Origin of the sequence: Streptomyces sp. NPDC014656 (genome assembly GCF_043084305.1) — a bacterium.
Classification (GTDB): domain Bacteria; phylum Actinomycetota; class Actinomycetes; order Streptomycetales; family Streptomycetaceae; genus Streptomyces.
The window spans coordinates 1-55,299 of sequence record NZ_JBIBZN010000001.1 but is presented as its reverse complement, the minus strand read 5'-3'; the positions used below and the strand labels follow the sequence as shown (position 1 = coordinate 55,299).

The window sequence follows — 55,299 nt, the reverse complement described above, 5'->3', positions numbered from 1 at the left end:
CGGGGGGCGGTGGGGGGTTCGCGGTCCTCGGCGGTGGCGCGGAGGGTGGTCGCGGGGACGGCGGGGGTGGCGGGCGAGGTGTTGCCGGCGGCGTCGCGGGCGCGGACGGCGAAGGTGTGGCGGGTGCCGGGGGCGAGGCCGGTGACGTCGGTCATGACGGTGGTGGCGGGGACCTCCTTGACCTGGCGGCCGTCCTGGAGGACCTGGTAGCCGGTGACGGCGCGGTCGTCGGCGGCGGCCTCCCACATGACGTGGACGGTGGTGGCGCTGCCGGAGGCGGCGGTGAGGCCGGTGGGGGCGGCGGGCGGGGTGGTGTCCGGGGGTTCGGCACGCTCGCAGGCACTGAGCGCCAGTACGGCCAACAGGCTTGCGGCGAGCGGGCGTTGGGGGCGTCGCACGGGCCGGCCTCCATCTCCGTCGGAAAGGTCCAGACCTATATGGCACGCGGAGGGAGCGGTTCGCAAGAGGGCGTTGTCGGTGGGGCGTGCTCCACTGGGATCGTTACTCTCCGTAGTCGATTCTTGGGGGGATCATGACGGACCGTTCGCTGTACGTGTCGTCGGCCGGGGTGCGGCGGCGCGGCTGGACCGACGCGATGATGCGGGAGCTGCTGGGGCTTCCGGACGTGCAGGGGCGCGACCCGCGCCGGTACACGCTCGCGCCGCTGCGGCTGTACCTGCTGGCGCGGGTGGAGGCGGTGGAGCGGACGCCGGAGTTCACGGCGGCCTCCTCCGCCCTGGTGGAGCGGCGCGGGAGCGCCGCCGTCGGGGTGCTCGCCGAGGGGCGGCGGGCCGCCGTGCTCGCGGCGATCCGGGCCGAGCCGATCCTGGTGCCGCGGCTGCCCGCGGCCGAGCTGGAGCGGCGGGCGGCCCGCCACCGGCACCTGCTGACCGCCCGCGGCCCGGGCGGGCGGGGCGCGCCGGCGCCGGCCGGCTCGCTCGTGCGCTGGCAGGTGGGCTATCTGCGGCAGGCGCTGGTCCGGTACGAGACGCTGCTCGACGGGCTGTACGGCGACGCCGGCCGCCGCGAGGCCGAGCGGCTGCTGCGGCGCAGGCTGTACGAGGCGATCGCCGCCGCCTATCCGGCGCTGGCCCGCGAGTGCGCCCGGCGGATCGCGCTGGAGTGGCGGTGAGGGCGCCGGAGACGACGACGCCCCGGGCCCCGCGCGGTGCGCGGGGCCCGGGGCGGGCGGGACGGGTGCGGCGGGTCCTAGTGGACGGGGGCCGCCTTGGCGCCGCGGGTCTCCGAGATCTCGTCGCCCGGCTCCATCGGCGCGGTCACCTCGTCGTCGTCCGCGCGGCGGCCGAAGTGGTTGAAGACCACGTTGAGCAGGACGGCGGCGACACAGCCGGTGGAGATGCCGGAGTCCAGGATGATCTGGGCGGTCTCCGGGAAGGCGTGGTAGAAGTCCGGCTTGGTGATCGGGATGATGCCGACCGCGATCGAGACGGCCACGATGAGGACGTTGTTGTCCTTCTCCAGGCCGGCCTTGACCAGGGTCTGGATGCCGCTGGCCGCGACCGAGCCGAAGAGGACGACACCGGCGCCGCCGAGGACCGGGCGGGGCACGACCGAGATCAGCGAGGCCATCACCGGCGACAGGCCCATCAGGACCAGCAGGCCGCCGCCGCAGGCGACGACGAAGCGGCTGCGGATCCGGGTCATGGCGACCAGGCCGACGTTCTGCGCGAAGGCGCTGCACATGAAGCCGTTGAAGAGCGGGCTGATCGCCGAGCCGAGGGTGTCGGCGCGCAGGCCGGCCGCGATGGTCTTCTCGTCCGCGGGCCGCTCGACGATCTCGCCCAGCGCCAGCATGTCGGCGGTGGACTCGGTCATCGAGACCAGCATGACCACGCACATCGAGATGATCGCGGCGAGGGCGAACTGCGGGGCGCCGAAGTGGAAGGGGTTCGGGAAGCCGACGATGTCCGCCTCGGTCACCGGGGAGAAGTCGGTGACCCCGAAGGGTATGGCTATCAGGGTGCCGAGGACCAGGCCGACGAGGACCGCGATCTGCTTGAGGAAGCCGCGGGTGAAGCGGCGCAGCAGCAGGACGACGGCGAGGGTGACGGCGGCCAGCGCGAGGAACTTGCCCGAACCGTAGTCCTCCGCCGCCGGATTGGGCCCCTGGGCCCAGCCGAAGGCGACCGGCAGCAGCGAGATGCCGATGAGGGTGATCACGGTGCCGGTGACCACCGGCGGGAAGAACCGCACCAGCCGGGAGAACCACGGCGCGGCCAGGAAGCCGAGGAGACCGGCGACGATGATCGCGCCGAAGATGATCGGCAGGGCGTCGGCCTTGTCCTCCGTCGTGTCGACGATGGCGAGCATCGGGGCCACGCCCGCGAAGGTGACGCCGTTGACGAAGGGGAGCTTGGCGCCGATCTTCCAGACGCCGAGCGTCTGGAGGAAGGTCGCGAGACCGGCGGTGAAGAGGCTCGCGCCGGTCAGGAAGGTGAGTTCGGTGCCGGAGAGGCCGACGGCCGCTCCGACGATCAGGGGCGGGGCCACCACGCCCGCGTACATCGCGGCCACGTGCTGGAGGCCGCTGGTGAACATCTTCAGTGGGGGCAGGGTCTCGTCGACCGGATGCTTGGTCCGGCCTTCCGGGGCGGTGCCTGCGTCTTGTGCATTGCGAACCTGGGGCTCGTCGGCCACGGCGGTTCCTCCGGTCGGGTACACGTCGGCGGTGACGCGGGTGTCAGGGAGGTGGTGCGATGCGGTGCGAAGTGCAGGAGGTGCGGCTCGGAACGGGGTGGTGCGGTGCGCCGGAGGAAGGGGTGCGGCGCGGGGGCGGGGCGCCCGGTGGGGGTGCGGGCGCGCCTCGCCGTCCCGGGGGCGCCGTACGACTGGGCGTACGGCGCCTCCGGTCGGGCTGCCGCGGACCCCGCTCGGGTCCGCGGCGACCGGTCGAGGGCCGTCCCCCTCGACCGGACTCCGGGGGGAGGGTCAGGCCTGGGCCGCGATGCGGGCCAGGCGCTGCGCCTCCGCGCGCGCGTCACGCGCGATCTGCTCCTCGTCGGCGAAGAGCAGTCGGTCGTTCTCGACGATCTGCTTGCCGTTGACGAAGGAGGCGGTGACCGGGGCCGCCGCGCCGAAGACGATGGCGGTGACCGGGTCGGCGATGGAGGAGTGGCCGAGGCCGTCGATCTTCCAGAGGACGAAGTCGGCGAGCTTGCCGGCCTCCAGGGAGCCGATGTTGTCGGCGCGGCCGAGGACCTGCGCGCCGCCGTAGGTGCCGAGGCGCAGGGCCTGGCGGGCGTTGAGCGCGGCCTCGCGGTGGGCGCCGAGGCGGTTGACGAGCAGGGCGTTGCGCAGCTCGGTGTGGAGCTCGCCGGACTCGTTGGAGGCGGTGCCGTCGACGCCGAGGCCGACCGGGACGCCCGCCTTCAGCATGTCGGGGACGCGGGCGATGCCGGCGGCGAGACGGGCGTTGGACGACGGACAGTGGGCGACGCCGGTCTTCGTGCGGGCGAAGGCGGCGATGTCGGAGTCGTTCATGTGGACGCAGTGCGCCATCCACACGTCCTCGCCGAGGAAGCCGGTCGACTCGAAGTAGTCGGTCGGGCCCATGCCGAAGAGCTCGTGGCAGAACTTCTCCTCCTCCACGGTCTCCGAGCCGTGGGTGTGCATGCGCACGCCGAGGCGGCGGCCGAGGGCGGCGCCCTCGCGGAGCAGCTCGGTGGAGATGGAGAAGGGCGAGCAGGGGGCGACGGCGACCTGCGTCATCGAGTCGAAGGAGGCGTCGTGGTGCTTCTTCACCGTCTCCTCGGTCGCGGCGAGCGCGCCCTCGGTGGTCTCGACGGCGAAGTCCGGCGGCAGGCCGCCGTCCTTCTCGCTGCGGTCCATGGAGCCGCGGGCCAGCGTGAAGCGCACGCCCATGTCGGAGGCGGCGCCGATGATGGCGCCGGACAGGTCGCCGGAGCCCTTGGGGAAGACGTAGTGGTGGTCCATGGCGGTGGTGACGCCGCCGCGGGCCATCATGGCGAGCGAGCCCTGGGCGGCGACGCGGACCATCGACTCGTCGATCCGCGCCCAGGTGGGGTAGAGCGCGACCAGCCAGTCGAAGAGGTTGTGGTCGGTCGCGAGGCCGCGGGTGATCCACTGGTAGAAGTGGTGGTGGGTGTTGACCAGGCCGGGCGTGATCAGGTGGCCGGAGGCGTCGATCCGCCGGACCACGTTCTCCAGGTTCTCGGGGGCCTTGCCGGCGCCGAGGGACTCGATCCTGTTGTCGGCGACGACGAGGTGGCCGGAGGCGTACTCGGTGTCGTTCGCGTCGACGGTGGCGATCGCCGCGTTCTCGATGACGATGCGCCGGGGGGCTGCCGAAGGTGCTGCCATGGCGGTTCCTTCATTCCTCATGGGTGGGGTGGGCACGGCAGGACCCTAGGAGGATTTGAGTGCCGGGACCGTCTGACGGCTCCGGGTGCCGAGGTGATGGAAGAACAGGTTCAGCAGGACGGCGACGAGCGCGCCCGCGCTGATGCCGGAGCCGAGCACGGTCTGCGCCCAGGCGGGGAAGCCGGCGTAGAAGGTGGGCGCGGCGAGCGGGATGATGCCCGCTCCGAGCGCGACGGCCACCAGGATGATGTTGGAGCTGTCGTCGAGCCCGGCCTCGGAGAGGGTCCGGATGCCGCTGACCGCGATGGAGCCGAAGAGGACGATGCCGGCGCCGCCGAGGACGGGCATCGGGACCATGGAGACGACCGCCCCGAGCACCGGGAAGGCGCCGAGCACCAGGAGGGCGCCGCCGGCGACGGCGACCACGTAGCGGGAGCGGACCCGGGTGAGCGAGACGACGCCGACGTTCTGCGCGAAGGCGGAGGTCGGGAAGCCGCCGAAGACGGGGCCGAGCAGGGTGGCGATGCCGTCGGTGCGCAGGCCCCGGGTGATGGTCCTCCCGTCGCTGGGGCGCTCGCAGATCTCGCCGAGGGCGAGCATCCCGGCGCTGGACTCGGTCATGAGGACCAGCATCACGATGCACAGGGAGAGGATCGCGGCGGGCTGGAACTCGGGGGCGCCGAAGGCGAAGGGGGAGGGCAGGGCGGCGACGGGCGCCTCGCGCAGGGCGGAGAAGTCCGCCATGCCGAAGGGGATCGCGGCGAGGGTGCCGATGAGCAGGCCGAGGAGGAGCGCGACCTGCTTGACGAAGCCGCGGCCGAAGCGCTGGAAGAGCAGGACGACGACCAGGGTGAAGCCGGCGAGGGCGAGGTACTTCATGGCGCCGAAGTCGGCGGCGGTCTTGTCTCCGCCCTGGGCCCAGCTGACGGGCACGGGCATCAGGGTGACGCCGATCAGGGTGATGACGACGCCGGTGACGAGTGGCGGGAAGAAGCGCAGGAGCCGGCCGAAGAAGGGGCCGACGGCGAGGCAGAAGACGCCGGCGACCATGACCGCGCCGTAGATGGCGGGGAGCTGGTGGCCGGGGGCGCTCGTCTCGGCGATGGCCAGCATGGGGGCGATGCCCGCGGAGGAGGCGGCGTTGACGAACGGGAGCCGGTTGCCGGCGAAGTTCCGCACGCCGAGGGTCTGCAGGATCGTGGCGAGACCGGCGATCAGGAGGCTGGCGGCGATGAGCCGGGTCATCCCGGCGGCGTCCAGGCCGACGGCCTGACCGATGATGAGCGGAGGGGTGACGACGCCTGCGTACATGGCGGCGATGTGCTGGAGCGCCGCGGGGACGAGCCGCGAGGCGGGGAGTTTCTCGTCCACCGGATGGCAGGCGGCCTGGGACGGGGCCGCGGTGGACGACGGGGCGGAACACGGGCCTTCGGCGGGTGCCGGCCCCTTTGCGGGCAGTGCCATGCTGGGTTCCCTCCGGTCTGGTGCCGGGTCCCCGCCCGACTGCGGGCGGGCGGGGACCGGGTCACTCAGTGCCGCTCAGAGATGTGGTGCCACTCAGAGATTGGTCATGTCGACCGGGATGAGCGCCTCGGCGCCGTCACGCAGGACCGTGGCCTCGATGAGGCCGTACATGCGGTCCGCGGCGTAGTAGACCTCGTTGTCGTTCTTCAGCCCGAAGGGCTCGAGGTCGACCAGGAAGTGGTGCTTGTTCGGGAGCGAGAAGCGGACCTCGTCGATCTCCGCGCGGTGGTTGATGATCCGCGTGGCCATCTGGTAAAGGGTCTGCTGGAGGGAGTACGAGTACGTCTCCGCGAAGGCCTCCAGCATGTGGCGCCGGGTCTGCTCGTAGGACCGCTCCCAGTTGGGCATGCGCTGCTCGTCGTCGGTCCAGTTGAACCGCCAGCGGCCGGACACCTGGGTGGCCAGGATGCGGTCGTACGCCTCCTGGAGGGTGGTGTACTGGTCCTTGATGTAGCCCCAGAACTCCGAGTTGGTGGAGTTCATGACGACGAGGTCCTTGAGGCCGGAGATGACCTCCCACTTCGCGCCGTCGTAGGTGATCTGGGTGACCCGGGTCTCCTGGCCCTTGCGGGCGAAGGAGTGGTTGACCTCGTCGGAGCCTATGAACTTGGAGTTGGCGTCCGAGGAGGCGATGCGCTCCCAGGAGTACTCCTCGATCCGGATGCGGGCCCGCTTGATCGGCTCCTGGCTCGTCACGAAGTGGCGGGCGAGGTGGATGCCGAACTGCTCGGCGGACTCGATGCCGTACTCCTTGGCGAACGCGAAGACGGTGTTCTTCGTCGTGTCGGTGGGGAGGCAGTGGGCGTTGGAGCCGGTGAGGTGGACGTCGCTGAGGTCGCCGGAGAGGGCGACGGAGACGTTCAGGTCCTTGATGTGGTGGGTGGCGCCGTCCCGCGTGATCTTGACGACGCGGTTCTCTGCTTTGCCGTACTGGTTCTGGCCGAGAATCGTGGGCATGTCTGCTAGCTCCCTCGGTAAACGGAGTAGCCGAACGGGTTGAGCAGCAGCGGTACGTGGTAGTGCTGGCCCGGGACGACGGCGAACGTGATCGCCACCTCCGGGAAGAAAGCACCGGCCGTACCGCTGTCCCGATTCGCGGGGGCGTCCTGCTGCGCCTCGGCTTGCTGGTTCTGCTTGCTCAGGAAGTACGCCTCGGTCTCGAAGTCGAGGCGCACGTGGGTGGTGCCGACCGGCAGGGCCGGCAGGTCCTTGCACCGTCCGTCGGCGTCGGTGGCCGAGCCGCCGAGCGTGACCCAGGCGGCGTCGGAGCCGGCGCGGGCGGCGAGCGTGATCGCCACGCCCTCCGCGGGACGTCCGATGCTGGTGTCCAGGATGTGGGTGGACACCGAGGCCGTGGTGTCGGTGCTCATGCGGCGCTCTCTTCCTCTGCGAGACGGGTGAGCCGGATGCGGTTGATCTTGCCCAGTTCGGTGCGGACGATCTCGCGCTCCCGCTCGGGCGTGTTGCCGATCCGGTCCCGGACCGCGTCGCGCATCTGCTCGCCGGTCCTGCCGGTGGCGCAGATGAGGAACACGTGGCCGAACTTCTCCTGGTAGGCCAGGTTCAGTTCGAGCATCTCGGCCTTGAGTTCGGCGGAGGAGCCGGCCATCCCGCTCTGCTCGCGGGTGGAGGTGGCGTCCCCTTCCTTCGGGCGACCGATCGGCGGGTGGCCCGCCATCGCCTCGGCCAGGTCCTCGGCGGTCAGCTCGGCCATGGCGGCGTCGCTGGCGAGGAAGAGGGCTTCGGCGGTGGTGTACGGGCGCTGGGCGAGGATCTTGCTCCCCCACGCCGAACTGGTGCACACCTCGTGGAGCGCGGCGAGAGCCTCGCTGTCCGCCGAGGTGTTGAACCGGGCGAGGCCCGGTGTCGTACCTGAAGTCACGGGAAGCCTCCGTGGCTGTTTTTCGCTGTGCGTCGGACGGGCTGCGGATAGCTAACGCCCTCGGCAACACGACGTCAACACTTTGTTGAAAACTCGGTGACACAAAAGCCGTCGTCCCGACATCCGGACGACGGCCTGTGGCAACTCTTGATCAACTACGCGTTCTTGGCGGCGTTTTCCCTGTTCAGGTAGTTGTAGACGGTGAAGCGGCTGACACCCAGTGCCCCCGCCACCGTCTCCACTCCATGACGCACGGAGAAGGCGCCGCGCGCCTCCAGGAGCCGCACGACCTCCTGCTTGGCCTTGCGGTCGAGCGCGGACAGCGGCATCCCGTGCCGCCGCTCCATCGCCGCGAGGATGTGGTCCAGGGAGTCCGACAGCTGCGGCAGCCGGACGGCGAGGACGTCCTCGCCCTCCCAGGACAGGACGACGTCGTCGGCCGCGGCCTGCGCCGGCTCCAGCACTTCCGCGCCCATCGCGTCGACCAGCGGCTTCACCGCCGCCGCCAAGGGGTGTTCGGTCACTTCGCGTCCTCCCCGCCCTCACCGATCACGTTGACCTGGAGCGAGACCCGGGTGGCACCGGCGTCGAGCGCCTTGCGCAGCAGCTCGTCGACGGCGGTGAGGACGGCGTCGGCGCCGCCTTCCGCGGTGTTGCCGAAGGGGCCGACGTCGACGGCGTCCAGTTCGGCCGACTGGATGACCTCACGGGCCACGACCGCGTGCGCCGGCGCCTCGTCGAGGTCGAACGGCTCGGTCGTGAACTCCACTCTCAAACGCACCATGCCCCCACGCTACGGCCCCGGACCAGGGCCTGGGGAGTCCCGGAGTCGCGGGGAGCTCTTGACAAGCGACGCCACGGACTTGCAACATTCCGTCAGACAGAAAATTACTTCCGCAATACGGAAGGAGCGCCTGCCCCTCATGGGATACACCGACCAGCGCTTCGATGTGAACCTGTCGATCCTCTTCACGGAACTCCCGCTCTTGGAGCGCCCCGCGGCCGCCGCCGCGGCCGGCTTCACCGCGGTCGAGCTGTGGTGGCCCTGGATCGACACCGCCACCCCCGAGCAGAGCGAGCTCGACGCCCTCAAGAAGGCTCTTGAGGACGCCGGCACCCAGCTGGTGGGCCTGAACTTCTACGCCGGACAGCTCCCCGGCCCGGACCGCGGCGCGGTCTCGGTCCCGGGCGAGGAGTCCGACCGCTTCAAGGCCAACATCGACATCGCCGCGGACTTCGCCGCCTCGGTCGGCTGCAAGGCGCTCAACGCGCTCTACGGCAACCGCGTCGAGGGCGTGGACCCGGAGGTCCAGGACGCCCTCGCCCTGGAGAACCTGGTCCTGGCCGCCCGCGCCGCCGACCGCGTCGGCGCGATCCTGCTGATCGAGACCCTGAACGAGCCGGAGTCGCCGCTCTACCCGCTGGTGAGCGCCCCCTCCGCGATCGAGGTCGTCGACAAGGTGAACGAGGCCACCGGGCTCGGCAACGCCAAGTTCCTCCTCGACATCTACCACCTGGCCATGAACGGCGAGGACGTCAGCGCCGTCATCGCCGAGTACGCGGCGAAGACCGGCCACGTCCAGATCGCGGACATGCCGGGCCGCGGCGCCCCGGGCACCGGCGAACTGCCGCTGGAGCAGCTGCTCGACGAGCTGAGGAAGGCCGGTTACGACGGCTGGGTCGGCCTGGAGTACAAGGCCGCCGACGCCGCCGCGTCCTTCGAATGGCTCGCCGCAGAGGCCCGCCCGGCCCGCTGACGCAGGCCCCCTCCCCCGTACGACCTTGCTTTGAGAGGCACCCTCACCATGAGCACTCTTCCGAAGATCGCGTGGATCGGCCTCGGCATCATGGGCTCCCCCATGTCCGAGAACCTGATCAAGGCCGGCTACTCCGTCACCGGCTTCACCCTGGAGCAGGACAAGCTGGAGCGCCTGGCCGCCGCCGGCGGCACCGCGGCCGGCTCGATCGCCGAGGCCGTCAAGGACGCCGACGTGATCATCACGATGGTGCCCGCCTCCCCGCAGGTCGAGGCCATCTCCTACGGCCCCGAGGGCATCCTGGAGAACGCCAGGCGGGGCGCGCTGATCATCGACATGTCGTCGATCACCCCGCAGACCTCGGTCGACCTGGCCAAGAACGCCGAGGAGAAGGGCATCCGCGTCATCGACGCGCCCGTCTCCGGCGGCGAGGCCGGCGCCATCGAGGCCGTGCTCTCCATCATGGTCGGCGGCGAGCAGGCCGACTTCGACGAGGCCCTCCCGATCCTGGAGGCCCTCGGCAAGGTCATCGTGCTCTGCGGCCCGCACGGCTCCGGCCAGACGGTCAAGGCGGCCAACCAGCTCATCGTCGCCGTGAACATCCAGGCGTGCGCCGAGGCCGTGGTCTTCCTGGAGAAGTCCGGCGTGAACCTCCAGGCCGCTCTCGACGTCCTCAACGGCGGTCTGGCCGGCTCGACCGTGCTGACCCGCAAGAAGGACAACTTCCTGAACCGGGACTTCAAGCCCGGCTTCCGGATCGACCTGCACCACAAGGACATGGGCATCGTGACCGACGCCGCCCGCAACGTCGGCGCGGCCCTCCCGGTCGGCGCCGTGGTCGCCCAGCTCGTCGCCTCGCTGCGCGCGCAGGGTGACGGCGGCCTGGACCACTCGGCCCTGCTCCGCGCCGTCGAGCGTCTCTCCGGCGCGCAGGTCTGACCTGCCGCCCCGCCTCGGCGGGGCCCCAGATTTCCGGTCGGCGGCGGTGCTGACACCTGTCCTGTCGCGCCCAGGCGCCGCCGCCGACCGGAACACCACACTTCAATTTCAACAAACTGTTGACGCCGCGTTCTGAGCGAACCTACGCTCCACGGCATCGTCAGCAGCATCATGTAGGGAAAGGCCACCATGTCGAAGCGCGTGCTTACGACCGAGTCCGGCGCCCCCGTCGCCGACAACCAGAACTCCGCCACCGCCGGCGTCGGTGGCCCCCTCCTCCTCCAGGACCAGCACCTGCTGGAGAAGCTCGCGCGCTTCAACCGTGAGCGGATCCCGGAGCGCGTGGTGCACGCCCGCGGCTCCGGCGCGTACGGCTACTTCGAGGTGACCGACGACGTCACCGGCTTCACCAAGGCCGACTTCCTCTCCGAGGTGGGCAAGAAGACGGAGCTCTTCATCCGCTTCTCCACCGTGGCCGACTCGCTGGGCGGCGCGGACGCGGTCCGCGACCCGCGCGGCTTCGCGGTGAAGTTCTACACCGCCGAGGGCAACTACGACCTCGTCGGCAACAACACCCCGGTGTTCTTCATCAAGGACCCGATCAAGTTCCCCGACTTCATCCACTCCCAGAAGCGCGACCCCTTCACGGGCAAGCAGGAGCCGGACAACGTCTGGGACTTCTGGGCGCACGCCCCCGAGGCCACCCACCAGATCACCTGGCTCATGGGCGACCGCGGCATCCCGGCCTCGTACCGTCACATGAACGGCTACGGCTCGCACACCTACCAGTGGACCAACGAGGCGGGCGAGGCCTTCTTCGTCAAGTACCACTTCAAGACGAACCAGGGCATCCGCTCCCTCTCCGCCGACCAGGCCGCCGAGCTCGTCGGCAAGGACGCCAACTCGCACCAGACCGACCTGCTCCAGGCCATCGAGCGCGGCGTCACCCCCTCCTGGACCCTGTACGTGCAGGTCATGCCGGCCGCCGAGGCCGCCGAGTACCGCTTCAACCCGTTCGACCTCACCAAGGTGTGGCCGCACGCCGACTACCCGCTCCAGCGCGTGGGCCGCATGGTCCTCGACCGGAACCCGGACAACGTCTTCGCCGAGGTCGAGCAGGCCGCGTTCTCCCCGAACAACTTCGTGCCGGGCATCGGTCCCTCGCCGGACAAGATGCTCCAGGGCCGCCTCTTCGCCTACGCGGACGCCCACCGCTACCGCCTCGGCGTCAACCACACCCAGCTCCCGGTGAACGCCCCCAAGGCGACCGTCGCCGAGAACTACGGCCGGGACGGCGCCATGGCCACCCGCAACGGCTCGCGGTACGACAAGAACTACGAGCCCAACTCCTACCAGGGCCCGGCCCAGACCGACACGCCGCTCTCCGCGCCGCTCGCGATCCACGGCTGGACCGGCACCCACGCGGCCCCGCAGCACACCAAGGACGACGACTTCTTCCAGGCCGGCGAGCTGTACCGCCTGATGTCGGAGGAGGAGAAGAGCCGTCTGATCGCCAACATCGCCGGCGGTCTCTCCCAGGTGTCCCGCGAGGACGTCATCGAGAAGAACCTCGCCCACTTCGCCGCGGCCGACGCCGAGTACGGCAAGCGGGTCGAGGAGGCGGTCCGCGCCCTGCGCGAGGACTAGTCGTCTCGGATTCCCAGACCGCGTACGGCATCTGACGGGAGGTCAATGCCGTACGCCGTCCGGAACACCGGCCCGGATGAGGGGTGGCCGGTGTTCATGGACAGCGTGAGACCGCGGTGGCCGCGAGCCAGTGCGGTGGCCAGGACGCCAGGCCCCCTTCCAGACCTGAAGGAAGGGACCGGCCGAAGCGTCCGCCGTGGCCGCCGCGGTCCCCACGCCCTCCCCTCCAGGGGGAGCACACGGACTCCGCCCGGCGGTGCGAACGTCCTGTCGCGCCAGCCTCGCACCGTCGGGCGGTCACCGGACGAGAGCGCGGAACCAGGTTTACGGTCCCTGGTTCCGCGCTCTTTCGCCGTGCGGGCGCACCCCCCGACACCGCATCGTTTCTGCGGTGAAGATCCGCACCCGCTCGGCGGAGCGCACCGCGATTCGGCCCCCGTGCGCCCCCGGGGCCGCGCTATCCAGCCGTACGTGATCAAGAACCTGATGCGCGGGCTCGTCCCGCTCGCCCTCGTCCTGTCCCCGCTCGCCGCCCCCGTCCCGGCCGCCTCCGCCGGCGTCCAGCTCTTTCCCGACGCGCTCGCCGAACTGACCGAGGCCACCGAGGGCCCGCAGGGGTACCAGGAGTCGGCCTTCCCCCACTGGGACGGGGGCCTCGACGCCACCGACGGCTGCGACACCCGCGCCGAGGTGCTGCTCGCCGAGGCCGTCGAGGCGCCCGTCGTCGGCGACGGCTGCGCCCTGACCGGCGGCCGGTGGACCTCGTACTACGACGGCCAGAGCGTCACCGACCCGGCCCTGCTCCGCGTCGACCACCTCGTCCCCCTGGCGGAGGCGTGGGCCTCGGGCGCGTCCGGCTGGACGGCGGCCCGGCGGGCGGCGTTCGCCAACGACCAGGGCGCCGCGGCCGGTCTGGTCGCCGTCACCGCCCGCAGCCAGAAGGCCAAGGCCGGACAGGACCCGGCGGAGTGGGTGCCCGACGGCAGCGCCGCCTACTGCCGCTACGTCGGCGAGTGGGTGGGCACCAAGCTGCGCTGGGGGCTCACGGTGGACAAGGACGAGATGGAGGCGCTCAAGCTGTTCGCCGACGGGCCGTGCGAGGAGACCGTGGTGCTGCGCTCGACAGCCCCGCGGTGAGGGCGGCGGTGACGGCGAGCGAGGCCGCCGCGAGGAGGGCCATCGCCGTCGCCGGCGAGGTGAGCTGGGCGAGTCCGCCCGCCAGGGCCGCCGCGAGGCCCTGGCAGGCGAGCATCCCCGAGCCGTGCAGGCCGAGCGCGTGCCCGCTCGACTCCTCCGGGACGAGCGCGAGCAGCCGCTCCTGGTACAGCAGGCTCGCGCCGTAGCCGACCGCGGAGACGGCCACGGCCGCCGCCGCCACCGCCCGCGGCAGCCCCGTACCGAGCGCGAAGAGCAGGTACGGGGCCGCCAGCAGGGCCTGGAGGGGTGCGGCGAGCCGCGTCCGCAGCCGCGCCGGCACGAACCGGCCGACGACGGTGTCCCCCGCCAGCATGCCGACGGCGGCGCAGGCGAAGAGCAGGCCCGCGCGGTCGGGGGCGTACGCGACGAAGAGCGCCTCGCAGCCGACGATCAGCCCGTTCGGCACCCACAGCGCGAGGTACAGCAGCCGGCGGGGCCGGTCGGCGAGCAGCCGGGCGTTGGCGCGCCAGGTCTCGGCGGGCGAGGGACGCCCGGCGGCGCGGGGCGGGCGGGCGGTGAGCCCGAAGCGGTAGAGGAGCGCGGCGAGCAGGTAGAGGGCGGCGCCCGCGAGGAGGGTGCCGCGCGGGGAGAGCACGGCCAGGAGCACGCCGCCGGCGGCGAAGCCGGCGATCTGGCAGAGGCCGACCGCCATGTTCATCACCGCGCGCCCGAGCAGGTACCGCTCGCGGGGCACGATCTCGCCGAGCAGCCCGAGCCGCACTCCCCCGCCGAGCGAGCCGACGACCCCGAGCACGGCCAGGAGCCCGAAGGCGGCGCCGAGCGGCATCCCGGGCAGGGCCTGGACGGCCGTCCCCGCCGCGAAGACGACCGCGACGACGGCGAGCGCGGTACGGGGCGGCAGCCGGTCGGCCGCGGACAGCAGCGTGGTGGCGCCGAGCAGCTGCGCCAGCGAGGGCCCGAACATCGCGAGGGCGCTGAGCAGCGGCGACCCGGTGGCCCGGAACACGAGCGTGGCCAGCCCGAGCCCGGCGACGGTCTGCGCGGCGACCTGCGCGGACCCGGCGAGGAAGAGGGGCGTGAACTCGGGCGTGCGGAGCAGGTCGCGGTAGCGGGGCATGGCGGAGGCCCCGGACAGGGGCGGGGAAAGGGGCATGCCGGGATTCTGGGGAGCCCCCGCGCGCGCCGGTAATGTTTCGCGGGAGGGCGAAAGCTCGCGGGCGCGGAAGGCCCTGGAGGCGGAGGACCGGGAGGGCCGGAGAGGGCCCGGAGGACCGGAGAGGGCGGGGCGCGCGTGGGGTGGTGGCGGATCGGGGCGGACACGCTCGCGGGCGGCAGGTTCGTCGTCTCGCCGCTCGCCGAGACCGTCGCGGCGCTGAAGGCGCTGCGCGCGGAGCGGGCCGGGCATCCGGGCGAGCGGGCGTGGCTGGCGGAGCACCTGCCGGCGTACCGGGCGCGGATCGCGGCGGAACCGCTGGACGGGCTGCTGCTCCGGGCGGCGATCAGCTCCACCTGGAACGCGGACTTCCTGACGCCCACCCCGCCGGGCGACGGCGAGCGGAGCTTCGAGGAGGAGGTGGCGGTGGTCCGCGCCACCGAACCGGCCGTCGCGCTCGCCGATCTGGAGGTCACGCTCGCCGGCCCCGTGCCGGAGCCGCTGGCCTCGGCGCGCGATCTGCCGGGGCGGCTCGCGGAGCTCCTGGAGTGGGTGTGGCGGGAGACGGTGCTGCCGGAGTGGCCGCGCCGGCGGCGGGTGATGGAGGCCGATGTGACGGCCAGGACCGCGCGGCTGGCGCGGAACGGCTGGGCGGCGGCGCTGGACGAGCTGTGCCCGGGGAGGACCCGCTGGCTGGGCGACGGCAGGATCCAGGTCAACGCCCGCGACTATCCGCCGCGTTCGGTCGACGGCGGGCGGCTGCTGCTGGTTCCGGTGACGCCGGCGACGGGCTGGGTGTCCTGGGACGTGTCGCGGGAGGGGGACGAGCGGTACGCGATCGTCTATCCCTGCGCGGGAGTTCTGGCGGGCGGGGCGGGCCCGGCGGTCCCGCAGGCGCTGGGCGCGCTCCTGGGCCCGGCCCGGGCCGGCGTGCTGCTGCGTCTCGAATCGCCGCTCTCCACCAGCCAGTTGGTCGCGCTGACCGGGCAGGGGCTGGGTTCGGTGGGGCGCCACCTGAAGGTGCTGCACGACGCCGGGCTGGTGCGGCGCGGACGGGCGGGGCGCTCGGTGCTGTACCAGTGGACGGAGGCGGGGGCCGTGCTCGTGCGGGCGCGGCCGGGCGGATCCTAGAAGCCGGCCCAGGCGCGCAGGCGTTCGCCGAGGACGACGTCGTGCGGGAGGGACGCGAGGGCGGCGGCGTCGGCGGGTACGCCCTGGCGGGTGAGGCGGTCGGCGAGGGCTCCCCAGTGGGCGGCCTCCGCCCGCTCCCGGGTCTCGTCGCCGTAGGGCTCGTCGGGGCCGACGACCGTGCGGGCGGTCTCCGCCACGGATTCCGCCGTGAGGAAGTCCCTGATCGCGACGTCGCCCACGACGCTCTCGGCCCAGCCCCGGTCGTCGAGGAGGACCAGGGCGCGTCCGTCGGAGAGTTCGGCCTCCAGCCGGGCCGACGCGTCCAGCTGCCGGCCGGTGGTGCGGGCCTCGTTCAGCTCGACGTGGGTGACCAGGCGGGTCACGGTGGGCACGGCGCTCATGGTGCTCTCCTCGTCCGGGGCGGGGATCCGCCCCGCGGGGCTCCACGCTAACGCGGCGCGCCCGCCCGCACCCGTCACGTGGACGACGGGTGCGGGCGGGCGCGGGCGCGGGCGGGCCGGGAAGGGCCCGGGCGGTCAGACCGCGAGCGGCTTGATCGCGGTGGGCGCGTGGCCCGGCTCGGTGGCCAGGTCCTCGAACTCGGTGACGTCGCTCATGTCGACGGTCTTGCTCATCGCGATGTTGGTGATGCGCTCCAGGATCGCCTCGACGACGACCGGGACCTGGAACTCGACGGCCATCTTCTTGGCCCGCTCCAGGGCCTCGCCCAGCTCGGCCGGGTCCTCGACGCGGATCGCCTTGACGCCGAGGCCCTCGGCGACCTTGACGTGGTCGACGCCGTAGACGCCGATCTCGGGGGTGTTGATGTTCTCGAACTCGAGGTTGACCTCGAAGTTGATGCCGAGGCCGCCCTGCGCCTGCCGGATGAGGCCGAGGTAGGCGTTGTTCACGAGGACGTGGACGTAGGGGACCTTGTGCTGGGCGGCGACCGCCAGCTCCTCGATCATGAACTGGAAGTCGTAGTCGCCGGAGAGCGCGACGACCGGGGTCTCCGGGTCGGCGGTGGCGGCGCCGATGGCGGCGGGGATGGTCCAGCCGAGCGGGCCGGCCTGGCCGCAGTTGATCCAGTGGCGCGGCTTGTAGACGTGGAGGAACTGCGCGGCGGCGATCTGGGAGAGGCCGATGGTGGTGACGTACCGGGTCTCCGGGCCGAAGGCCTTGTTCATCTCCTCGTAGACGCGCTGCGGCTTGATCGGCACGTCGTCGAAGTGCGTGCGGCGCTGGAGGGTGGCCTTGCGCTCCTGCGCGGAGGCGGCCCAGGCGGTGAAGTCGGGGAGCTTGCCCTCGGCCTTCCACTCCTTGGCGATGGCGACGAAGAGCTCCAGGGCGGCCTTGGCGTCGGAGGCGATGCCGTAGTCCGGCGCGAAGATCTTGCCGAGCTGGGTGGGCTCGATGTCGACGTGGACGAACTTCCGGCCGGCCGTGTAGGCGTCGAGGTTGTAGCCGGTGTGGCGGTTGGCCCAGCGGTTGCCGATGCCGATGACGACGTCGGACTCCAGGAAGGTCGCGTTGCCGTAGCGGTGCGCGGTCTGGACGCCGACCATGCCGGCGGCGAGCTCGTGGTCGTCCGGGATGGTGCCCCAGCCCATGAGGGTGGAGATGACCGGGATGTTCGTCAGCTCGGCGAACTCGACGAGGAGGTCGGTGGCGTCGGCGTTGATGATGCCGCCGCCGGCGACGATCAGCGGGCGCTCGGACTCCAGGAGGAAGCTCAGCGCCTTCTCGGCCTGGGCGCGGGTCGCGGACGGCTTGTAGACCGGCAGCGGCTCGTAGGTCTCGGGGTCGAACTCGATCTCGGTGAGCTGGACGTCGATCGGCAGGTCGATGAGGACCGGGCCGGGACGGCCGGAGCGCATCAGGTGGAAGGCCTGCTGGAAGACGCCGGGGACCTGCGCGGCCTCCAGGACGGTGGTGGCCGCCTTGGTGACGGGCTTGGCGATCGCGGCGATGTCGACGGCCTGGAAGTCCTCCTTGTGGAGCTTCGAGACCGGGGCCTGGCCGGTGATGCACAGGATCGGGATGGAGTCGGCGATCGCCGAGTACAGGCCGGTGATCATGTCGGTGCCGGCGGGGCCGGAGGTACCGATGCAGACGCCGATGTTGCCGGCCTTGGCGCGGGTGTAGCCCTCGGCCATGTGGGAGGCGCCCTCGACGTGGCGGGCCAGCGTGTGGCTGACGCCGCCGACGTTCTTGAGCTCGCGGTAGAAGGGGTTGATCGCCGCGCCGGGCACGCCGAACGCGTTGGTGACGCCTTCGCGCTTGAGGATCTCAACGGCCGCTGCGGCGGCGGTCATACGAGGCATGGGAGTGCTCCTGCTTCGGCCGGTCGGTCGCAGGACCCGGGCGGGCCGCCCGATCCTGTTTCCGTAATGCGGAAGAACTGTTCTGCTATACGGAAGCAATGTAGGTCGGGGTCGGGAAGCCGTCAAGGGACCGACCGTCAGGCGGGCACCCGCGGACCCCTACGGCCCCCTCCCGATGGCCGAAGTCGCACCCCCGCGCGGCCGGATTGGTGGACGATGGGAGGACGGGAAGAGGGGGTTCGGTGTGGGTGAGTCGGTGTCGGTGCGCTGCCCGGAGTGCCGCCGGAGTCATACGTACGCGGCCCCCGTCCTCCCCTGTGCCTGCGGCAGCCCCGTCGCCGCGCCGCTGCTCCCGGGCGCGCCCGCCGAACCGATCCGGCACCGGACCTGGCTGGACGCGTGGGTCACCGTGCGCTGCGCCGACTGCGGCCGCGAGGACGAGTGGCCGCAGCCGGAGCTGGGCTGCGCCTGCGGGGCGGTGCTGCGGATCCCGGTCGCCCCGGTCGAAGACCCGTCGGGGGCGCCCGCCGCGGCCACCGGGCCGGCCGGCCCGCCCGAGGAGGGGTACGGCTCCGAGCGGCACGGTCCCGGGGCGTACGCGCCGGACGGCTCCGCGGGCCCCGGGCCCCTCGGCGCCCCCGCCGGCCCCTTCGCCGTCCCGGCCGGCGAGGTCCCGGAGGAGGAACGCGGCGAGACCCGCGGCGGTGACGGCGGCGGTGGCCGGAGCGGTGACCTGCCGGGCGAGGAGAGCGCCGGCGAGCGGCCCGCGGCGCCCGCCGCACCCGCCCCGCCCGTCTCCGACTGGTTCGGGGCGCCGCCCCGGTCCTTCGCCGAGCGCTACCCCGCGCACATCCCGCTGCCGCCGACCGCGCCGCGGCCCGCCCCGGTGCGGGGCGCGTTCCGTCCGGTGACGATCAGGACGGCGCGGGACGCGGTCGCCGCGGCGGCCTCGTACCTGCACTGGCTCGGCTTCCGGGAGATCGTGCAGCCGGAGGACCGGCACTCCTCCGGGGTGGACCTGCGCGGGCCCGGGCTCGTCGCCCAGATCGACCCCAGCACCCGGCCCGCCGGACTGCGGGCCGTGGAGTGCCTGTGGCTGAACGGCCTCAGCGCCTCCGCCGTCGGCGTCTTCTTCTCGCTCGCCGGATACACCCCCGAGGCCCGGTCCCGCGCCGCCGAGATAGGGCTGCCGCTCTTCGTCCTCGACCTCACCGGCACCCCGCAGCCCGTGAACGACGCGGCCGACGAACTGACGTCGGGCGGCGCCGTCTGACCCGTACCGGACCGTCCGTGCGAACGGATCCGGCCATCCACGCGTGATGATCACGCTCCCCCGGGCAGAAACACCCTGGGGGTGGACGGCATGGGGACGGGGACGTGGTGGTTCACGGCGGCGGCCTGCGCCGCCTGGGCCGAACTGCTGGTGGCGGCGGCGCTGCTGCGCGCACGCGGCGGCGCCGGTACGGGCTCCGCGGGCGCGGCGCCCGGGCCGGAGGCGCTGGCCCTGCTGCGGGGCGGGCGGCGGGCCGCGGTGACGGTCGCGCTGGTCGCGCTGCACCAGCGCGGGGCGGTCGCGGCGGGACGCAAACACACGATTCGGGCCAACGGCGGACCGGGCAGGACCCGGGACCCCGTCCAGCTCGGCGTCCACCGCTCGCTGCGCAACGCCCTGGCGCTGCCGGCGCTCGCCCTGCGTCCCGAGGCGCGCCGGGCGGTCGACGGCCTGCGGGCCGAGCTGGGGCGCACCGGGCTGCTGCGCCCGCCGGGGCGCCGCCGCACCGCCCGGCTGCTGCTGGCCGCGGCCCCCGTCACGCTCGCCGCCGGGCTGCTCGCCGGTGCCGGCGCGGGGGGCGGGCCGGGGCTCGCGCCCGTCCTGGCCGCCGGGGCGCCGGTCCTCCCGGCCGCCCTCGCGCTGTGGCGGCTGCCGCCCGCGACCCGGGCCGCCCGGCGGCTGCTGGCCGAGCTGCGGGAGCGGCACCCGCTGCCCGCGCACCGGCACGAGGTGACGGACGGCCGCCTGGTCCAGCTGTACGTGGCGCTCTACGGCGACCCCGCGCTGGCCCTGTTCCTGCCGCGCTTCTCCCGCGACGGGGGCCTGTTCGGCCGCCGGACGCCCGGCGGGCGCTGAGCCCGGGCCATACTGGCGCATGCGCATCAGAGCGGCCTCACCGGCCGAACTCCCGCTGCTCCGGTCCATCGAGCGCGCGGCGGGCGAACCCTTCCGGAACCTCGGGATGGCGGCGATCGCCGACGACGAACCCCTGCCGCTGGACGTGCTGGAGGGGTACCGGTCCGCGGGCCGGGCGTGGGTGGCGGCCGACGGGACCGACCGGCCCGTCGCGTACCTGCTCGCGGACACCGTCGACGGCGCCGCCCACATCGAGCAGGTCTCCGTCCACCCGGACGCGGCCCGCCGGGGCGTCGGCCGGGCACTGATCGAACACCTGGCGGAGGCCGCCCGGGAGCGGGGCCTGACGGCCCTGACCCTGACGACCTTCACCCAGGTGCCGTGGAACGCCCCCTACTACGCCCGGCTCGGCTTCCGCCCGCTCACCGACACCGACCCGGGCCTGACCGACGGCCTGCGCGCCATCATCCGCGCCGAGGCCGCCCACGGCCTGGCCGCCTGGCCCCGCGTCTGCATGAGGCGCGAGCTGGAGCGGCCCACCGCGCGGGCCGCGCCCTAGACCCCGTACCGCTCCCTGAGTTCGATCTTGCGGACCTTGCCGCTGACCGTCATCGGGAACTCGGTGAGGATCTCGACGCGGCGCGGGACCTTGTAGTGGGCGAGGCGGTCGCGGCAGAAGGCGGTGAGTTCGTCGAGGGTGGGCGGGTCGGCCGGGTCGCGCGGGATCACGCAGGCCAGGATCTCCTCGCCGTACCGCTCGTCGGGGACGCCGACGACCTGCACGTCGGCGATCTTGGGGTGCCCGTACAGGAACTCCTCGATCTCGCGCGGGTACACGTTCTCGCCGCCCCGGATGATCATGTCCTTGATGCGGCCGACGATCTGGACGTAGCCGTCCTCGCGCAGCACGGCCAGGTCTCCGGTGTGCATCCAGCGGCCCGCGTCGACGACCTCGGCGGTCTTCGCGGGCTCGTCCCAGTAGCCGAGCATCACGCTGTAGCCGCGGGTGCACAGCTCGCCCGCCGTGCCGCGCGGCACGGTGAGGCCGGTGGCCGGGTCGACCACCTTCACCTCGATGTGCGGCAGGGCCCGGCCGACGGTGCCGGTGCGCCGCTCCAGGTCGTCGTCGCGGCGGGTCTGGGTGGAGACCGGCGAGGTCTCCGTCATGCCGTAACAGATCGACACCTCCGCCATGTTCATCTCGGCGACCACCCGCTTCATCACCTCCACCGGGCACGGCGAGCCCGCCATGATGCCGGTGCGCAGCGTGGAGAGGTCGTACGCGGCGAAGTCGGGGAGGTTCAGCTCCGCGATGAACATGGTCGGGACGCCGTACAGGGAGGTGCAGCGCTCCTCCTGGACGGCGCGGAGCGTCGCGGCCGGGTCGAAGGACGGGGCCGGGATGACGATGCAGGCGCCGTGCGAGGTGGCCGCGAGATTGCCCATGACCATGCCGAAGCAGTGGTAGAAGGGCACCGGTACGCAGATCCGGTCCCGCTCGGTGTAGGCGATCATCTCGCCCACGAAGTAGCCGTTGTTGAGGATGTTGTGGTGGGAGAGGGTGGCGCCCTTCGGGAAGCCGGTGGTGCCCGAGGTGTACTGGATGTTGACCGGCTCGTCGGCGGAGAGCGGCTCGGGGACGAGACCTCCCGACGGGCGGGCCGCGAACTCCTCCCAGCTCGCGTCGTCGAAGTACACCGTCTCGCGCAGCTCCGGGCATTCGGCCCGGACCTCCTCGACCATCGCCCGGTAGTCGCTGGTCTTGTGCGCGAGCGAGGCGAAGAGCATCGAGATCCCCGACTGGCGCAGCACGAAGCCGAGTTCGTGGGCGCGGTAGGCCGGGTTGATGGTGACCATGACGGCGCCGACGCGGGCGGTGGCGTACTGGACGAGGACCCACTCGGCGCGGTTCACCGCCCAGATGCCGACCCGGTCGCCCTTGCGGACGCCGCTGCCGAGGAGCGCGCCCGCGATCCGGTCGACGTCGGCGCCGAACTCGGCGTAGGTCCAGCGGCGTCCGGCGGCCACGTCGACCAGGGCCTCGCGGTCGGGCCAGGCGGCGACGGTCCGGTCGAGGTCGGCGCCGATGGTGTCGCCGAGCAGCGGGGTGTCCGCCACCCCGTGGGCGTAGGAGGGTTCCGTGCCGGTCATGCCAGGTCTCCTTCGGTGAACTCCGGGCCCGTGGCGTCCCCTTCGGCGGTGAGGCGGCGCAGCTCGACCCGCCGGATCTTGCCGGACACGGTCTTCGGCAGTTCGGCGAACTCGACGCGGCGGACCCGCTTGTACGGGGCGAGCACGGCCCGCGAGTGGGCGAAGAGGGCCCGCGCGGTCTCCGCGTCCGGCTTGAAGCCCTCGGCGAGGACGACGTACGCCTTGGGGACGGCGAGCCGCAGCGGGTCGGGGGCGGGGACGACGGCGGCCTCGGCGACGGCCTCGTGCTCCAGGAGCGCGCTCTCCAGCTCGAAGGGGCTGATCTTGTAGTCGGATGCCTTGAAGACGTCGTCGGCCCGGCCCACGTAGTGGATGTAGCCGTCCTCGTCGCGGGTGCCGATGTCGCCGGTGCGGTAGTAGCCGCCGGCCATCGCCTCGGCCGTCTTGTCCGGGTCGCCGTGGTAGCCGGTCATCAGGCCCACCGGGTGGGTGGACAGGTCGAGGCAGATCTCGCCCTCCTCGGCGTCCGGCCGGCCGGTCACCGGGTCGACGAGGGTGACGGTGTAGCCGGGGCTGGGACGGCCCATCGAGCCCTCCTTGAGCCGCTGGCCGGGGCTGTTGGAGACCTGGACGGCGGTCTCGGTCTGGCCGAAGCCGTCGCGGATGGTGACGCCCCAGGCGCGCCGCACCGCCTCGATGACCTCCGGGTTCAGCGGCTCGCCGGCGGCGACGACCTCGCGCGGCGGGGTGACCAGCCGGCCGGGGTCGGACTGGATGAGCATCCGCCACACGGTGGGCGGGGCGCAGAAGGACGTGACGCCGTGGCGGTCCATCTCGGTCATCAGCCGGCCCGCGTCGAAGCGCGTGTAGTTGTGGATGAAGACGGTCGCCTCGGCGTTCCAGGGGGCGAAGAGGTTGGACCAGGCGTGCTTGGCCCAGCCGGGCGAGGAGATGTTGAGGTGCACGTCGCCGGGCTTGAGGCCGATCCAGTACATGGTCGCCAGGTGGCCCACCGGGTACGAGGTGTGGGTCTGCTCGACGAGCTTGGGGCGGGCGGTGGTGCCGGAGGTGAAGTAGAGCATCAGGGTGTCGTGGGCGAGGGTGACGCCGTCGGGCTCGAAGACGTCCGACTCGCGGGCGGCGTGTTCGTACCCCAGCCAGTTCACCCCGTCGCCGCCGATCGCGACGCGGGTGTAGTCGCCGGGCACGTCGGCGAACTTCTCCGTGTCCTCGGCGCGGACGATCACGTGGCGGGCGTGGCCGCGCTCGACCCGGTCGCGGAGGTCGGCGGGGCCGAGGAGGGGGGTGGCGGGGATGACGACGGCGCGCAGCTTCATCGCGGCGAGCATCGTCTCCCACAGCTCGGTCTGGTTGCCCAGCATCACGATGATCCGGTCCCCGGCGCGGACGCCCTGGGCGCGCAGCCAGTTCGCGACCCGGTTGGAGCGGGCGGACATCTCCGCGAAGCTCACCTTCGTCTCGGAGCCGTCCTCCTCGACGATGTGCAGGGCGGTGCGGTCGTTGCCCTCGGCGATGACGTCGAACCACTCCAGCGCCCAGTTGAACCGCTCGGGGCGGGGCCAGGCGAAGCCGCCGTAGGCCGCCTCGTAGTCCTCGCGGTGGCGGAGCAGGAAGTCCCGGGCGGCCCGGAACTCCTCGGTCGCGCTGGTAGCCGTCATGTGTCCTCCTCATTGCGGGACCGGTCCCGCCCATCGTGTAATCGGTGACCCGGGTCTCACTACCCCCGTTCGGGGGTGAAGGAGTGGTGTTCTTCCGTGTCCGAGCGGATCGAAGCGGTGGAGCTGCGCGCCGCGCTGGTGCGGCTGCGGCGCGGCAGCGGGCTGCCGGTGGTCTTCGGCGGCCTCGTGCAGGACGGCGGGCTGCCGCTGCGGATCGCCGAGCTGCACGGGGCGGTGACCCCGGCGCTCCGGGGGCTGACCGTCTCCCCCGGCAACGGCCTGGGCGGGAAGTGCCTGGCGCTGGCCCGGCCCTGCGCGGTCACCGACTACCCGGTGGCCCGGCACATCACCCACGAGTACGACCTGCCGGTGTCGGCGGAGGGCCTGCGGTCGGTGATCGCGGTGCCGGTGGTCGTCCGGCGGCAGGTGCGCGGGGTGCTGTACGGCGCGCTGCGCGACGCGCTGCCGCTCGGCGAGCGGGTCTTCGACGCGGCGGTGGCGGCGGCCCGGGACGTGGAGCAGGCGCTGGTGGTGCGGGACGAGGTGCGGCGCCTGGTGGAGCCGGCGCAGGCGCCCGGCCCGTCGTGGGAGGAGGTGCGGCACGCCTACGGGGAGCTGCGCGCGATGGCCCCGCGGGTGGGGGACCCGGAGCTGCGGGCGCGGCTGCTCGCCGTCTGCGGGCGCCTGGAGTCCGCCACCGGCGCCCCGGCGCCGGTGGCGGGGGTGGCGCTGACCCCGCGCGAGACGGACGTCCTGGCGGCGGTCGCCTCGGGCGCGACGAACGCGGCGGCGGCCCAGCGGCTCGGGCTGCGCCCGGAGACCGTCAAGGGCTACCTGCGCTCGGCGATGCGGAAGCTGGGGGCGCACACCCGGCTGGAGGCGGTGGTGGCGGCCCGACGGGCGGGCGCGCTGCCGTAGGGGCGGGCCTCCTCCAGGGGGCGGTGGGGCGGAAGGGGCCGATGGGGCGGAAGCGGCCGGTGCGGTGGAGGGGCCCGGCCTGACGGAGAGCCCGGTGCGGCGGAAGGCCCGACCTGACGGAGAGCCCGGCCTGGCGGAGAGCCCGGTGCGGCGGAAGGCCCGGCCTGGCGGAAGGCCCGGCACGGCGGAAGGCCCGGCACGGCGGAAGGCCCGGCACGGTGAAAGGCCCGGCGCGGTGGAGGGCCCGGTGCGGCGGAGAGCCCGGTGCGGCGGAAGGCCCGGCCTGGCGGAAGGCCCGGCGCGGTGAAAGGCCCGGCGCGGTGAAAGGCCCGGCGCGGTGAAAGGCCCGGCGCGGTGAAAGGCCCGGCGCGGTGGAGGGCCCGGTGCGGTGGAAGAGGAGGAGACGGCCGGGCCAGGCGTGGGCCGTACGGGGCTCGCGGTCACTCCCCGGTGCGGAAGGCCAGGTCGTAGGCGTCGCCCGCGGGCACGGTGAGACGGAGGATCCGTTCGGCCTCGGCGGTGATCCCGGCGCGGTCGGCGCGGCCGATCCGGCCGAAGGGCTCGACGGTGAGGACGACCCGCCCCTTGGTCTCCTCCAGGTACCAGAGCCCGGCGACGGACCCGTCGAGGAGGAGGACGCGGTGGGCCTGGTTGCCGGTCCAGGTGCGGCCCCGGTGCTCGTCGGGCACGAAGCGGCGCCGGTCGGCGTGCGAGAGCAGCAGGTTGTCGAACTCGGGCAGCAGGCGGGGCGGGGCCGGGACGGAAGCGTCCGGGCGGGGCGCGTCGGGCAGGTCGAAGAGCTCGGTGCCGTCCTCGTCCCTCAGGGCGAGCAGGCGGGGCCGCAGCCGCTCGAAGACGGGCCGCAGCCGGGTCACCCCGCACCAGGTCTGCATGTCCTTGACGGAGGCGGGCCCGAAGGCGCCGAGGTAGCGCAGCACGGTCTCGCCGGCGTCGGCGGGCTCGTACGTCCGCCCGCCGAACCACACGTCGGTGGTGGTCAGCGCGACCTGCCCGCTCCTCCCCCACAGCCCGCGCGGGGTGACCTGGACGAGCGGCAGCAGGCACCGCACGTACATGACCAGGGCCTCGGGGTCGGCTCCCGGCCACTCCCGGAGCAGCCGCTCGCGGATCAGTCCGGGCGTACGGGGCTCCGCCTCGACGAAGTCGCGGGCGAGCGCGCCGAGGCGGTCCAGGTCGACGCCGGCGCCGGCGAGCTTCCCGCCGAAGAGGGCGGTCCCCCGGTCGAGGGCGCCCGGCTGGGCGAAGGCGCGCAGGGCGACGGCGTCGCGGGCGGTGTGGGTGTGGACGGTGGAGCGCAGGGTCGCGATCCGGGCCACGGCCCGGGACTCCATCAGCGCGGACAGCCGCTCGGTCCGGAAGCCGTCGAGGCGGGCGGCGAGGGCGTAGTACGGCGGCTTGGTGTTCTGCGCCTGGAGCCCCAGCAGGTGGTGCACGGCCTCCTCGGGTCCGAGCGGCGAGGGCGTGAGCAGCAGCTGGCGGGCGAGGGTGGCGCGGCCGAGGGCGCGGCGCGAGACCGGGGGAAGCGAGTCCATGAGGCGACGCTACAAGCCCATGAGGACAGATCCTGTCCTCTATGGGCGCCCGGCCGTCAGGTCCTTGAGCGCCGTGTTGAGCGCGAGGACGTTGACGCGGGGTTCGCCGATGAAGCCGAGGATCCGGCCGTCGGTGTGGTCGGCGACGAGCTCGTCCACCCGGGCGACGGTGAGGTGGTTGCGCTCGGCGACGCGGTGGACCTGGAGCCTCGCGTACTCCGGGGAGATGTGCGGGTCGAGGCCGGAGCCGGAGGAGGTGACGGCGTCGGCGGGGACGTCGGAGGGCTTGACCCGGTGGCCGGCTGTGGAGTTGTCCTCGACGACGGCCGCCTTGGCGTCCGTGACCCACCGGATCAGGTCCTCGTTGTCGCCGGAGCGGTTGGTGGCGCCGGAGAGGACGAGCGCGTACCGGGTGTTGACGGAGTTGGTGCCCAGGCCGTGGGAGGGGCGCGGCTGGAACCAGCGGAGGTCGGGGGCCGGGGTCTCCTCGCCGTCCCTGAGCGGCAGGTCGTAGCGCTGGCCGATGAGGGCGGAGCCGACGACCCTGCCGCTCGCGTCCTCGACCTCGGAGCCGTTCGCCCTGCCGGGGAAGGCGAGTTGCGCGGCGCCGGTGACGGCGAGCGGGTAGAGGACGCCGCAGACCGCGGTGAGGACGAGGAGGGCGCGCAGGCCCGCCCAGAGCAGGCGGCCGGTGTTCGCTGCTGAGTCGTTCATCGTGGTCAGCCGATTCCGGGGACGAGGGTGAGGAGCACGTCGATGAGCTTGATGCCGACGAAGGGGGCGATCAGGCCGCCGAGTCCGTAGACCGCGAGGTTGCGGCGGAGCATCGCGTCGGCGCTGGAGGGGCGGTAGCGGACGCCCTTGAGGGCGAGCGGGACGAGGGCGACGATGATCAGCGCGTTGAAGATGACGGCGGAGAGGATCGCGGACTCGGGCGAGTGGAGGCCCATGATGTTGAGCTTGTCGAGCGAGGGGTGGGCGACGGCGAACATCGCGGGGATGACCGCGAAGTACTTCGCCACGTCGTTGGCGATCGAGAAGGTCGTCAACGCGCCTCGGGTGATGAGGAGTTGCTTGCCGATCTCGACGATCTCGATGAGCTTGGTCGGGTCGGAGTCGAGGTCGACCATGTTGCCGGCCTCCTTCGCGGCCGACGTGCCCGTGTTCATCGCCACGCCCACGTCCGCCTGCGCGAGCGCCGGGGCGTCGTTGGTGCCGTCGCCCGTCATCGCGACCAGCTTGCCGCCTGCCTGTTCGCGCTTGATGAGGGCCATCTTGTCCTCGGGGGTGGCCTCGGCGAGGAAGTCGTCGACCCCGGCCTCCTCGGCGATGGCCTTCGCGGTCAGCGGGTTGTCGCCCGTGATCATGACCGTCCTGATGCCCATGCGGCGCAGTTCGTCGAACCGCTCGCGCATGCCCTCCTTGACGACGTCCTTGAGGTGGATGACGCCGAGGACGCGGGCGCCCCGGTCGTCCTTGACGGCGACGAGGAGCGGGGTGCCGCCGGCCCGGGAGATGGCGTCGGCGAGGTCCTGGGCGTCCTCGGCGGCCTCGCCGCCGTGCTCCCGCACCCACGCCACGACGGAGCCGGTGGCGCCCTTGCGGGTCTCGCGTCCGTCGGCGTCGACGCCGGACATGCGGGTCCGGGCGGTGAACTCGATCCACGTCGCGTGGGCGAGTTCGCCCTGGTGGCGCTCGCGCAGGCCGTACTTCTCCGTGGCCAGGGCCACCACCGAACGGCCTTCGGGGGTCTCGTCCGCGAGGGAGGACAGCTGGGCTGCGTCGGCCAGTTCGGCGGCGGTGGTGCCGCGTACGGGGACGAACTCGGCGGCCCGGCGGTTGCCCAGGGTGATCGTGCCCGTCTTGTCGAGGAGCAGCGTCGACACGTCGCCCGCGGCCTCCACCGAGCGGCCCGACGTGGCGAGCACGTTGCGCTGCACGAGCCGGTCCATGCCCGCGATGCCGATCGCGGAGAGCAGGGCGCCGATCGTCGTCGGGATCAGGCAGACGAGGAGCGCGGTGAGGACGATCATCGAGGTCTGCCCGTCGGCGCCCGCGTAGATCGCGAAGGGCTTGAGCGTGACGACGGCGAGCAGGAAGACGATCGTCAGGGAGGCGAGGAGGACGTTCAGCGCGATCTCGTTCGGCGTCTTCTGCCGCGCCGCGCCCTCGACCAGGTTGATCATGCGGTCGATGAAGGTCTCGCCGGGCTTCGTCGTGATCTTGACGACGATCCGGTCGGACAGCACCTTCGTGCCGCCCGTCACCGCGCACCGGTCGCCGCCCGACTCCCGGATGACCGGGGCGGACTCGCCGGTGACGGCCGACTCGTCCACCGACGCCACCCCCTCGACGACGTCGCCGTCGCCGGGGATGACGTCGCCGGCCTCGCAGACGACCAGGTCGCCGACGCGCAGCCCGGTGCCGGGGACCCGCTCCTCGCCGGTCTTCGTGACGCGGCGGGCGACCGTGTCGGTCCTGGCCCTGCGGAGGGTGTCCGCCTGGGCCCTGCCCCGGCCCTCCGCCACCGCCTCGGCGAGGTTGGCGAAGACCGTGGTCAGCCACAGCCAGGCGGTGATCGCCCAGCCGAACCGGTCCCCCGGGTTCCTGACCGCGAGGACCGTGGTGACGACCGAGCCGACCAGCACCACGAACATGACGGGGGACTTCACCATCACGCGCGGGTCGAGCTTCCTGAGCGCGTCCGGGAAGGAGGCGACCAGCTGCCTGGGGTCGAACAGGCCGCCGCCGACGCGTCCGGTCCCGGCGGGCCGTCCGGCGGGTTCCCCCGTCTCCGGGGGCCGGGTGGGAGTGATCGTGCTCATGCTGCGAGCCCTTCGGCGAGCGGTCCCAGCGCGAGGGCCGGGAAGTAGGTGAGACCGGCGATGATCATGATCGTGCCGACCAGCAGGCCCGTGAACAGCGGCTTCTCGGTCCGCAGGGTGCCCGCCGTCTGCGGTACGGGCGTCTGCTCGGCGAGCGAGCCGGCCAGCGCGAGGACGAACACCATCGGCAGGAAGCGGCCCAGCAGCATCGCGATGCCGATGGTCGAGTTGAACCACTGGGTGTCCGCGTTCAGGCCCGCGAAGGCGGAGCCGTTGTTGTTGGCGCCCGAGGTGAAGGCGTACAGGATCTCGGAGAAGCCGTGCGCGCCGGAGTTGGTCATCGAGTGCGCCGGGGTGTCCAGGACGAACGAGGCGGCCGTGAAGCCGAGGACGAGCGCCGGGGTGACGAGGAGGTGGCAGGCGGCGAACTCGATCTCGCGGGTGCCGATCTTCTTGCCCAGGTACTCGGGCGTGCGGCCGACCATCAGACCGGCGACGAAGACGGCGATGACCGCCATGATCAGCATGCCGTACAGCCCCGAGCCGACGCCGCCGGGCGCGATCTCGCCGAGCTGCATGCCCAGCATCGTGATGCCGCCGCCGAAGCCGGTGTACGAGGAGTGGAAGGAGTTCACCGCGCCCGTCGACGTCAGCGTCGTGGCCACCGAGAAGAGCGAGGAGCCGGCGATCCCGAAGCGGGTCTCCTTGCCCTCCATCGCCCCGCCCGCGAGCTCGAACGCCGGTCCCCGGCCCGCGAATTCGGTCCACATCATCAGCGCGGTGAAGCCGATCCAGATCACGGCCATCGTGCCGAGGATCGCGTAGCCCTGCTTCAGCGAGCCGACCATCCGGCCGAAGGTCCGCGTCAGCGCGAAGGGGATGACGAGGATCAGGTAGATCTCGAAGAGGTTGGAGAGCCCGTCGGGGTTCTCGAAGGGGTGGGCGGAGTTGGCGTTGAAGTAGCCGCCGCCGTTGGTGCCCAGCTCCTTGATGACCTCCTGCGAGGCCACCGCGCCGCCGTTCCACTGCTGCGTGCCGCCCGTGAACTGGCCGACCTCGTGGATGCCGGAGAAGTTCTGGATCGCGCCGCAGGCCACCAGGACGAGCGCGCCGATCACCGCCATCGGCAGCAGGATCCGCACGACGCCGCGCACCAGGTCGGCCCAGAAGTTGCCCAGCTCACCCGTGCGGGACCGGGCGAAGCCGCGCACCAGGGCGACCGCGACCGCCATGCCGACCGCCGCCGACACGAAGTTCTGCACCGCCAGGCCGCCGGTCTGCACGACGTGGCCCATGGCCTGCTCGCCGTAGTACGACTGCCAGTTGGTGTTCGCGACGAAGGAGGCGGCCGTGTTGAAGGCCTGGTCCGGGTCGATCGACACGAAGCCGAGCGAGCCCGGCAGCGAGCCCTGCACCCGCTGGAGCAGGTACAGGAAGAGGACGCTCACGGCGGAGAAGGCGAGGACCCCGCGCAGGTACGCCGGCCAGCGCATCTCCACCGACGGGTTCGCGCCGATCGCCTTGTAGACCCACTTCTCGGGCCGCAGGTGCTTCTCCGAGGAGTAGACGCGCGCCATGTGGTCGCCCAGCGGCCGGTACGACAGGCCGAGCGCGGCGACGAGCGCCAGGAGCTGGAGGATCCCAGCCAGGACAGGACTCATATCCGTGCTCAGAACCTCTCCGGCTTGACCAGCGCGAGGACGAGGTATCCCAGCAGGGCGGCGGCGACGAGCAGACCGACGGCGTTCTCGGCACTCACAGCTTCGCCACCCCCTTGGCGATGAACGCCACCAGCGCGAAGACCGCGGTCGTGGTGACGACGAAGGCCACGTCGGCCATCGTGAACTCCCGGAAGAAGGAAGAGCGGATTCTCTGACGAGATGAGGAAACGCCCTTTTCCGCCGCTCGCCGCCGTCGTTGACGCCGCCCTGACGCCCGGGGCGCCTCTCTTGACGCCTCCCCTACGCACGGCGCTCGCGCGGGGGCGACGCCCGCGGCGACGACGTCGTCGGTGCCGCCCGGCCGGCGCCCGTCAGCGGCAGAGCAGTGCCGCGCGCAGGTCGGCCTTGTGGTCCAGGCGGGACAGGTCCCGGCCGGTCAGCGCCTCGATCCGCCCGACGCGGTAGTGGACCGTGTTGACGTGCACGCGCAGGGCCTGGGCGGTCCGCGCCCACGAGCAGTCGTGCGCCAGGAACGTCTCCAGTGTGTCCAGGAGCATCGCGCCCGACCCCCGCCCGGCACCGAGCAGCGGCCCGAGGACCGTCGCGCGGTACACCTCCCGCACCTCGGCGGGGACGCCCGCCAGCAGCGCCCCCAGCCCGTCGAGGTCCCCGAGGCCCGCGACCCGGGGCGCCTCCGGACCCGCGGCCCGCGCCGCGGCCAGGGCGTGCCGGGCCTGGGCCAGGGCGGCGGCCAGCCGCTCCGGCGCGTCGACGGGACCGCTCACCCCGGCACACGGCACGGTCCCGGGCCGGCAGGCGGGCAGCAGCGGCCACACCTCGCCGAGCAGGGCCCGTACGTCGTACCCGGCGTCCGGGTCGCGGGCGACGACCGCGGTCGCCTCCCCGCCGCTCCCCTCGGCGACCGCGTGGACGGCGGACGGCAGGTGCCCCAGGGCCTCGGTGAGCGCGGCGGCCGCGTCGCCCGGCCCGCCGCACGGCGCCAGGGCCGCCACGACGACGGTGTACGCGGTCGCCTCGGCCAGACCGCAGGCGGCGAGGGCGGTCCGCAGCCGGGCGGCGTCGGGCGCGTCCAGGGCGGCGACGAGTTCGCCGGCGGCGCCCGTGCGGGCGGCGCGGCGCGGGGCGTCGAGACGGCGGTGCCGGCCGAGGAGTTCGGCCGTCTCCCGGAGCGCGTCCGGCGGCACCCGGTCCGGCTCCGGCAGGTGGAGGTGCCAGGCGTCGAAGACCGTGCCGTCGCCGTCGACGCGCACGGTGGTGCCGTGCCCGGCGCGCAGCAGCTCCGCGGCGCGCGGGGCGGGCAGCTCGGCCCGGGCGGCGGCGGTGCGGGCGAGGGTGCGTCCGCTGGCGCTCAGCAGGTGACAGGCGGGCGTGCCGAGAGGGGCGAGGGCCCGGTCGAGCAGCTCGGCGACCGGGGCACCGGCGGCGAGGGCGCGGTCGAGGCCGGTGCGGTCGCCCCCGGGCAGCACGTCGGGGAGGAGGGGGTCGACGTGCATGCGGGGCTCCTAGGGCCTGTCTGACCATGGGCGTCGGACCCGGCGGGAATGACCGGACGGGCCCTGGTGCGGTCGCGGGACGGGTCCGCGTCCCGCACGCACGAGGTGAATGCGGGTCGGCACATCGTAAATGCCCGGCCAGGGGAGCAGAACGGGTCGCTGGCGATCCCGCGGCCCGGGGCGGCGGCCGGGCGGCCGGGGGCCGGTCCGTCCGAGGGGTGAGACCGGGGGCGGGTTCCGCTCGTCGCTTCCTCCAGGCCGCTCGCATCCGCCATGGAGGGTCCCACAAGCTTGTTGCAGATGAGAGGAGAACGGCCCTAGCGTGTCGCACATGCAGTCCTACACCATCGGGCAGGCCGCGCGTCTGCTGGGCGTCAGCCCGGACACGGCCCGGCGCTGGGCCGACGCGGGCCGGATCGAGACCCGCCGCGACGAGAGCGGCCGGCGCGTGATCGACGGCCGGTCGCTGGCGGCCTTCTCCACGGAACTCGCGCAGAGCGAGGAGGAGGAGGACGCCCCGTACACCTCGGCCCGCAACGCGTTCCCGGGGATCGTCACGGCGGTCAAGCTCGGTGACGTCGCGGCCCAGGTCACCATCCAGGCCGGTCCGCACCGCCTCGTCTCCCTGCTGACCCGGGAGGCCGTGGAGGAGCTGGGACTGGAAGTCGGCATGCGGGCCACCGCCCGCGTGAAGTCGACCAGCGTGCACATCGACCGCACCTGAGCCCTCCCCCGTCTTCCGTCCCCGTCAAGGAGTACCGAGCCCCGTGTCACGCTCCCGCAGACCGCTCCCCCTCGCCCCCGCGCGACGCCGCGCCGCCGGAGCCGTCCTCACCGGCGCCCTCCTGCTGCCGCTCGCCGCCTGCGGCGAGGGCTCCGGGGACGGGGCCGCCGGCCCGGACGGCACGCGGCTGACCGTGCTCGCCGCCGCCTCCCTCACCGACGTCTTCAAGACCGCGGGAGCCGCGTACGAGAAGGCGCACCCCGGCACCGAGCTGACCTTCTCCTTCGCCGGCTCGCAGGAGCTCGTCGCCCAGGTCTCGCAGGGCTCGCCCGCCGACGTCCTGGTCACCGCCGACACCAAGAGCATGGACAGGGTGAAGGCCGACACCGGCACCCCCACGGTCATCGCGAGGAACCGGCTCGTCATCGCCACCGGCGAGGGCAACCCCTTGAAGGTCGACGACCTGAAGGACCTGGCCGACACCAGGCTGAAGGTCGTCCTGGCCGCGCCCGAGGTGCCCGCGGGCAAGTACAGCAAGCAGATCCTCGACCAGCAGGGCATCGCGGTGAAGCCGGTCTCCCAGGAACCCAACGTCCGCGCCGTGCTCAGCAAGGTCGAGCTCGGCGAGGCCGACGCCGGCCTGGTCTACAGGACCGACGCCGAGAGCGCGAAGGACAAGGTCGACGCCGTCGAGATCCCCGACGGCCAGAACGCGATCGCGCGGTACCCGGCCGCCACGGTCAAGGACTCCGAGAACGCCGGGGCCGCCGCCGCCTTCGTCGCCTGGCTCTCCTCCCCCGAGGGACAGGAGATCCTCCAGGACGCGGGCTTCCAGAAGCCCTGATCCGCACCCCGCCCCCCTGTCCTCACGTCTTCGGGAACTGCGATGCGTCTTCGGGAACCACGATGAAACGCGCAGGCGCGCACACCTCCGGCGCCCGCCCGCCGCTCGCGCTGGCCCTGCCCGCGCTGGTCGGCGTGGCCTTCCTGGCCCTGCCCCTGGCCGGCATCCTCGTCCGCACCGAATGGGGCGAGCTGGCCGGCCACCTGACCTCGCCGGGCACCGTCGAGGCCCTGAAGCTGTCGCTGGTCGTCTCCTTCTGGGCGCTCGGGCTCTCCCTGCTCCTCGGGGTGCCGCTGGCCTGGCTGCTGGCCCGGGTGCCGTTCCGCGGCAAGGCCTTCGTCCGCTCCCTCGTGCTGCTGCCCATGGTCCTGCCGCCGACCGTCGGCGGCGTCGCGCTGCTCCTCGCCTTCGGCCGGCGCGGGCTCCTCGGCCCCTGGCTCCGGTCGGCCTTCGGCGTCACCCTCCCCTTCCACACCTCCGGCGCCGTCCTCGCCGCCGCCTTCGTGGCCATGCCCTTCCTCGTCATCAGCCTGGAGGGCGCGCTCGGCGGCCTGCGGCCCCGGTACGAGGAGACGGCGGCCTCCCTCGGCGCCTCCCCCCTGCGGGTCTTCTTCACGGTGACGCTGCCGATGGTGGCGCCCGGGGTGATCGCGGGCGCGGCCCTGACCTGGGCGCGGGCGCTGGGCGAGTTCGGCGCCACCATCACCTTCGCCGGGAACCTGCCCGGCACGACCCAGACCCTGCCGCTCCAGGTGTATCTGCTGCTCCAGGAGGAGCCCGAGGCCGCCACCTCGGTCTCGCTGCTGCTGCTCGCCATCGCGATGGGCGTGCTCATCGCCCTGCGCGGCCGGTGGACGGGCCTCCCGGCCGGGCGGGAGCGGCCGGGCGCCGTGCCCGCCGAGGAGCCGGCCGCGCCGGAGCCGCCGGCCGCCGCCGCCCCGCCCGCCCCGTCCGGCGAGCGCTGGTCGCTGCACGCCGAGGTCACCGGCCACACCGCCCTCACCCTCGACGCCGGCCCGGGCACCACCATCGCCGTCGTCGGGCCCAACGGCGCCGGGAAGACCACCCTGCTGCGCGCCCTGCTGGGCCTCACCCCCCGGGCCCACGCGGCGCTCACCCTCGGCGGCACGGACGTCACGGCCCTGCCGCCGCACCGGCGCCGGGTCGCCTGGGTGCCGCAGGACGGCGCCCTCTTCCCGCACCTGACGGCCCTCGCCAACACCGCGTACGGCCTGCGGAGCCAGGGCGTCGCCCGCGCCGAGGCCCGCCGGGAGGCCCGGGAGTGGCTCGACCGGCTCGGCGTCGGCCACCTGGCGCACCGCAGGCCCGCGCAGCTCTCCGGCGGCCAGGCGCAGCGCGTGGCGCTGGCCCGGGCGCTCGCCGCCCGCCCCCGGCTGCTGGTCCTGGACGAGCCGCTCGCCGCGCTCGACCAGACGACCCGGGCCCATGTCCGGCACACGCTGCGCACCCATCTGGCGGGCTTCGGCGGCGTCTGCCTCCTCGTCACCCACGACCCGGTGGAGGCGGTCTCGCTGGCCGACCGGGTCCTCGTCCTGGACGGGGGCCGGGCCCTCCAGGACGCGGCACCCACCGAGGTCACCCGGCATCCCCGCTCCCCCTGGGTGGCCCGGATGCTGGGCCGCAACGCCTGGCCCGGCACCGCCACCCCCGAGGGGCTCGCCCTCGACGGCGGCGGCGTCCTGGTCGCGGCCGAACCCCCGCCGCCGGGCACCCGGGCGCTGGCGGTCGTCGCGCCGGAGGCGGTGTCCGTGCACCGCGAGCGGCCCGCCGGCAGCCCCCGGAACGTCTGGCCGGGCACCGTACGGGAGATCACCGCCAGCGGCAGCCGGCTGCGGGTCCTGGTCACCTCCGCCGAGGCGCCCGACCTGGTCGCCGAGATCACCCCGTCGGCCGCGGCCGAACTGGGCCTGGCCGACGGGGTGTCCGTCTGGACGAGCGTGAAGGCGACGGAGACGACGGTCGTCGCCCTCTGAGCCCGGCGCTAGCCGGTCGTCCAGCGCTGGCGGGCGGTCCCGGTGTCCGGCTGCTGGGTGACCTGGGAGCCGTTGCCCGCGGACGCGGTGGTCAGGAGGAGGCCGCTGCGGACGGAGGCGAGGGTGGAGGTGCCGTCGGGGAGCGCGGTGAGCGTCCACCGCTGGTTGGCCCCGCCGTGGCAGGTCCACTGGATGACCCGGGCGCCGGCGGCGGTGGAGCCGTTCTCGATGTCGGCGCACTTGCCGGAGGAGACGTTGCGCAGCTCGTGGGTGCCGTCGGTCCGCCGGGTCAGGGTCCACTTCTGGTTGGCGCCGCCGTTGGGGGTCCAGGTGACGAGCCCGGTGCCGTCGGCGGTGCTGCTGTCGGGGACGTCGAGGGCCTTGCCCCCGGTGGTGAGGGTGACGGTCCGCGGGGCGTCGCCGACCGGGGTGAGGGCGAGGGCCTGTTCGGCGGCCGTGCGGCCGCCGCCGACCGGGCTGCCGGTGGTGTCGGTCCAGCTGCGGGCCGGGGTGGTCTCGGCCTGGCGGCCGGGCGCGGCGGAGAGCCCGAGGACGAGCCCGCTGTGGCGGTTGACCAGCTTGACGGTGCCGGTGGGGGCGTTGTCGGCGGCGGAGGCGCCGCGGACCACCCACCAGTCCTGTCCGGTGCCGGAGGCCGCCGCGGTGACCGTGGGCCGGGTGCCCCACGCGCGCGTGGCGGCGCCGGTGGAGGCGACGCCGAGCAGGCCGCCGGTGGCGGCGTTGGCGATGCGGTAGGAGCCGTCGCCCTTCGCGGTGAAGGTCCAGTTCTCCAGCGCCGAGCCGGTGGCGGCCGCCGTGGACGTGGTGGCGGAGCCGCCGGACACCTGGGCGAGGACGCGGCCGGCGGCGGCGATCCGGTAGGCGCGGCCGGTGTCGACGGGGGCGGCGGGCTCGTTCGTCCCGATGCTCAGGTTGACGTACTCGCCGCTCGCGCCGCCGGAGCAGCCGAAGGAGCAGTAGGCGCGGAAGTCCTTGCCGACGATGCCGGAGGAGGTGCGGCTGCCGCTGTCGAGGAACCAGCGGTACCAGGACGCGGTCCGGTAGCTGCCGGTGTCGCCGAGCCGGAACCACTTCTGGGTGGTGAGGTCGGCGGTGGCGTACAGCTCCTGGGGGGCGTTGCCGCTCTGGTCGACGGCCTGCGGCTCGCCGATGTACAGGCCGAGGTGGGCGTTGTAGGTGATGTCCATGACGAAGAGCGGGGAGGTGGCGGGGGTCAGGCCGGCCGCGACCTGCTGGGCCACGGAGCCGCCGTTCGCCGGGTCGTACTCCTTCGCGGTGGGCACGTAGCCGGTGGCGCTGCCGGTGCCGACCGGGACCATGGTGGACTCGCGGCCGCCGACGCCGGGCTGGGACCAGGCGCCGTCGTACCACTTGCGCCAGGAGCCGGGCGCCATCTTGCCGGAGATCGGGGCGCGGGCGACGTGGCCGTAGAAGGCCGCCCAGCCGCCGCCCTTGTTGACGATCCGGGAGCCGTAGAAGGCGTAGAAGTAGCCGGAGGCGGTGTCCGCGAAGAGCCGGGGGTCGCCGGTGCCGTAGTGGTAGGTCTGCTGCGGGAAGGCGGCGGTGTCGCCGCGCTTCGTGCTGTACGGCGAGGTGATGACGTGGTCCTTGACGGTCCACGTCCGGCCCTGGTCCTTCGAGACCGCGTAGTCGATGCCGTCGTAGTGGATGCCGTCGGCGAAGGGCTGCGGGGTGAACTCGTTGTGCACGAGGCCGTACCAGTCGCCGGTGTCCGGGTCGACCCACATGCCGGTCAGGTCGCAGTAGTTGCGGTGGGCGTAGCCGCTGCCGGCCGGGGCCGGGGTGGACTCCACGCCGGTGGGGCTGTTGTCGCAGCGCCAGGTGGTGTCGTCGTTGCGGTCGGCGGGGTTCGCCGGGTTCACCGCGTCGCTGATCGCGGCGGAGCGGTCGGCGGAGTCGAAGTCGGTGCCGGTGTAGAAGGTCCACTTGCGGGGGTCGTCCGCCCCGTAGAGCGCGTGGGCCTGCTGGTAGTAGAAGGTGCCGTCCTTGTCGATGTACGGACTGGCGGGGGTGTCGTCGGGGCGGTTCCACGTGCCCTTGGCGCCGACGGTGACGGTGTAGGTGGCGGCGGCGGTGGTCTGCGGGGCGACCTCGGCCGGTGGGGCGGCGGCGAGGGCCGAGCCGCCGGTCACGGCGAGGGCCGCCGCGGCGAGCGTGCTCACGAATCTGCTGCGCGGAAGGTGCACGGGTACTCCCTGGGTGGCGGAGCCGGGCGCTGGTGGCACGGACCCTAGAGCGCATTTGACCGGTAAAACAAGAGGCGCGGCTCCGCCATGTCCCTTTCGTTTCGAGGGAGTTGGCCGACCGGGCCGCCCCGGGACGCGCCCGCCCGCGCCTTGACCGCAGGTGGGGGCCCGGTTACGTTGCGAGCCGGGCGGGACAGGCGGGCGGGGCGGGTACGACGGGGGCGTCATGGTCACCATGCAGGACGTGGCGGAGCGGGCGGGCGTCACCAAGCAGACCGTCTCGAACGTCGTCACGGGGCGGGTGGCGGTGCGCCCCGCCACGGAGGCCCGGGTCCGCGCCGCGATCGCCGAACTCGGCTACGTCCCCAACCTGGTGGCCCGTTCGCTCGCCACCGGCAGCAGCCGCACCGTCGGCCTCTTCGTGCCGACCGTCTCGGCGCCGTTCTACGCGGACGTGGTCGAGGAGGTCGAGGACGCCCTGGAGGAGCGCGGCCACCGGCTGCTGCTGTGCACCACCCGTCTCGACGGGGAGCGGGCCCGGCGCCATCTGGCCGCGCTCGCCAGCCGGTCCGTGGACGCCCTGCTGATCGCCGGGGACCAGGACCTGACCGGCCACCTGCCGCTCCTCGCGGACGCCCGCTTCCCCGTGGTGCTGTGCGCCTGGGAGGCGGCCCTGCCGGACGGCTTCCCGGTCGTCACCGTGGACTACGAGCACGGCGGCCACCTCGCCGGCCGGCACCTGCGGGCGCTCGGGCACGAGCGGGCCCTCGTCCTCGCCAGCCCCGCGCACGCCGTCCGCGCGGCCGGCTTCCTGCGGGCCTTCCGCGAGGACGGCGTCGAGCTGCCGGCCGACGCCGTGCGCACGGCGGCCGAACCGACCTTCCGCGGCGGTCTCGTGGCGGCGCTCGACGCCCTGCGGGCCCGTCCGGACACCACGGCGCTCTTCGCCACCCACGACGTCCTCGCGGTCGCCGCCGTGGAGGCCGCCCGGTCCCTCGGCCGCACCGTCCCCGACGACCTGTCCGTGGTCGCCCACGACGACACCCCCGCCGGTCTCCTCTCCGGCACCGCCCTCACCAGCGTGGTCCTCCCCAAGCGGGAGATGGCCCGCCAGGCCGTCGACCTCGCCCTCGGCGCGGCCGCCCCGTCCGGCGCCCGCCCCCGGCCGCTGCTGCCCACCCTGGTCCCCGGCGACAGCACGGCCCGCGCGGGCGGCCGGCCCGGCGCCTGACTCACCCCTCGGGCGGGTCCGGCGCCACCGCCGGAGCGGCGCCCTCCGGGCGGAACCGGCGGGTGCCGAGGAGGTCGCGGAGCGGGGGTTCGCGGGCGAGTACGGCTCCGATGGTGAAGGCGAAGGTCAGGGCGGCGCAGACGACGATGAGCCAGGACAGCAGGGTGAGGACCAGGCCGAGGGAGCCGTACTCGGCGAGGGCCCGGTTGAGCGCGCCGGGCATGTAGAAGCGGGCGGTGATGCCGAGGACGGTGGAGGAGACGGCGCCCAGCAGGGCGCCGGGCAGCAGCGGCAGCCAGGACACGCGCTTGGCGAGCAGCAGGTGCTGGGTCCAGAGCCAGACGCCGGTGGCGACGACGAAGAAGACCGGGACGCCGAGCCAGCCGCCGGCGCCGAAGCCGTCGCGGATCGGCGCCTGGAGGAGGACGACGAGGAGCAGGGCGAGCAGCCAGACCGCCCACCGCCAGGCGGCGATCCGGGTGCCGGCCTTCGGCAGGCCCCAGGCGCGCTCGCAGACGCGGGCCATGGCCCGGCTGAAACTGGTGGCGGAGATCAGGGCGATCAGGGCGCCGACGATGCCGGTGGTCTCCCGCAGTCCCTCGGCGGTGGACTGGTCGAAGACCTGCTGGAGCTCCTGGGCGGAGGCGCCGGTGAGGCCGAAGACGGCGCGCAGGGACTCGCGGAGCTGGTCGCGGACGGGGGCGGGCGCGAAGGCGGCGACGGCGAAGAGGAGCGGGACGGCGGCGAGGAAGGCCTGGGCGGCGAGGCGGGTGCCGGCGTCGAGGAGGCTGCTGTCGACGAGCCGCTCGGTCAGCTCGGTCACGACCGGGAAGCGCCGCTCGGCACCGGCCCGGAGGTTCCGCGCCCGTTCCTTCCACGCCATCGCGCCTCCCGCCCCGCCTCGCCGGTCTCCCCGCCGCGTGCGGAAGACCGCCGCCCGCGCGGACGCTCCCCGCCATGAGACGGCACCGTCGGCCCCCCGGCCACTCGGAGGCACCCGGACGGGGCCGTTCACGGAGCCCAGTAGCGGGCGAGCGCGCCTTCCTTGAACGGGGCGGGGCTGACGCTCAGCTCCCCGGCGAAGGGCCGGTCCAGGACCAGCACGAGCAGCAGGCTGAAGCCGATCAGCGCGGCGACCGAGGCGACGAACAGCACCTGGATCCGCAGCCGCCGCATCCCGTACAGGAAGGTCAGCGGGATGAGGACGAGCGCGCCGCCGAAGGCCAGGACCTGGAGCAGCGGGGGCAGCTCCTGCTGGGCCATGGTGATCCGGGCGCGGCGCTGGGCGGCGACGTCGTTGAGGTGGCCGACCGCCTCCTCGTAGAAGACCTCCTCGCGCGGGGTCTTCGGGTCGTAGGCCTGGAGCACCTCGAAGGCCTGGACGAGGCTGCGTTCGGTGGCGCCGTACTGCGGCCGGCCCTCCCGCATCAGGGGCCACTGCCGCTCGACGACGATGTGGACGTAGTCGCTCAGGGCGGCGTCGACGCCGGCGCGGACGGACGGCGGGAAGGCGGAGGCGTCCCGGGAGATGAGGGCGAGGTCGGTGGCCTCGGCGGCGACGATCGTCTGGGTGCTCTCCAGCTGGGTCCAGAGGGTGACGATGACGAACGCGAGGATGATCCCGTAGATCGCCCCGAACATCCCGAGGGTCACGCCGACCATGTCGTTGTGCTCCCCTTCGGCGAGCGACGGATGGCGGCGGCGGAGCAGCACGCTGCCCGCGACGGCGAACGCGACGGTCCCGCCGACGAGGACGACGGCCAGGGAGAAGGAACCGAGGTGGTTGAGCAGCCAGAGCGACATGGGCGCGGAGTCTAGGGACCCGGCGCACCCGCCCCGGACCGCCTCGTGGGCGCGCGCCCCCGGCGCACGGCGCGAGTACACCCCATCGGATGACCCCGCCGAACGCCCCGGTGACCACCGCGGGGAGTACGGCGGTCACCGGGGCGCCTCGGGCCGGACGGGTCCGGGCCGGCGGGGCGGGGTCAGGTCAGCCGGGTGAGCAGGTCGGCGAAGAGGCCGGGCCTGCTGACGTACCCGACGTGCGAGGTGGGCAGGGTGTGGACGTCGAAGGGGTGGCCGGGGGTGAGGGCGTCGGCCTTCCGGATCATGTGGTCCTGCACGGCCGGGGTGAGGCTCCGGTCGGCGGCGAGACGGACGTAGGTGTGGGGCACGCGGCGCCACGCCCCGGGCCGGATCACCGCGTCGGGTCCCATGACCCCGTGGTTCTCGTCCGCGTCGAGGGAGTCGAGGAAGTGCCGGAAGAGCGCGTCGGGGGCGTCGGCCATGACGGCGGCCTTGAGCGCGGCGAAGGTCTCCGGGTCGGCGTGGGCGCGGCGCCAGTCGAGACGGACGACGCCGGGGTCGCGGCCCGGGGCGTCGTACGGGACGGCGATCCTGGCGACGGCAGCGTCGAGCAGGCCGTCGTCGACGACGTCCCACGGCTCGGTGAGCATCGCCGGGTCGGCGAGACAGAGCGCCGACAGCCAGACGGCCCGGTGGACGAGGTCCGGGGCGGTGTTGACGACGCCGGTGAGGGTGAGGCCGCCGAGGCTGTTGGCGGCGAGGACGACCGGGCCGTGCGGGGCGAGCCGCCGCAGCACGCCGACGACGTGCCGGACGTTGTCGGCGAGGGTGACGCCGTCCATCGGGGAGGCCTCGCGGGCCAGGGCGGCCGCGCGGTCCGGGTCGTGCCGGTGGTAGGCGGCGGGGCCGGTCGCGGAGTCGCCGTGGCCGGGCAGGTCGACGGCGTACGAGCGGTGGCCGCGCAGGGCCAGCTCGTTCTGGAGCGGGATCCAGGCACGGGCGTTGCTGGAGCCGCCGTGCACGAACACGAAGGTGGGGCGCGCGTCGATGCGCATGAAGGGGTTTCCTCGTCATCCTGAGGCGTAACGGTGGACGCGTGGACCTCGGGACCGGCGTACGCCGAAGCGACCCGCGGCGCGCGACGGCGCACGGGGCGGGGAGCGGCGGGGCGGGGCGCACGCCGGAGCGCGCGCCCGCGTGAGGGGCCGGAACCGCGGTCAGTGAGCGGGACGGAGCCGGATCGCCCGGAAGTCCTGGATGACGGAACGCACGGGGCCGACCCTAGCCGCCCCCGTCTCCCCCGCCCACCCGTTTTCTCCGGCGCCCGAGGTGACGGGTCCTAGAGCGGGGTCGCGGCCTTGAGGACGGCGTAGAGGGTGACCGCCGAGTTGGCGGAGGAGAGGGCCGACACGGCCACGCCGGAGACGGCGCCCCACAGGGCGAGTCCGACGGCGGTGAAGAGCGGCGGCCAGGCGCGGGGGGCCGGGGGCGGCGGCGCGAGGAGGGCGGCGACCCGGCGGGGCACGGGGCCGGCGACGGCGAAGGCCGGCAGGGTCGCGGGGCCCGTGCCGCCGGAGGCCAGGGCCGCCCGGCCGATGGCCCGCGCCACCACGCGCCGGCTGCCGACCCGCCCCGCCGCCTCCTCGTCCGCCCAGCGCTCGGCGGAGTAGGCGACGGCCGTGCGCAGCGGACGCAGGAAGGGGTTGGCGGCGGCGGCCAGCCGGGCGGCGAGCAGCAGCCGGTCGTGCCGGCCGGTCAGATGGGCCCGCTCGTGGGCGAAGAGGGCCCGCCGTTCGGCGGGGCCCAGCCGGGCGAGCATGCCCCGGCTGACCACCACCCGGCCGCGGCCCCGGCGCGCGGCGGCCGGGAGGGCGTACGCGTACGGCTCCGGGTCCGGCAGGACCGCGACCGGGGCGTCCGGCAGCCCGGCGAGGGCGCGGGCGGCCCGCCGGCGGACGCTGCGGTGGCGCAGCAGCACCCGGGCGCAGACCGCGACCAGCGCGAGGAGCGCGGGGATCGCCGCCCGGCCCGCGATCTCGTCGTACGGCAGGGCGGCCCGCACCTCCGGGTCCGACCAGGCGTCCGGGAGCGGGTTGCCGGGCAGCTGGGCGGTGCCGACGACCATCAGGAGGGCGAGGCAGAGCGTGCTGCACACGGCGAGTACGGCGGCGACGGCGGTGAGCAGCCGGGTCGCGGTGCGCGGGTGGAGGTGGTGTTCGGCCAGGCGGGCGACGGGCCAGGCCGTCAGCGGCAGCACGAGCGGCAGGAAGACGAAGACTCCCACGGCGTCAGCCCTCCCCTTCCGGCCGCTCCTCCTCCGCCGGCCGGTCCTCCTCCTCCGCCTCCGCGCGGGCGAGCAGTTCCCTCAGGAGCTGTTCGTCGGAGGCGGGGAGGGTGGTGACGAAGCGGGTGAGGACGGCCTCCCGGTCGCCCTCGCCGTCGAGCAGCCTGCGCATGCGGAGGGCGGCGAGCCCGGCCTCGTCGGCGACGGCGGTCCACTCGAAGGAGCGGCCGGCGCGTTCGCGGGCGACGGCACCCTTGACGTGGAGGCGGGTGAGGATGGTGATGACGGTGGTGTAGGCGAGCCCGCCGCCGAGCCGTTCCCGCACCCGGCCGGCGGTGACCGGCCCCCCGGCGGCGCGCACAGCCGCGAGGACCTGCGCCTCCAGCTCGCCCTGGCCGCGCCGGCGCCCCGCCCCGGCGGCCCCGGAGGGCTCCGCCCCCTCGGCGTCCCGCTTCTTCATCCGTCGTCCGCCTTCCCGTTCCCGGCCGCTCGTCCGGGCCACCCGGGTGCCGTTCATCGTTCGGGGGGCGACCCTACCCGGTCCTTCTACGTCCCTGTAGATTGACGCGGGTCCGGCACCGCCCGGGCCCGTCCCGCCCCGTCCGTCCCCACCAGGAGTGCCCCGTGTTCGGTCTGAGCGAGATCGCGATCCTGCTGGTCGTCGTCGCCCTGGCGGTCGCCGCGAAGAAGCTGCCGGAGCTGGCGCGCAACGCCGGCAAGGCGTCCCGGATCCTCAAGGCGGAGGCGCGGGAGATGAAGGCCGACGGCGCCCGCCGGGAGCCGTCGGTCACCTACACGGTCAGGGAGACCCCGGCCGCCGAGGACCGCTGACCCCGCACCGCCGGTCCCGGCACCGTCCGGCCCGTTCCCCGGGAGGTCAGGCGGCGGGCAGCGGTTCGGCGACCGAGGCCAGGTAGCGGGCGTACTCGTTGAGGGCGGCCAGCGCCTGCGCGTCGTCGCGGTCGACCAGCCAGGTGAGGGTGAGCCCGTCGAGGACGCCGAGGCCGTGGCGGGCGAGGACCGCCGGGTCCACGGTCCAGGCGAGGCCGGCCGCCCGGGCCATCGACTCCAGGTGGGCGCGGTTCACGTCCAGGTAGTGCCGGTACTGGCGGCGGGCCAGGTCGGCCAGGCCCGGCCGGCGGAGCGCGTACTGGGTGACCTCGTACGTGACCAGGTGCTCGGCCGGGCGGGCCAGGACCTGCTCCCAGTAGGCGTGGAGGACCGCGCGGATCCGCTCGAAGGGCGTGGCGCCCGGCGCGTGCGCGAGACCGGCCGGCGGGAGGTTCCGCTCCATGATCCGCTCGATGACGGTCTGGAGGAGCTCCTCCTTGGAGCGGAAGCAGTAGTGGAAGGCGCCGAGCGGCACCCCCGCCTCGGCGACCACGGCGCGGGTGGTGGTTTCGGCGACGCCGTCGCGGATCATGACCCGGATCGCCGCCTCCGCCAGCTGCTCGCGGCGCTCGGCGGCGGAGAGTCGGGGCATGGGACGGACTCCTCGGGACGGGGGCGGGGCCGGAACGGGCGAGCGGGGACGGGACGGGAACAGGGGCGGGGCCGGGACGGGAGCGGGCCGGAGCCGGGCCGGGACGGGACCGGACGGCCGAGGGGAAGCGGGGCGTCGGGCCGGGTCACCGTACCGCGGCGGGCACGGCCCGGACCCGCCGCGTGGGCACGGCCCCGGACTCGCAGCGCGGGCACGCTCCCGGACCCGCCGCGTGGGCACGGCCAGGAATCGCAGCGTGGGCACGGCCCCAGACTCGCCGCGCGGACACGGCCCCGGACCCGACGCGCGGGCACGGCCCCAGACTCGCCGCGCGGACACGCCCCCGGACCCGACGCGCGGCCACGGCCCGGCCCGCCGCGTGGGCACGGCCCGGACCCGTCGCGGAGGAATCCGGGCCCCGCTACAGGAAGGCCATGCCCTCGCCCCGGTAGGTGGGGACGGCGTCGACGATCCGGTCGTGTTCCACGAGGTGGAGGGTGTCGACGCGCTCGCACAGCTCACCCGCCTTGGCGTGCCGGAACCAGACGCGGTCGCCGATCCGGAGGCTGTCGGCGGCGGGTCCGGCGAGCGGGGTCTGCACCTCGCCCGCCCCCTCGGCGCCGAGCAGCCGCAGGCCGGCCGGGTGGACGGGGACGGGGAGCCGGTCGGGGCCGGGGGCGCCGGAGGCGGTCCAGCCGCCGCCGAGGACGGTGACGTGGCCGGGGGCGGGGCGGCGCACGACGGCCAGCGCGAAGTAGGCGGCGGGCAGCGGACTGAAGCCCCGGTAGTGGTCGAAGAGGGCGGGGGCGTAGATCCCGGAGCCCGCGCCGAGTTCGGTGACGGCGGGTTCGGCGGAGGTGCTCTCCAGGCTGCCGGTGCCGCCGCCGTTGACGAACTCCAGCGGGGCCACCTCGCGGACGGCGCGGACGGCGGCGGCGCGGCGGGCGCGCAGCTCGCGGGCGGAGAGCCGCTGGACCGTGCGGACGGCGGCGCGCATCGGGCGCGGCTGGGCCGGCCGGTCGTCGCCGACGCCGGCGATCTGCCCCTCGTACGCCATCACGCCGACGAGCCGCAGGCGCGGGCGGGCGACGACGGCGCGGGCCAGGGCCGCCGCCTGGCCGGGCGCGTGCAGGGGCGAGCGGCGCATGCCGAGGTGGACCCGGCCGCCGAGCAGCCGGAGGGAGGCGTCGAGGTCGAGACAGACGCGCACCGGCGGTCCCGAGGGGCCGATCGCGGCGGTGAGGAGGTCGAGCTGTTCGGGCGAGTCGACCATGACGGTGACCCGGGCGGCGGCGTCCTCGTCGTCGGCGAGGCGGCGCAGCGCGTCGGTGTCGGCGGTGGGGTAGCCGACGAGGACGTCGGCGGCGGGGTCGTGGGCCGCGAGCCAGAGGGCCTCGGGGAGGGTGAAGGCGAGGACGCCGGAGAAGCCGGGGCGGTCCAGGACCTCGCCGATGAGGGCGCGGCAGCGGAGCGACTTGCTGGCGAGGCGGATGGGCTTGCCGCCGGCGCGGCGGGCCATCTGGGCGGCGTTGGCGCGCAGGGCGCCGAGGTCGACGACGGCGAAGGGCGGCTGGAGTCCGGCGGTCGCCTTCTCCAGGTCGGCGAAGCCGGCGGGGCGCGGGGCGGGCGCGGCGGCTGCGGCGTCGGGGCGGGCGCTTGCCATGGTGGGCGGCCTTTCGTGACCTCGTCGGGGAAGGCGCGGGCTTCTCCGGGACCGGTGGCGACGCCGTCACGGTCTCTTGGTCGTCCGTCCAAGTCAAGGCTCCGGGACGCTTGACTTGGACGGACGACCAAGTACACCCTTCCGGTCAACGAGAACCGGCGGTAACCCACGTCCACCGCCCCGCCGACCCGAAGGGACCGCCCGGCATGAGCAGCGGCGAGCACGGCACCGACACCGTCTGGCGCAACTGGGCCGGGAACGAGGAGGCCCGCCCCCGGCGGGTGCTGCGCCCGGCGGACACCGAGGCCGTCGCGACGGCCGTGAAGGACGCGGTGCGCGACGGACTGCGGGTCAAGGCGGTCGGCTCGGGGCACTCCTTCAGCGGGGTCGCCGTCGCCCCGGACGTCCAGCTCCGCCTCGACCTGCTCGACGCGGTGGACGCGGTCGACCCGGAGACCGGCCTCGTCACCGTCGGCGCGGGCATGCCGCTGTGGAAGCTGAACCCGCTGCTCGCCTCGCACGGCCTCGCGCTGGAGAACATGGGCGACATCGACCGGCAGACGGTCTCGGGCGCGATCTCCACCGGCACCCACGGCTCCGGCGTCCGCTTCGGCGGCATCGCCACCCAGGTGCGGGCGCTCGAACTCGTCCTGGCCGACGGCTCGGTGACGGTCTGTTCGCCGGACGAGCGGCCCGAGCTCTTCGCGGCGGCCCGGGTCGGGCTCGGGGCGCTCGGGATCATCACCAGGGTCACCCTCCAGACCGTCCCGCTCTACGCCCTGCACGCCCGGGACGCGTCCATGCCGGTCGCGGAGACCCTCGGCAGGATCGACGAACTGGTCGAGGAGAACGACCACTTCGAGTTCTTCTGGTTCCCGCACAGCGAGACCACGCTCACCCGCCGCTTCCGCCGGCTCCCCGGCGACGCCCCCCTCTCCCCCATCGGCGCGTTCTCCCGGCGCCTCGACGAGGCCGTGAGCGGCCCCGGCTTCGAGGCGCTGAACCGGCTCGGCACCCGCGTGCCCCGCCTGGTGCCGCCGATCACCCGCTTCGCCGCGCGCGCGATGTCCTCCCGGAGCTGGACCGACCACGCGTACCGCGTCTTCGCCTCGGCGCGCGACGTCCGTTTCCACGAGGGCGAGTTCGCGATCCCGCGCGCCCACGCGGCGGAGGCGCTGCGGGAGCTCCGGGCGTGGGTCGACGCCCACGGGGAGCCGGTGTCGTTCCCGCTGGAGGTCCGCTTCACAGCCGCCGACGACATCTGGCTCTCCACCGCGCAGGGCCGGGAGAGCTGCTACATCGCCTTCCACCAGTACCACCGGATGCCGTACCGCCGGTACTTCGACGCCTGTCAGCGGATCCTCGGCTCCTACGGCGGCCGGCCGCACTGGGGCAAGATGCACGACCTCGGCGCGGACGGGCTGCGCCCCCGCTACGACCGGTTCGACGACTTCGTGGCCCTGCGGGACTCCCTCGACCCGTCCGGGGTGCTCTCCAACCCGTACCTCGACCGGGTCCTCGGCGCACCTCCCGCCGGGGGCTGATCTCCGGCGCCGGGCGATGGCACACTGGCCCCGGTCTGCCGAAGGAGTACCGCCGTGTCCGTCATCCAGCGCCTGCGCACCGCCGTCCGCCGGACCTACCGGCGGACGGTGGACCTGAGCCACCCGGCGCGCTCGCCGCTCGGCAGCGCGGTCGTCAACTGCGTCGTGTACGTCGACGGGGTGCGCCGGACGGTCCGGGGCACGACGGCGGAGGACGCGCTGCGGCAGGTCCGCCGGACCGGGGAGGGCTTCGTGTGGATCGGCCTGCACGAGCCGGCCGAGAAGGAGCTGGCGGTGCTGGCCGAGCTCTTCGGCCTGCACCCGCTGGCCGTCGAGGACGCCGTCCACGCCCATCAGCGGCCCAAGGTCGAGGAGTACGACGGCGTGCTGTTCGCCGTCATGAAGACGGTCCGGTACGTCGAGCACGAGGAGCTGACCGCCACCAGCGAGGTGGTGGACACCGGCGAGCTGATGGCCTTCGTGGGCCCCGACTTCGTCCTCACCATCCGGCACGGCGGGCACGGCTCCCTCGGACCGCTGCGCGAGGCCCTGGAGGCGCTGCCCGAGCAGCTGGCTAAGGGCCCCTCGGCGGTGCTGCACGCGATGGCGGACCACGTGGTGGACGACTACCTCGCCGTCACGGACGCGGTGCAGACCGACCTCGACGCGATCGAGAACGCGGTCTTCTCCGACCAGGCGGACCGGCGCGACGCGGGGCGGATCTACCAGCTCAAGCGGGAGCTGCTGGAGCTGCGCCGGGCCGTCGCCCCGCTCTCCCGCCCGCTGACGGCGCTGGCCACCCGGCCGATGCCGCTGGTCGACCCGGATATCCGGGCGTACTTCCGGGACGTCACCGACCACCTCGCGCGGGTGACCGAGCAGGTCGCCTCCTACGACACCCTGCTCGACTCGGCGCTCCAGGCGCATCTGGCGCAGGTCACCGTCGCGCAGAACGAGGACATGCGGAAGATCACCGCCTGGGCCGCGATCGTCGCGGTGCCGACCATGGTGTGCGGGGTCTACGGCATGAACTTCGAGCACATGCCGGAGCTGCGCTGGACCTACGGCTACCCGGTGGTCCTCGGGGTGATCGCGGTGGCCTGCTACGTCATCCACCGGGGCTTCCGGCGCAACGGCTGGCTGTAGGGGGAGCGGGTGTGACGCGTCCGGCGGCCGCCCGGGCGTCCTGACGGTTCCCTGACGCGCACGCGCCGTTTCCGGGCGCGCCCCCGCCGCCCGGCCTGCCCCCGGCCCGGCGGGCCGGGGTCCGAGCCGTCGGACGGCCCCGGAGGACTCCGGGCGCGCCACCGGCCGCGGCCCGCCCCCGCCCGAAGATATGAGAGGTTTGCTCCGTTCATCCGGTCGGCGGGCGGAGAGGTGCGGCACGGCATGGCGCGGTGGGACGGCACGGAGGCGGCGGGCCCGGAGCGGGAGGAGCGGACGGCGGACGACGAGGCCCGCTGGTTCCGGGTCCTGCTGCACGTGGGCTTCTTCCTGCTGCTCGGGGCCTCGCTGACCCGCTTCCTCATGCGGCACACCGGCGAGGGGATCGCCCCCTGGGTGGTCGCGCTCGCCGCCGCCCTCGCCGTGCTGTACGTCTCCGAGCCCGCGCTCGCCACCGGCCGGACCCGCCGGCACCTGTGGCTCGGCGCCTGCTCCGGCGTCTGGATCGCGCTGGTCTTCCTGGCTCCGAGCTTCGCCTGGTGCTCGATCCCCCTCTTCTACCTCGGGCTGCGCACTCTGCGGCCACCGGTCGCGGCGGGCTACATCGGACTGCTCACGGTCGTTTCGGTCACCGCCCAGCTGCGGCTGGCCGGCCGCTTCGAGTTCGACGTCCTGCTCGCCCCGCCCGCCGTCGCCGCCATCTGCGTCGCCGTCTTCGTCCGCATGGACCAGCAGACCCGGCGGCAGCGCGAACTCATCGCGGACCTCGTCCGCACCCGCCGCGAACTCGCCGCCACCGAACGGCGCGAGGGCACCCTCGCCGAGCGGCAGCGGCTCTCCATGGAGATCCACGACACCCTCGCGCAGGGCCTGTCCAGCCAGCAGATGCTGCTCCAGGCCGCCGACCGCACCTGGCGGTCGGACCCCGAGGCGGCCCGCCGGCACGTGCGGGCCGCGACCGCGATCGCCGAGCACAACCTCACCGAGGCCCGCCGCTTCGTCCACGACCTCTCCCCCGCCGACCTCGCCGGGGGCGGCGGACTGGACGAGGCCCTGCGCACCCTGGCCCGGCGGGAGTCCACCGGCGGCCTCGCCGTCCGCTGCCACATCGAGGGCGTCCCCGCCCGGCGGCTGCCCGACCGGGTCCAGGCGGCACTCCTGCGGATCGCGCAGGGCGCGCTGGCGAACGTACGGGAGCACGCGGACGCCCGTACCGCCGCGCTCACCCTCACCTACCTCGACGACCAGGTCGTCCTCGACGTCGCCGACGACGGCCGGGGCTTCGATCCGGCGGCCGCCCGCGACGGCGACGGCGTCCGCGGCCACGGCCTCCCGGCCATCCGCACCCGGGCCCGCCGGCTCGGCGGCACCCTCACCGTCGAGTCGGCGCCCGGCGAGGGCACGGTCCTGTCGGCGGCCGTCCCGCTCGGCGGGCCCTGATCAGACCGCGGGCGGCCCGCCCGGGTAGGCGACCCGGGCGGTGACGCGGGCGATCCGCCGCGCCGACTCCCCGGGCGTGGCCACCGGCTGGACGATGTGGCTCACGGTGAGCCGGACGATGGTCTCGACGGCGAGCCCCCGCGACTCCTCGTCCACGTCGGGCCAGGCCTCGATCGCGTAGGCGTCGAGCAGGGTCATCGCGGTGCCGAAGACGGGATCGGCGCGCGTGGTCAGGTAGGTGAGGAGGTCGGCGTCCGCGCCGCCGCGCGCGGCCAGCAGCACGCTCTTGATCAGCGGGTTGTCGACGGCCTGCTGGAGCGTGTAGCCCACCCCGGCCCGCGCGGCCCGCTCCAGGTGCCCCCGGTGCGCGTCCAGCTCCCCCTGGATCCCCACGAGGAACCGTTCCAGCTCCCGCTGGACGAGCGCCCCGCCGATGGCCTCCTTCGACCCGAACTCGTTGTAGAGCGTCTGGCGGCTGATCCCCGCGGCCCGCGCGATGGCCGTCATGCGCAGCACGCCCCACCCGTCGGCCGCCACGAGCTCGTAGGCGGCGTCGAGCACCTGCTCACGCAGCAGGGACCGGACGCTCTCACGGAAACTGGTCATCGTGCCCCCACCTTAGGCCGTGCGCCCCGGACCGGACCGGGCCTCACAGCCCCGACCCCCCACCGGCCTCCAGGTACTGGCCGGTGATCCAGCGGGCGTCGTCGGAGACGAGGAAGGCGACGACGTCCGCGATGTCCCCGGGGGTCCCGATCCGGCCGAGGACGGCGTGCGCGGCGAGCGCCGCCGCGGCCTCCGGGGTGGCCCGGTGGCGGGCGTTCATGTCGGTGGCGACGAAACCGGGGGCGACCGTGTTGACGGTGATGCCGCGCGGGCCCAGCTCCTTGGCGAGGGCCAGGGTCATGGTGTCGACGGCGCCCTTCGTCATGGCGTAGGTGACGGATTCCGGGTAGGCGTGGCGGGAGGTCAGCGAGGAGATGTTGACGATCCGGCCGCCCTCCCGGAAGCGGTCGAGAGCGCGCTGGACGAGGAAGAGCGGCGCCTTCACGTTGACCGCGAAGAGCCGGTCGAAGACCTCGGGGGTGAGCTGGTGGAGCCGGCCGGAGCCGCTGGCGCCGGCGTTGTTGACCAGGATGTCGACCTCCGGTCCCGCGCCGGCCTCGGCGAGCCCCCGGTCGAGGGCCGCGTAGAAGGTGTCGACGGCGTCGGGGAGGTCGAGCCGGGCGCGGAAGGCGAAGGCCCGGCCGCCCTCCGCCACGACGGACTCCACGGTCGCGGCGGCGGCGGTCGCGTCGCTGCCGTAGTGGACGGCCACGAGGGCGCCGTCGCGGCCCAGCCGCTCGGCGATCCCCCGCCCGATGCCCCGGCTCGCCCCGGTGACGATCGCGGTCCTGCCTGTCAGTCGGGCCATGGGTCGTGTCCTGCCTCGTGCCGTGGGTGCGTGCGGGGGGTGGTGCGGGAGGGGCGGGGTGGTGCGGGAGGGGTGCGGGGGCTCAGCCGCCGGCGGCGAGGAGACCCCGGTACCAGTTCAGGTGGCGGGGGAAGGCGGCGGTGAAGGCGGGGCCCGGGCCGCGTCCGAAGTCGGTCCAGGGCCGCTCGTCGGCGAACCAGTGGTCGACGCCGAAGAGCTCCAGGTGGTGGGCGGCGACGGGGTTCCCGGCGAGCAGCGCGCGGGCCTCGGCGAGTTCCACGGCGGGGCCCCGGGCGGCCCGCGCCGCCTCGGGCAGCAGGGGCTCGACGGCGGCGAGCAGTTCGGCGTCGGAGACCGGGTCGGGATGGGCCACGCAGTACGCGCCGGGCCGGGTGCCCGGCGAGAGGGCGGCGCCCAGCAGGGCGCCCGCCAGGCTGTCCACCTCGACGAGCGAGTGGAGCGAGCCGCCGCCGGCGAGCGGCCCGGGCAGCGCGGCCAGCAGCTTCAGCAGCCCGGGGACGACCTGCCGGTCCCCCGTCCCGTAGACGAGGTGGGGCCGCAGCACGGTGCCGCCGGCGTCCAGGACGTACCGCTCCCCGGCGGCCCGGGTCCTGCTGGTCGCGGAGCCCGGGGCGAGCGGGAGGCCGTCGGGGTCGGCGGCCCGGAAGGGGCCGCGGCCGTGCACGGAGGCGGTGCTGAGGGCGACGATCCGCGGGGCGCCGGCCCGTACGGCGGCGTCGACGAGGTCCCGGGTGCCGTGCTCGTTGACGGACCGCAGCTCCTCCTCGTCGCCGGCGATCGCGGAGGCGCAGTGGACGACGGCGTCGACGCCCTCGCAGGCCCGTCGCAGGGCCCCGGCGTCGCGGAGGTCGCCGCGGACGGTCTCGACGACGGGGCCGCCGACCCGGCCGGCGTGCCCCTCGTCGGCGTAGGCCGCGTAGGCGGCGTCGGCCGCGTCCGGGCGCCGGACGAGCAGGCGCACGTGGTCGAGGTCGGGGTGCGCCGCGGCCGCGGCGGCGACCCGGCCGCCGATGAAGCCGGTGGCGCCGGTGACGAGGAGGCGGGTTCCCATGGGTTCTTCCGGTCGGTGCGGGTGAGGGGGTGCGGGCGCGGCGGACGGTGGCCGGCGGGTGGTCAGCCGGCGGCGAGGGCGACGGGCGCGCGCGAGGCCGCCGCCGGGACGCGCACCGGTGAGGTGAGCGTGCAGTCGAGGACGGCGGCGCCGCCCTGGTGGGCCAGGACCTGGACCGTGACGGCGTTCCGGCCGAGCCCGGTCAGGACCTCGGCCTCGAACCAGCAGGGCTCGTCCAGCTCCACGTAGCGGTGGAAGCGGGCGTCGAGTCCGAGGGGCGGCAGCGCGGGGTCGCCGGTGGCGGCCACGGCGGCCTGGCGGGCGGCTTCCAGCAGGAGCATCCCGGGCACGTGGTCGTTCGCGCGGCGGAAGAGGGTGGGGTGGGAGGTGTCCACCCGCAGCCGCCAGCGGTCCGGGGCGTCGCCCGGGGCGAGGACGACGTCCTTCTCGCGGTCGCGGCCGACGGTGTGCGGGGGCAGGGCGGGCAGCAGCGGGACGGGGCCGTCCGCCGCGGCGAGCCTGGCGCCCCGCAGCCTGCGGTAGGCGGGGGCCGAGGTGCAGTTGATGCCGCCCCCGCCGGAGGCGAGCCGGCGGCCGTCACGGCGCAGGACGAGGGAGGTGCGCATCTCGCGCAGTCCGCGCCCCCGGGTGCGTATGTCCGAGCAGAGGAGGTCGACGGTGATCTCCGCCGGCCTCCCGTCCCGGACCAGTTCCCCGGCGTCGGCGCTGTAGGAGAGGTCCCACATGACGAACTGATCGTCCTCGGGTACCCCGAACTCCGCGTGGCAGACCAGCATGGTCGCCTGTCGCATGGTCTCGGCGACCAGGAGCGGGTCGTACCGGTCGCCCGTCCGCGGTACGAAGTAGGGATGGACGGCGGGCCAGCGCGCCGTCACGGAGAACCGGTTCTCCGTGACGCGGGCCCAACCGACGGGAAGGATGTCGGCGGGATCGGCACGGTGAACGAACTGTCCGGGGACGGGAGTTGACAACCCTTGAAAGTTCCGATCCATGACTCCCCTTGCATCACCCATCGAGCTTCGCCGAGTTAGGCCGCGCGTAGAATACGTATAATCCGGTTTTCTTTTCAATGCTTCACGTCACAGGGTGAGCACGGACAGCGAGACAGCAGGAGGCACCTTGGCGCAGCAAGCGCGTGCGATCAGGACCCGGCGGATCATCCTCGATTCGGCGGCGGCGGTCTTCGCGGAGCGCGGTTACGAGCGGGCGACGATCGGGGAGATCCTGGCGCGCGCCGGGGTGACGAAGGGGGCACTCTATTTCCACTTTGCTTCCAAGGAAGAACTCGCCCTCGGGGTGCTCAGCGCCCAGCTGCTCGACGAACCCCTGACCCCGCAGGACGTGAAGCTCCAGGAGCTGGTGGACCAGGGCTTCCTCCTCGCCCACCGGCTGCGGACCGACTCGCTCGTCCAGGCGAGCGTGGCACTCGCCCTCGACAGCGGCGCCACCAGCGTGGACCGCGCGGCGCCGTTCCAGGCGTGGGTGGACCAGGTCGCGGAGGCCCTCACGGTCGCCAAGGCGCGAGGCGAGATCCTGCCCCACGTGAAGGTGCTGGACACCGCGGAACTCTTCTCCGGCGCGTTCGCGGGCATCCAGACCATGTCCCAGGTGGTTTGCGATCGCGACGATCTGACCCACCGCGTGGTCGTCCTGCTCCAGCACGTCTTGCCCAGCATCAGCACCCCGGCGGTGCTGACCGGGCTCGACATGTCCCAGGAGCGCGCGCGGCGGCTGGCGGCCGAGTACGAGGAGTCCCGGCGGCGGCGCGAGGAGGCCGACACGCCGGATGCGGAGAGTTAGGAAAAACCGACCGCTCGGTCTCGTAGAGCGCCCCGACGGCAGTCCGCCGTCGGGGCGCTCTGGCGTCATGGCACTGAGTGTGTTTTGCTGAGGGTACTCAGTGCCATACACGGTGCCGTGGACGGTTCCGGGTGCCACAAGCCAGGTGCCGCGAGGACGTCCGGTGCCACCAGCATTTCCAGGGAGCTCAAGACCATGGGCAAGGACTTCGACCTGTACCGGACCTCCGAGGAGCACGAGATGCTCCGGGAGTCGGTGCGTGCGCTGGCGGAGGCGAAGATCGCTCCGTTCGCGGCGGCGGT

52 protein-coding genes (1 of these 52 only partly in view) are annotated in these 55,299 nt (G+C 74.0%); 20 read left to right on the top strand and 32 right to left on the bottom strand.

From position 1 onward, the window contains the following. A protein-coding gene (locus ACF1ED_RS00260) for a fibronectin type III domain-containing protein (RefSeq protein WP_391756113.1) crosses the window boundary here: on the bottom strand, window positions 1–398 show its 5' end (the start). The gene continues 556 nt to the left of window position 1, outside the view; the window shows 398 of its 954 coding nt (coding positions 1–398); its start codon is at window positions 396–398; its stop codon lies off the left edge, out of view. A 134-nt stretch (window positions 399–532) separates the two neighbouring features. Here ACF1ED_RS00260 and ACF1ED_RS00255 point away from each other — a divergent pair, with 134 nt between their 5' ends. Further along, entirely contained in the window at window positions 533–1,132 is a 600-nt protein-coding gene (locus tag ACF1ED_RS00255) for a hypothetical protein (RefSeq protein ID WP_391756112.1), read from the top strand. 77 nt (window positions 1,133–1,209) lie between these two features. Here the strand turns inward: ACF1ED_RS00255 and ACF1ED_RS00250 are convergent, their stop codons facing one another. From ACF1ED_RS00250 to ACF1ED_RS00215, 8 genes are all read right to left on the bottom strand, one after another. Further along, window positions 1,210–2,559: a nucleobase:cation symporter-2 family protein gene (locus ACF1ED_RS00250; RefSeq protein ID WP_391756785.1), complete on the bottom strand. Its 1,350-nt coding sequence runs from the start codon at window positions 2,557–2,559 to the stop codon at window positions 1,210–1,212. A 390-nt stretch (window positions 2,560–2,949) separates the two neighbouring features. After that, window positions 2,950–4,341 carry an 8-oxoguanine deaminase gene (locus tag ACF1ED_RS00245; protein ID WP_391756111.1) on the bottom strand — a complete coding sequence of 464 codons (1,392 nt, stop codon included), beginning with the start codon at window positions 4,339–4,341 and terminating at the stop codon, window positions 2,950–2,952. Between the two features lie 45 nt (window positions 4,342–4,386). Further along, the gene (locus tag ACF1ED_RS00240; RefSeq protein ID WP_391756110.1) at window positions 4,387–5,805 is read right to left on the bottom strand and encodes a nucleobase:cation symporter-2 family protein; all 1,419 of its coding nucleotides are present in this window, start codon (window positions 5,803–5,805) and stop codon (window positions 4,387–4,389) included. Window positions 5,806–5,898: 93 nt separating this feature from the next. Further along, a complete protein-coding gene (gene pucL, locus ACF1ED_RS00235) occupies window positions 5,899–6,822 on the bottom strand; it encodes a factor-independent urate hydroxylase (RefSeq protein ID WP_391756109.1) in 924 nt (307 codons plus the stop codon). Window positions 6,823–6,827: 5 nt separating this feature from the next. Beyond that, window positions 6,828–7,235 carry a hydroxyisourate hydrolase gene (gene uraH, locus ACF1ED_RS00230; protein ID WP_351850158.1) on the bottom strand — a complete coding sequence of 136 codons (408 nt, stop codon included), beginning with the start codon at window positions 7,233–7,235 and terminating at the stop codon, window positions 6,828–6,830. Next, window positions 7,232–7,747, bottom strand: a complete 516-nt coding sequence (gene uraD, locus ACF1ED_RS00225) for a 2-oxo-4-hydroxy-4-carboxy-5-ureidoimidazoline decarboxylase (RefSeq protein ID WP_391756108.1) — start codon at window positions 7,745–7,747, stop codon at window positions 7,232–7,234. Before uraD ends, uraH begins: the two co-directional genes overlap by 4 nt. Window positions 7,748–7,902: 155 nt before the next feature. Further along, window positions 7,903–8,223 (bottom strand): helix-turn-helix domain-containing protein, encoded by a 321-nt coding sequence (locus tag ACF1ED_RS00220; RefSeq protein WP_391756784.1) that lies wholly within the window; start codon window positions 8,221–8,223, stop codon window positions 7,903–7,905. Between the two features lie 44 nt (window positions 8,224–8,267). Further along, window positions 8,268–8,528, bottom strand: coding sequence for a hypothetical protein (locus ACF1ED_RS00215; protein WP_351850168.1), 261 nt, complete (start codon window positions 8,526–8,528; stop codon window positions 8,268–8,270). Between the two features lie 142 nt (window positions 8,529–8,670). On the opposite strand from ACF1ED_RS00215, the gene ACF1ED_RS00210 reads away from it, so the two are divergent. The 4 genes from ACF1ED_RS00210 (at window position 8,671) to ACF1ED_RS00195 (ending at window position 13,227) form a co-directional block, all read left to right on the top strand. Next, entirely contained in the window at window positions 8,671–9,504 is an 834-nt protein-coding gene (locus ACF1ED_RS00210) for a TIM barrel protein (protein ID WP_391756107.1), read from the top strand. 48 nt (window positions 9,505–9,552) lie between these two features. After that, window positions 9,553–10,443 (top strand): 2-hydroxy-3-oxopropionate reductase, encoded by an 891-nt coding sequence (locus ACF1ED_RS00205; protein WP_391756106.1) that lies wholly within the window; start codon window positions 9,553–9,555, stop codon window positions 10,441–10,443. Between the two features lie 189 nt (window positions 10,444–10,632). Beyond that, window positions 10,633–12,090 carry a catalase gene (locus tag ACF1ED_RS00200; protein WP_391756105.1) on the top strand — a complete coding sequence of 486 codons (1,458 nt, stop codon included), beginning with the start codon at window positions 10,633–10,635 and terminating at the stop codon, window positions 12,088–12,090. 471 nt (window positions 12,091–12,561) lie between these two features. Further along, window positions 12,562–13,227, top strand: a complete 666-nt coding sequence (locus ACF1ED_RS00195) for an HNH endonuclease (protein ID WP_391756104.1) — start codon at window positions 12,562–12,564, stop codon at window positions 13,225–13,227. On the opposite strand, the gene ACF1ED_RS00190 is transcribed toward ACF1ED_RS00195, so the two are convergent. Continuing rightward, window positions 13,163–14,365 carry an MFS transporter gene (locus ACF1ED_RS00190; RefSeq protein ID WP_391756783.1) on the bottom strand — a complete coding sequence of 401 codons (1,203 nt, stop codon included), beginning with the start codon at window positions 14,363–14,365 and terminating at the stop codon, window positions 13,163–13,165. The two genes, ACF1ED_RS00195 and ACF1ED_RS00190, sit on opposite strands and share 65 nt — an antisense overlap. A 174-nt stretch (window positions 14,366–14,539) precedes the next feature. On the opposite strand from ACF1ED_RS00190, the gene ACF1ED_RS00185 reads away from it, so the two are divergent. Continuing rightward, a complete protein-coding gene (locus ACF1ED_RS00185) occupies window positions 14,540–15,532 on the top strand; it encodes an ArsR family transcriptional regulator (protein ID WP_391756103.1) in 993 nt (330 codons plus the stop codon). Here the strand turns inward: ACF1ED_RS00185 and ACF1ED_RS00180 are convergent. Beyond that, complete coding sequence (locus ACF1ED_RS00180; RefSeq protein ID WP_391756102.1) at window positions 15,529–15,933, bottom strand: hypothetical protein; 405 nt, start codon at window positions 15,931–15,933, stop codon at window positions 15,529–15,531. The two genes, ACF1ED_RS00185 and ACF1ED_RS00180, sit on opposite strands and share 4 nt — an antisense overlap. 135 nt (window positions 15,934–16,068) lie before the next feature. After that, window positions 16,069–17,856: a glyoxylate carboligase gene (gene gcl, locus ACF1ED_RS00175; protein ID WP_391756101.1), complete on the bottom strand. Its 1,788-nt coding sequence runs from the start codon at window positions 17,854–17,856 to the stop codon at window positions 16,069–16,071. A 391-nt stretch (window positions 17,857–18,247) separates the two neighbouring features. On the opposite strand from gcl, the gene ACF1ED_RS00170 reads away from it, so the two are divergent. The 3 genes from ACF1ED_RS00170 (at window position 18,248) to ACF1ED_RS00160 (ending at window position 20,543) form a co-directional block, all read left to right on the top strand. Continuing rightward, on the top strand, window positions 18,248–19,129 hold the full coding sequence (locus tag ACF1ED_RS00170; RefSeq protein ID WP_391756782.1) for a hypothetical protein: 882 nt from the start codon (window positions 18,248–18,250) through the stop codon (window positions 19,127–19,129). A 90-nt stretch (window positions 19,130–19,219) separates the two neighbouring features. Continuing rightward, window positions 19,220–19,984, top strand: a complete 765-nt coding sequence (locus tag ACF1ED_RS00165) for a TIGR04222 domain-containing membrane protein (RefSeq protein ID WP_391756100.1) — start codon at window positions 19,220–19,222, stop codon at window positions 19,982–19,984. A 19-nt stretch (window positions 19,985–20,003) separates the two neighbouring features. Beyond that, window positions 20,004–20,543, top strand: coding sequence for a GNAT family N-acetyltransferase (locus tag ACF1ED_RS00160; RefSeq protein ID WP_391756099.1), 540 nt, complete (start codon window positions 20,004–20,006; stop codon window positions 20,541–20,543). Here ACF1ED_RS00160 and ACF1ED_RS00155 read toward each other — a convergent pair. Beyond that, window positions 20,540–22,135, bottom strand: coding sequence for an AMP-binding protein (locus tag ACF1ED_RS00155; RefSeq protein WP_391756098.1), 1,596 nt, complete (start codon window positions 22,133–22,135; stop codon window positions 20,540–20,542). The two genes, ACF1ED_RS00160 and ACF1ED_RS00155, sit on opposite strands and share 4 nt — an antisense overlap. Continuing rightward, on the bottom strand, window positions 22,132–23,814 hold the full coding sequence (locus ACF1ED_RS00150) for an AMP-binding protein (protein ID WP_391756097.1): 1,683 nt from the start codon (window positions 23,812–23,814) through the stop codon (window positions 22,132–22,134). The genes ACF1ED_RS00155 and ACF1ED_RS00150 overlap by 4 nt, the downstream gene beginning before the upstream one ends. A gap of 96 nt (window positions 23,815–23,910) precedes the next feature. Between ACF1ED_RS00150 and ACF1ED_RS00145 the strand changes: the two genes are divergently transcribed. Beyond that, window positions 23,911–24,732 carry a LuxR C-terminal-related transcriptional regulator gene (locus ACF1ED_RS00145; RefSeq protein WP_391756096.1) on the top strand — a complete coding sequence of 274 codons (822 nt, stop codon included), beginning with the start codon at window positions 23,911–23,913 and terminating at the stop codon, window positions 24,730–24,732. 440 nt (window positions 24,733–25,172) lie between these two features. Here ACF1ED_RS00145 and ACF1ED_RS00140 read toward each other — a convergent pair whose 3' ends face one another. From ACF1ED_RS00140 to ACF1ED_RS00115, 6 genes are all read right to left on the bottom strand, one after another. Then, entirely contained in the window at window positions 25,173–26,285 is a 1,113-nt protein-coding gene (locus ACF1ED_RS00140; protein ID WP_391756095.1) for a winged helix DNA-binding domain-containing protein, read from the bottom strand. A 39-nt stretch (window positions 26,286–26,324) separates the two neighbouring features. Next, the gene (locus tag ACF1ED_RS00135) at window positions 26,325–26,999 is read right to left on the bottom strand and encodes a potassium-transporting ATPase subunit C (RefSeq protein ID WP_391756094.1); all 675 of its coding nucleotides are present in this window, start codon (window positions 26,997–26,999) and stop codon (window positions 26,325–26,327) included. A gap of 5 nt (window positions 27,000–27,004) precedes the next feature. Further along, a complete protein-coding gene (kdpB, locus tag ACF1ED_RS00130) occupies window positions 27,005–29,110 on the bottom strand; it encodes a potassium-transporting ATPase subunit KdpB (protein WP_391756093.1) in 2,106 nt (701 codons plus the stop codon). Further along, complete coding sequence (kdpA, locus tag ACF1ED_RS00125) at window positions 29,107–30,771, bottom strand: potassium-transporting ATPase subunit KdpA (protein ID WP_391756092.1); 1,665 nt, start codon at window positions 30,769–30,771, stop codon at window positions 29,107–29,109. The genes kdpB and kdpA overlap by 4 nt, the downstream gene beginning before the upstream one ends. 8 nt (window positions 30,772–30,779) lie before the next feature. Then, window positions 30,780–30,869 carry a K(+)-transporting ATPase subunit F gene (gene kdpF, locus ACF1ED_RS00120; RefSeq protein WP_391756091.1) on the bottom strand — a complete coding sequence of 30 codons (90 nt, stop codon included), beginning with the start codon at window positions 30,867–30,869 and terminating at the stop codon, window positions 30,780–30,782. Between the two features lie 273 nt (window positions 30,870–31,142). After that, window positions 31,143–32,285: a PucR family transcriptional regulator gene (locus ACF1ED_RS00115; RefSeq protein WP_391756090.1), complete on the bottom strand. Its 1,143-nt coding sequence runs from the start codon at window positions 32,283–32,285 to the stop codon at window positions 31,143–31,145. A 331-nt stretch (window positions 32,286–32,616) separates the two neighbouring features. Between ACF1ED_RS00115 and ACF1ED_RS00110 the strand changes: the two genes are divergently transcribed. The 3 genes from ACF1ED_RS00110 (at window position 32,617) to ACF1ED_RS00100 (ending at window position 35,847) form a co-directional block, all read left to right on the top strand. Beyond that, entirely contained in the window at window positions 32,617–33,009 is a 393-nt protein-coding gene (locus tag ACF1ED_RS00110) for a molybdopterin-binding protein (RefSeq protein ID WP_391756089.1), read from the top strand. A gap of 43 nt (window positions 33,010–33,052) precedes the next feature. Then, window positions 33,053–33,853: a molybdate ABC transporter substrate-binding protein gene (gene modA / locus ACF1ED_RS00105; protein ID WP_391756088.1), complete on the top strand. Its 801-nt coding sequence runs from the start codon at window positions 33,053–33,055 to the stop codon at window positions 33,851–33,853. Window positions 33,854–33,915: 62 nt separating this feature from the next. Beyond that, window positions 33,916–35,847, top strand: coding sequence for an ABC transporter permease (locus tag ACF1ED_RS00100; protein WP_391756087.1), 1,932 nt, complete (start codon window positions 33,916–33,918; stop codon window positions 35,845–35,847). A gap of 8 nt (window positions 35,848–35,855) precedes the next feature. Here the strand turns inward: ACF1ED_RS00100 and ACF1ED_RS00095 are convergent, their stop codons facing one another. Further along, window positions 35,856–38,051, bottom strand: coding sequence for an RICIN domain-containing protein (locus ACF1ED_RS00095; RefSeq protein ID WP_391756086.1), 2,196 nt, complete (start codon window positions 38,049–38,051; stop codon window positions 35,856–35,858). A gap of 250 nt (window positions 38,052–38,301) precedes the next feature. On the opposite strand from ACF1ED_RS00095, the gene ACF1ED_RS00090 reads away from it, so the two are divergent. Next, window positions 38,302–39,306 (top strand): LacI family DNA-binding transcriptional regulator, encoded by a 1,005-nt coding sequence (locus ACF1ED_RS00090; RefSeq protein WP_391756085.1) that lies wholly within the window; start codon window positions 38,302–38,304, stop codon window positions 39,304–39,306. 1 nt (window position 39,307) lies between these two features. On the opposite strand, the gene ACF1ED_RS00085 is transcribed toward ACF1ED_RS00090, so the two are convergent. From ACF1ED_RS00085 to ACF1ED_RS00065, 5 genes are all read right to left on the bottom strand, one after another. Then, complete coding sequence (locus tag ACF1ED_RS00085; RefSeq protein WP_391756084.1) at window positions 39,308–40,189, bottom strand: YhjD/YihY/BrkB family envelope integrity protein; 882 nt, start codon at window positions 40,187–40,189, stop codon at window positions 39,308–39,310. A 128-nt stretch (window positions 40,190–40,317) separates the two neighbouring features. Then, the gene (locus ACF1ED_RS00080) at window positions 40,318–41,109 is read right to left on the bottom strand and encodes a DUF4239 domain-containing protein (protein WP_391756083.1); all 792 of its coding nucleotides are present in this window, start codon (window positions 41,107–41,109) and stop codon (window positions 40,318–40,320) included. A gap of 182 nt (window positions 41,110–41,291) precedes the next feature. Further along, window positions 41,292–42,167 carry an alpha/beta hydrolase gene (locus ACF1ED_RS00075; RefSeq protein ID WP_391756082.1) on the bottom strand — a complete coding sequence of 292 codons (876 nt, stop codon included), beginning with the start codon at window positions 42,165–42,167 and terminating at the stop codon, window positions 41,292–41,294. A gap of 284 nt (window positions 42,168–42,451) precedes the next feature. Next, window positions 42,452–43,396, bottom strand: coding sequence for a M56 family metallopeptidase (locus tag ACF1ED_RS00070; RefSeq protein WP_391756081.1), 945 nt, complete (start codon window positions 43,394–43,396; stop codon window positions 42,452–42,454). A 4-nt stretch (window positions 43,397–43,400) separates the two neighbouring features. Further along, window positions 43,401–43,856 (bottom strand): BlaI/MecI/CopY family transcriptional regulator, encoded by a 456-nt coding sequence (locus ACF1ED_RS00065; protein WP_391756080.1) that lies wholly within the window; start codon window positions 43,854–43,856, stop codon window positions 43,401–43,403. 164 nt (window positions 43,857–44,020) lie between these two features. On the opposite strand from ACF1ED_RS00065, the gene ACF1ED_RS00060 reads away from it, so the two are divergent. Continuing rightward, window positions 44,021–44,227 (top strand): twin-arginine translocase TatA/TatE family subunit, encoded by a 207-nt coding sequence (locus tag ACF1ED_RS00060; protein ID WP_391756079.1) that lies wholly within the window; start codon window positions 44,021–44,023, stop codon window positions 44,225–44,227. A 46-nt stretch (window positions 44,228–44,273) separates the two neighbouring features. On the opposite strand, the gene ACF1ED_RS00055 is transcribed toward ACF1ED_RS00060, so the two are convergent. Both ACF1ED_RS00055 and ACF1ED_RS00050 read right to left on the bottom strand, forming a co-directional pair. Further along, window positions 44,274–44,879, bottom strand: coding sequence for a TetR/AcrR family transcriptional regulator (locus ACF1ED_RS00055; RefSeq protein WP_391756078.1), 606 nt, complete (start codon window positions 44,877–44,879; stop codon window positions 44,274–44,276). Between the two features lie 421 nt (window positions 44,880–45,300). Continuing rightward, the gene (locus tag ACF1ED_RS00050) at window positions 45,301–46,542 is read right to left on the bottom strand and encodes an amino acid deaminase/aldolase (protein WP_391756077.1); all 1,242 of its coding nucleotides are present in this window, start codon (window positions 46,540–46,542) and stop codon (window positions 45,301–45,303) included. 206 nt (window positions 46,543–46,748) lie between these two features. On the opposite strand from ACF1ED_RS00050, the gene ACF1ED_RS00045 reads away from it, so the two are divergent. From ACF1ED_RS00045 to ACF1ED_RS00035, 3 genes are all read left to right on the top strand, one after another. Continuing rightward, on the top strand, window positions 46,749–48,086 hold the full coding sequence (locus ACF1ED_RS00045) for a D-arabinono-1,4-lactone oxidase (RefSeq protein WP_391756076.1): 1,338 nt from the start codon (window positions 46,749–46,751) through the stop codon (window positions 48,084–48,086). A 54-nt stretch (window positions 48,087–48,140) separates the two neighbouring features. Next, window positions 48,141–49,232: a magnesium/cobalt transporter CorA gene (gene corA / locus ACF1ED_RS00040; RefSeq protein ID WP_391756075.1), complete on the top strand. Its 1,092-nt coding sequence runs from the start codon at window positions 48,141–48,143 to the stop codon at window positions 49,230–49,232. A gap of 243 nt (window positions 49,233–49,475) precedes the next feature. After that, on the top strand, window positions 49,476–50,690 hold the full coding sequence (locus tag ACF1ED_RS00035) for a sensor histidine kinase (protein WP_391756074.1): 1,215 nt from the start codon (window positions 49,476–49,478) through the stop codon (window positions 50,688–50,690). Here the strand turns inward: ACF1ED_RS00035 and ACF1ED_RS00030 are convergent, their stop codons facing one another. From ACF1ED_RS00030 to ACF1ED_RS00015, 4 genes are all read right to left on the bottom strand, one after another. Further along, complete coding sequence (locus ACF1ED_RS00030) at window positions 50,691–51,296, bottom strand: TetR family transcriptional regulator (protein ID WP_391756073.1); 606 nt, start codon at window positions 51,294–51,296, stop codon at window positions 50,691–50,693. Window positions 51,297–51,339: 43 nt separating this feature from the next. Continuing rightward, the gene (locus ACF1ED_RS00025) at window positions 51,340–52,104 is read right to left on the bottom strand and encodes an SDR family NAD(P)-dependent oxidoreductase (RefSeq protein ID WP_391756072.1); all 765 of its coding nucleotides are present in this window, start codon (window positions 52,102–52,104) and stop codon (window positions 51,340–51,342) included. An 82-nt stretch (window positions 52,105–52,186) separates the two neighbouring features. Further along, window positions 52,187–53,176: an NAD-dependent epimerase/dehydratase family protein gene (locus ACF1ED_RS00020; RefSeq protein WP_391756071.1), complete on the bottom strand. Its 990-nt coding sequence runs from the start codon at window positions 53,174–53,176 to the stop codon at window positions 52,187–52,189. Window positions 53,177–53,238: 62 nt separating this feature from the next. Further along, on the bottom strand, window positions 53,239–54,189 hold the full coding sequence (locus tag ACF1ED_RS00015; RefSeq protein WP_391756070.1) for a ScbA/BarX family gamma-butyrolactone biosynthesis protein: 951 nt from the start codon (window positions 54,187–54,189) through the stop codon (window positions 53,239–53,241). Window positions 54,190–54,316: 127 nt separating this feature from the next. Here ACF1ED_RS00015 and ACF1ED_RS00010 point away from each other — a divergent pair, with 127 nt between their 5' ends. Together ACF1ED_RS00010 and ACF1ED_RS00005 are read left to right on the top strand one after the other, a co-directional pair. Beyond that, complete coding sequence (locus ACF1ED_RS00010; protein ID WP_391756069.1) at window positions 54,317–54,997, top strand: ScbR family autoregulator-binding transcription factor; 681 nt, start codon at window positions 54,317–54,319, stop codon at window positions 54,995–54,997. Between the two features lie 195 nt (window positions 54,998–55,192). Beyond that, the coding region (locus tag ACF1ED_RS00005; protein WP_242483871.1) for an acyl-CoA dehydrogenase family protein at window positions 55,193–55,299 on the top strand (107 nt) is incomplete at its 3' end.

Bases quoted from the DNA above. Each gene is read 5' to 3' on its own strand.
- uraH (WP_351850158.1), bottom strand. From the start codon at position 7,235: ATGAGCACCGACACCACGGCCTCGGTGTCCACCCACATCCTGGACACC.
- ACF1ED_RS00135 (WP_391756094.1), bottom strand. From the start codon at position 26,999: ATGAACGACTCAGCAGCGAACACCGGCCGCCTGCTCTGGGCGGGCCTG.
- ACF1ED_RS00115 (WP_391756090.1), bottom strand. From the start codon at position 32,285: ATGCACGTCGACCCCCTCCTCCCCGACGTGCTGCCCGGGGGCGACCGC.
- ACF1ED_RS00155 (WP_391756098.1), bottom strand. From the start codon at position 22,135: ATGACCGGCACGGAACCCTCCTACGCCCACGGGGTGGCGGACACCCCG.
- ACF1ED_RS00210 (WP_391756107.1), top strand. From the start codon at position 8,671: ATGGGATACACCGACCAGCGCTTCGATGTGAACCTGTCGATCCTCTTC.
- pucL (WP_391756109.1), bottom strand. From the start codon at position 6,822: ATGCCCACGATTCTCGGCCAGAACCAGTACGGCAAAGCAGAGAACCGC.
- ACF1ED_RS00245 (WP_391756111.1), bottom strand. From the start codon at position 4,341: ATGGCAGCACCTTCGGCAGCCCCCCGGCGCATCGTCATCGAGAACGCG.
- ACF1ED_RS00080 (WP_391756083.1), bottom strand. From the start codon at position 41,109: ATGTCGCTCTGGCTGCTCAACCACCTCGGTTCCTTCTCCCTGGCCGTC.
- ACF1ED_RS00075 (WP_391756082.1), bottom strand. From the start codon at position 42,167: ATGCGCATCGACGCGCGCCCCACCTTCGTGTTCGTGCACGGCGGCTCC.
- ACF1ED_RS00240 (WP_391756110.1), bottom strand. From the start codon at position 5,805: ATGGCACTGCCCGCAAAGGGGCCGGCACCCGCCGAAGGCCCGTGTTCC.
- ACF1ED_RS00110 (WP_391756089.1), top strand. From the start codon at position 32,617: ATGCAGTCCTACACCATCGGGCAGGCCGCGCGTCTGCTGGGCGTCAGC.
- ACF1ED_RS00160 (WP_391756099.1), top strand. From the start codon at position 20,004: ATGCGCATCAGAGCGGCCTCACCGGCCGAACTCCCGCTGCTCCGGTCC.
- ACF1ED_RS00025 (WP_391756072.1), bottom strand. From the start codon at position 52,104: ATGGCCCGACTGACAGGCAGGACCGCGATCGTCACCGGGGCGAGCCGG.
- ACF1ED_RS00085 (WP_391756084.1), bottom strand. From the start codon at position 40,189: ATGGCGTGGAAGGAACGGGCGCGGAACCTCCGGGCCGGTGCCGAGCGG.
- ACF1ED_RS00030 (WP_391756073.1), bottom strand. From the start codon at position 51,296: ATGACCAGTTTCCGTGAGAGCGTCCGGTCCCTGCTGCGTGAGCAGGTG.
- ACF1ED_RS00140 (WP_391756095.1), bottom strand. From the start codon at position 26,285: ATGGACTCGCTTCCCCCGGTCTCGCGCCGCGCCCTCGGCCGCGCCACC.
- ACF1ED_RS00035 (WP_391756074.1), top strand. From the start codon at position 49,476: ATGGCGCGGTGGGACGGCACGGAGGCGGCGGGCCCGGAGCGGGAGGAG.
- ACF1ED_RS00045 (WP_391756076.1), top strand. From the start codon at position 46,749: ATGAGCAGCGGCGAGCACGGCACCGACACCGTCTGGCGCAACTGGGCC.
- ACF1ED_RS00180 (WP_391756102.1), bottom strand. From the start codon at position 15,933: ATGAGCGCCGTGCCCACCGTGACCCGCCTGGTCACCCACGTCGAGCTG.
- ACF1ED_RS00055 (WP_391756078.1), bottom strand. From the start codon at position 44,879: ATGCCCCGACTCTCCGCCGCCGAGCGCCGCGAGCAGCTGGCGGAGGCG.
- ACF1ED_RS00100 (WP_391756087.1), top strand. From the start codon at position 33,916: ATGAAACGCGCAGGCGCGCACACCTCCGGCGCCCGCCCGCCGCTCGCG.
- kdpA (WP_391756092.1), bottom strand. From the start codon at position 30,771: ATGAGTCCTGTCCTGGCTGGGATCCTCCAGCTCCTGGCGCTCGTCGCC.
- ACF1ED_RS00150 (WP_391756097.1), bottom strand. From the start codon at position 23,814: ATGACGGCTACCAGCGCGACCGAGGAGTTCCGGGCCGCCCGGGACTTC.
- ACF1ED_RS00065 (WP_391756080.1), bottom strand. From the start codon at position 43,856: ATGAAGAAGCGGGACGCCGAGGGGGCGGAGCCCTCCGGGGCCGCCGGG.
- kdpB (WP_391756093.1), bottom strand. From the start codon at position 29,110: ATGAGCACGATCACTCCCACCCGGCCCCCGGAGACGGGGGAACCCGCC.
- ACF1ED_RS00200 (WP_391756105.1), top strand. From the start codon at position 10,633: ATGTCGAAGCGCGTGCTTACGACCGAGTCCGGCGCCCCCGTCGCCGAC.
- gcl (WP_391756101.1), bottom strand. From the start codon at position 17,856: ATGCCTCGTATGACCGCCGCCGCAGCGGCCGTTGAGATCCTCAAGCGC.
- ACF1ED_RS00165 (WP_391756100.1), top strand. From the start codon at position 19,220: ATGGGGACGGGGACGTGGTGGTTCACGGCGGCGGCCTGCGCCGCCTGG.
- ACF1ED_RS00015 (WP_391756070.1), bottom strand. From the start codon at position 54,189: ATGGATCGGAACTTTCAAGGGTTGTCAACTCCCGTCCCCGGACAGTTC.
- ACF1ED_RS00090 (WP_391756085.1), top strand. From the start codon at position 38,302: ATGGTCACCATGCAGGACGTGGCGGAGCGGGCGGGCGTCACCAAGCAG.
- ACF1ED_RS00205 (WP_391756106.1), top strand. From the start codon at position 9,553: ATGAGCACTCTTCCGAAGATCGCGTGGATCGGCCTCGGCATCATGGGC.
- ACF1ED_RS00190 (WP_391756783.1), bottom strand. From the start codon at position 14,365: ATGCCCCGCTACCGCGACCTGCTCCGCACGCCCGAGTTCACGCCCCTC.
- ACF1ED_RS00020 (WP_391756071.1), bottom strand. From the start codon at position 53,176: ATGGGAACCCGCCTCCTCGTCACCGGCGCCACCGGCTTCATCGGCGGC.
- ACF1ED_RS00255 (WP_391756112.1), top strand. From the start codon at position 533: ATGACGGACCGTTCGCTGTACGTGTCGTCGGCCGGGGTGCGGCGGCGC.
- ACF1ED_RS00050 (WP_391756077.1), bottom strand. From the start codon at position 46,542: ATGGCAAGCGCCCGCCCCGACGCCGCAGCCGCCGCGCCCGCCCCGCGC.
- ACF1ED_RS00220 (WP_391756784.1), bottom strand. From the start codon at position 8,223: ATGGGCGCGGAAGTGCTGGAGCCGGCGCAGGCCGCGGCCGACGACGTC.
- ACF1ED_RS00250 (WP_391756785.1), bottom strand. From the start codon at position 2,559: ATGTTCACCAGCGGCCTCCAGCACGTGGCCGCGATGTACGCGGGCGTG.